Here is a 56,459-nt window from a genome sequence, read left to right as displayed (position 1 = left end):
CGAGGTCAAGCACAGCGACTACGGCCAGAAGGTCATCGAGAACTTCCTGCACAAGGCCGTGGGTCTTCCCGCCGACTGGAACGCGGGCAACGTCATCGCCGAGCAGGTCGAGCGCATCCGTCAGCAGATCGGATCCGCCCGCGTCATCTCGGCGCTGTCGGGCGGCGTCGACTCCGCCGTGTCGACCGCGCTCGTGCACAAGGCCGTCGGCGACCAGCTCACCGCCGTGTTCGTCGACCACGGGCTCCTCCGCAAGGGTGAGCGCGAGCAGGTCGAGAAGGACTACGTCGAGTCCACGGGCGTGCGCCTGATCACGGTCGAGGCCGAGGACGTGTTCCTCGGCCACCTCGCGGGCGTCACCGACCCCGAGGAGAAGCGCAAGATCATCGGCCGCGAGTTCATCCGCGCCTTCGAGAAGGTGCAGAAGGACCTGATCGCCGAGGCGAAGGCCGAGGGCGAGCCGATCAGGTTCCTCGTGCAGGGAACGCTCTACCCCGACGTCGTCGAGTCAGGTGGCGGCGCCGGCACCGCGAACATCAAGAGCCACCACAACGTCGGCGGCCTTCCGGAGGACCTCGACTTCGAGCTCGTCGAGCCCCTGCGCACGCTGTTCAAGGACGAGGTCCGCGCGATCGGCCGCGAGCTCGGCATCCCCGAGGCGATCGTCGGACGCCAGCCGTTCCCCGGCCCGGGACTCGGCATCCGGATCATCGGCGAGGTCACCCGCGAGCGCCTCGACATCCTGCGCGAGGCGGATGCGATCGCGCGCGAGGAGCTGACCAAGGCGGGCCTCGACGGCGAGATCTGGCAGTGCCCGGTCGTGCTGCTTGCCGACGTGCGCTCGGTCGGGGTGCAGGGCGACGGCCGCACCTACGGCCACCCCGTCGTGCTGCGTCCGGTCTCGAGCGAGGACGCCATGACCGCCGACTGGACGCGTCTTCCCTACGACGTGCTGTCGAAGATCTCGAACCGGATCACCAACGAGGTCCGCGAGATCAACCGCGTTGTGCTGGACGTCACGTCCAAGCCGCCGGGGACGATCGAGTGGGAGTGATCCCCCGCTCGACTCGCACGGCGAGGATATCGAGTGGGAGTGATCCCCCGCTCGACTCGCACGGCGAGGATATCGAGTGGGAGTGATCCCCCGCTGAAAGGCCGCCCTTCGGGGCGGCCTTTCGCGTTGTGGGGGCTCTCTCGGCGGCCGGCGGGAGGAGATCCTGCCGGCAGAGGATGATCCGGATCCGATCCTCCTCGTTTCGCCGGATCTCCTCGCGCGGGCTCCAGCCCGCCGGTGGCCCGGGGCGTTTCGGCTCGTCGCTCCGCTCCTCGCTCAACGACCGAGGGGGCTGCGCTCCTCGCTCAACGACCGGGGGAGGATGCGCTCCTCGCTCAACGACCGAGGGGGATGCGCTCCTCGCTCAACGACCGAGGGGGTGATCAGCCGCGGTCGGCGACCACCCGGTCCGCCAGCCCGTACTCCACGGCGGCCTGGGCGGTGAAGACCCGGTCGCGGTCGGTGTCGTGGCGCAGCTGCTCGCGGGAACGGCCGGTGTGGGTCGCGAGGATCCCCTCGAGGTCGCCCCGCACGCGCACAAGCTCGTCGGCGTGAAGGATCAGATCGGGGATCGCGCCCCGGCTCTGCGCGCCCGGCTGATGCAGCACGACCCGCGCGTGCGGCAGGATGGCGCGCCGCCCTGCAGCGCCCGCCGCGAGCAGCACCGCGCTCGCCCCGACCGCCTGGCCGATGCAGGTCGTCGCGACGGCGGGGCGGATGAAGCGCATCGTGTCGTGGATCGCGAGCGCCGCCTGCGGGTCGCCGCCCTCCGAGTTGATGTAGAGCTGGATCTCCCGGTCGGGCGCATCCGCTTCGAGGTGGAGCAGCTGCGCGATCAGCGCGTTCGCGACGCCCGCATCGATGCCCGTGCCGAGGTAGACGACGCGTTCGGTCAGCAGCTGCGAGTAGACGTCCATGATCCGCTCGCCGCGCGCATCCCGCTTGATGACGTTGGGGATCGTGTAGCTGGATTTCGACTCGGTCACTTCGTTCCCTCGCTCAATCTGGTCGCTTCGCGACACATCATGCCGCCACCTCCGCGCCGAGGCCGATCCTGCTGCGCTGACGCGGCATCAGCTCGTCGAAGCCCTGCACGATGCCGTCGATGAAGCCGTACTCGAGCGCCTCCCGCGCGGTGTACCAGTGGTCGTGAAGCGAGTCCTCGAACACGCGCTCGATCGGCTGCCCCGTGTCCTCGGCGATGAGCCCCAGCACGGTGTCGCGCATGTGCCGAAGGTCATCCGCCTGCAGCTCGACATCGGCCGCGGTGCCGCCGATGCCGGCCGAGCCCTGGTGGAGCAGGATGCGCGCGTGCGGCAGCGCGCGCCGCTTGCCGGGGGTGCCGGCCGACAGCAGGAACTGCCCGGCGCTCGCCGCCATCCCGATCGCGAGCGTCGACACGTCGCACGGCACCAGCCGCATGATGTCGCGGATCGCGAGCATGGACGGGACGGATCCGCCGGGAGAGTGGATCCACAGCGCGATGTCCGTCGCGGGGTCCTCGGCGGCGAGGGCGAGCAGCTGGGTCGCCAGCAGCGTGCCGTTGTCGTCGTCGAGCGGGCCGTCGAGCATCAGCACGCGGCGGTGATACAGCTCGCGTCTCGCCTCGGCGGTGAACTGGGGGATCTTCGCTTCGTCTGCCATGCTCCCAGCGTGCGACGGCCGGGCATCCGGCGGGCGGGAATCGGCCCAGGGTGGATCAGCCCTCGGCAGAGCGCCGCGTCAGGCCGCGAGAGCCAGGGCCTGCGCGCCGCCCGACAGCGACGGCGCGGAGGCGGGCGCCGACCGGCGCAGGTCGTCGGCGACGCCGGCGGTCAGGTCGAGCAGGCTCTCGCCCAGGGCCCCGAGCACCGCCGCGATCATCTCGCTGGAGGCCTCCTTGCGCCCGCGCTCCATCTCGGAGAGGTACTGCACCGAGATGCCGGCGCGGCGCGCGACCTCGGCGAGCGTCTCGCCGCGCTCGCGGCGCGCTCGCCGCAGCCGCTCGCCGACGAGGTGACGCCACAGCGGATCGGGCTCGGCGAAGGACGGACGCTCGGGTGGCAGGGGAAGCAGCTCGGCCATGCCCTCACGCTAGGCATCCGCCCGGCGGGGCGCATCCCGTTCCGCCCAGAGCAGAACGGGCGGCGGCGCACTGACCGCGCCGCCGGGGGACATATGCTTAGGGTCGCCTGACTCCCGACCCGACAGGAGCAGACGTGGCCTTCAGCGACGCCCGGAAGACCCGTGGCCTCTACCGCGCCGAGGTGCTGCGCCGCGAGAGCGTGACGCCGCACATGACGCGCGTGACGTTCCGCGGCGACGAGCTTCGCGCGCTGCCCCAGCACGGGTTCGACCAGTGGTTCCGCCTGTTCCTTCCGCGCGAGGACGGCACGACCGACTTCGACGCCGTGCCCGAGGGCTTCGGGATGGCGGGCTACCTGAAGTACATGATGGCGAACGCGCACACGCGTCCCCTGTTCCGCAATTACACCGTCCGGACGCATCGTCCCGACGTGGGCGAGCTCGACGTCGACTTCGTCGCGCACGGCGATGGCGGCATCGCAGGGCCCTGGGCGCAGCGCGCCGAGCCGGGGGAGCGGGTCGTGCTGCTCGACCAGGGCCGGGGCTTCGAGGTGCAGCCGGATGCCGCCTCCCACCTGCTCGTCGGCGACGAGTCGGCGCTGCCGGCCGTGCTCGGCATCCTGCGCGACCTGCCGCGCGACGCGACCGGCGTCGCGCTGATCGAGATCCCGGATGCCGCCGACGCCCAGCACGTCGAGGCCCCGGCCGGCTTCGAGGTGCGCTGGCTGCCGCGCCCCGACCCGCACTCCCAGCCGGGAGTGCTCGCGTTGCGTGAGCTGGAGGCCTTCGCGCCCCTCGACCCCGCCTCCCTGTCGGCGTACCTCGCGGGAGAGCAGAGCCTCGTGGCGGCCGGGCGGCGCCACCTCGTCGGCATCGGCGTGCCCAAGCAGCGCATCGTCTTCACGGGCTACTGGCGCGTGGGCCGGGCCGGCTGACCTCACTGCGCGCGCCGGGGCGCCGTGAGGGACGCGTCACCCGCTGTAACGAGATCGGTGCGGTGCACGAAACGCCCGTGGGGGAGCCTGGGAGCACCCGTCCCCGAGGAGTCGCCATGTCGTATGTGAAGCCCGCCGAACTGATCACCGCGATGATCGATGCCGGCGAGTCGAAGATCCTGATGTCGACGCGCGACACGCTCATCCGCGCGTTCATGGGCGGCGCGACCCTCACGATCGCCGCCGCCTTCGCCGTGACGGTGTCGACGAACACGGGCCAGCCGCTGATCGGCGCGCTGCTGTTCCCGGTCGGCTTCGTTCTGCTCTACCTGCTCGGATACGACCTGCTCACCGGTGTGTTCACCCTCGCGCCGCTCGCCCTGTTCGACCGCCGCCCCGGCGTCACCCTGGGCGGCATCGGCCGCAACTGGGGGCTCGTGTTCCTCGGCAACTTCGGCGGCGCCTTCACGGTCGCCGTGCTCATGGCGATCTACTTCACCTACGGCTTCACCACCGAGCCGAGCGCCGTCGGGCAGGCGATCAGCGAGATCGGCCACGGCCGCACCGTCGGCTATGCCGAGCACGGCTTCGGCGGGATGCTGACGCTGTTCATCCGGGCGATGCTCTGCAACTGGATGGTGTCGATGGGCGTCGTCGCCGCGATGATCTCGACCTCGGTCACGGGCAAGATCATCGCGATGTGGCTGCCGATCATGCTCTTCTTCTACATGGGCTTCGAGCACTCGATCGTGAACATGTTCCTGTTCCCGGCCGGCCTGCTGCTCGGCGCCGACTTCACGCTGATGGACTACCTGATCTGGAACGAGATCCCCACGGTGCTCGGCAACCTCGTCGGCGGTCTGACCTTCGTCGGCCTGATGATCTACGCCACCCACGGGCGCACCGCCCCGAAGCGGGTCGTGCTGACGCGCCCCAACGGCAAGAGCTTCGCCGCCTCGCCCACTCGCGTCCCCGAGTCTCTCGCCGCTTCGCGGGGCGAGCGCCACGACTGATCCGTCGCGAGGCTTTACGGAAAACCCGAAAGGGGATGTCCGGATCCCTCGGTGGGGCCGGTGGCACGCGAGTCCTAGCTTTGACTCATGACCACTCCGGCCCCCTCCTCTGAGGCCTCTCCCGCCCCGGGCGCTCCGTCGCCGGGCCCCGCCGCCCGCCGGCGCCTGCCCGACCACTCCTCGCCCGCCCGCCTCGCCGGCGCCATCGCGCAGCTCGCGGCCCTCGGCATCATCGGCCCCGTCGTCGCGACCATCGCCGGCATCCTGCTGAGCGTCGGGATCGGCCTGCTGCCGGTGTTCGGCATCGGCCTCGTGTTCCTGCTCGGCTTCGTCTACCTGCTGTTCGCGGTCGGATGGACCGAAACGGCCCGCATCGACGGTCTCTACGACGTCGGGCTGCCGCCGCTGCGCGCCCGCCGCGCGCCGCACCCGGGCTTCGGCGGCTTCCTGCGCATGGTGTGGCAGCAGCTGATCGACGCCCCGATGTGGCGCGCGATCGCCAACGCCGCGATCGCGGTCATCCTGGGCATGATCACGCTCGGCCTGTTCCACGCGCTGATCTCGTCGATCGCCCTCGCCTTCGCGCCGCTGTACGCCCGCGACGGCGTGACGAGCTTCTACGACATCGACGTGATCGCCGCGTGGGCTCCCGTGGTGGGGATCCTCCTCGCCCTCCTCTCGGCCGCCGCCCTGATCGGCATCGCGCTGCTCCACGGGGTCCTCGCCCGGGCGATCGTCGTGCCGACCCGCGAGGCGCAGCTCGCCGAGCAGGCCCGCGTCTCCGACGTGCAGCGGGTCGGCGCGCTGCGCGCCTCCGAGGTGGAGCGCACCCGCATCGAGCGCGACCTCCACGACGGGGTCCAGCCGCGGCTCGTGTCCGTCGGGATGACGCTGGGCCTCGCCCAGCAGAAGCTCGAGGACGACCCGGTCGCCGCGCGTGCCCTGATCGAGGAGGCGCACACCTCCACGAAGGCGGCCATCACCGAGCTGCGTCAGCTCGCCCGCGGCATCCACGCCTCCGTGCTGGATGACCGAGGTCTGGACGCGGCGCTGTCGGCGCTCGCCGGGCGATCCCACATCCCCGTGCGGCTGGATGTCCGCATCGATGGCCGGTGCAGCCGCGACGCGGAGGCCGCCGTGTACTTCTCCATCGCCGAGTCGCTGACGAACGCCGCCAAGCACTCCCGGGCAAGCGAGTGCCGGGTGACGGTGCGACGCCGTGACGACGGCACGCTCTGGGCCCGCGTCGAGGACAACGGCCTCGGCGGCGCCAGGGTGCTGCCGGGCGGCGGACTCGACGGCATCTCGAACCGCGTGCTCGCCGCGGGCGGCACCATCCGCCTCGACAGCCCCCAGGGCGGCCCCACCGCGCTGGAGGTGAGCGTCCCGTGCGCATCCTGATCTGCGAGGACTCGGTCCTCCTGCGCGAAGGCCTCGTGCGCCTGCTCGAGGACGGCGGTCACACCGTCGTCGCCGCCCTCCCCGACGCCACCGGCCTGCCGGAGGCGGTGGACGAGACGGATCCCGAGCTCTGCATCGTGGACGTCCGGCTCCCGCCCACGTTCACCGACGAGGGGATCCGGGCCGCCGTGCAGCTGCGCAGCCGCCGCCCCGAGCTTCCGGTGCTGGTGCTCTCGCAGTACGTCGAGGAGCGCTACGCGAGCGAGCTGATCGCCAGCCAGGCGGCGCCGCAGGCCGGCGCCTCCCGCGGCCAGGGCGGCGCGCTCGGCTACCTCCTGAAGGATCGCGTCGCCGACGTCCGGGAGTTCCTCGACTCGATCGAGCGGATCGGGCAGGGCGCCACCGTGCTCGACCCCGAGGTGGTCGCGCAGCTGCTCACCCGCCGTCACGAGGACGACCGGATGTCCCGCCTCACCGAGCGCGAGCGCACCGTCCTCGCGCTGATCGCCGAGGGGAAGTCGAACCAGGCGATCGCCGGGATGCTCTTCCTCTCGGAGGGAAGCGTCGAGAAGAACATCACCGCCATCTTCCAGAAGCTGGGCCTCGAGCCCGACGAATCCGGCAACCGCCGCGTGCTCGCGGCCCTTGCGCACATCGAGAGCAGCGGCGGATCGCCGCAGACAGGAACGGCACGATGAACACCACGGTCACCCCGCCGCCCCCGGCGCAGGCCCCCGCGCCGCAGAACCCGCCCGCCCCGGCCCCGCGCAGCGGCGGCCCGGGCAAGCCGGTCGCGATCATCCTGATCGTCATCGGTGGGCTGCTCCTCGTCGCCACGGTGCTGGGCGTCATCCGCTCGGTCGTCGCCGACGCGTCCCGCATCGACGACACGCTGACGGTCGACGCCGCCGGCATCACGTCGCTCGACGTCGACGCCGCCGCGTCGTCGTTCCGCCTCGAGTTCGGCGACGTCGACGAGGCGACGCTGGAGATCACCGACGCCCGCAGCGAATGGACCCTCACCCGCGAGGGCGACGAGCTGCAGGTCGGCACCCCGGACCACCTGTTCGGCGACTGGGGACCGCGCTTCGGTCGGAACGAGGAGCAGGTCGTCCTGACGCTTCCCGAGTCCCTTCGCGACGCCGAGATCGACGCCGACCTGTCCCTCGCCGCGGGCGAGCTGCGGGCCGAGGGAGCGTTCGGCGAGCTCGACCTCGAGCTCGGCGCGGGCGGCATGAACGTCTCGGGATCGGCGCGCACGCTCACGGCCGACATCAGCGCCGGCGACGCCCGCGTCGAGCTCGCCGATGTGAGCGAGGCCGAGATCACCGTCTCGGCGGGACGCCTGGTGGGCGAGCTCACCGGGTCCGCCCCCGACCTGGTCACGGCCGGCGTGAGCGCGGGCTCGCTCGACCTCACCCTGCCCGCCGGGTCGTACGACGTGAACTCGGACGCCTCGGCCGGGCGGGTGGACAACCGCCTCGACACGGACGACTCGTCGGCCCACCGCGTGACTGTCGACCTCTCCGCCGGGCACGCGACGCTCCGCAGCGACGACTGATCCGGTCGATCCGGATCCGGTTGATCCGGCTGATCCGGCCGGGCGATCCGGCTGGCGAAACGAGGAGATCCGGCCTCCCGAGGATGAATCCCTGTGGATTCTCCTCGCGGGGCCGGATCTCCTCGTCTGCGCGGGTGCCGCGGGCGACGGAGCGCACCCGAAGGGATCGGCGAGGATGGATCCATGACCTCCTCCTCGTATCGGATGCGCGACCGGATCATCCGGGACCACACCGTCACCGTGCCGCTCGACTGGACCGCCCCGGATGACGGGCAGACGATCGAGGTGTTCGCGCGCGAGGTCGCGCACGTGGAGCGGCAGGATGCGCCCATCCTGGTCTTCCTCCAGGGCGGGCCCGGCGGCAAGGGCCCGCGGCCGATGCCCGGCGCCGACTGGATCGACGAGGCCCTGAAGACGCACCGCCTGCTGCTTCTCGACCAGCGCGGCACCGGCCGATCCTCGCGCGTGGAGGCGGCGTCGATCGCCGGCCTGTCCGCGGCGGACGCGGCCGAGTACATCCGCAAGTTCCGGGCCGAGCAGATCATCGCCGACCTCGAGCACCTGCGCCGCGAGGTGTTCGGCGGCGTGCGCTGGCAGACCCTCGGCCAGAGCTACGGCGGATTCCTGACGCTGACGTACCTGTCGTTCCGCCCCGAGGCGGTGGCGGCCGCGTACGTCACGGGCGGGCTGACCTCGTTCGCCCCGGACGCGACCGACGTCTACCGCCGCACCCTGCCGCGCGTCGCCGACAAGACCGCGGAGTTCTACCGCCGGTACCCGCAGGATGCCGACGTCATCGCGCGCGTCGTCGACGTGATCGAGAACTCGGACGTGCGCCTGCCGAGCGGCGACCGCCTGAGCGCCCGGCGCCTGCAGACCCTCGGCATCGACTTCGGCATGAAGCCCGGCTTCGAGCGGATGCACTGGCTGTTCGACGAGGCGTTCTCGTCATCCGACCGCCTCAGCGACCACTTCCTCGCCGAGGTGGACGCGCACACGCAGTACTGGGGCGGTCCGCTGTACGCGCTGCTGCAGGAGGAGATCTACGCCGACGGGCACGGCGCGACCGCCTGGGCGGCCGAGCGCGTGCGCGCCGAGCTCGGCGGGTTCGAGCCGAGCGCGTCGCCGATGCCGTTCACGGGCGAGATGTTCTTCCCCTGGATGTACGACGAGATCGCCTCGCTGCGGCCGTTCCGCGACGCGGCGCACGCCCTCGCCGAGCGGGAGGACCATCCGGCCCTCTACGCCGCTGACCAGCTGCGCCGCAACGAGGTGCCGATCGCCGCCGCGATGTACTTCGACGACATGTACGTCGACTTCGGCTACGCCCAGCAGACCGCCCGCGAGGTGCCGAACACGCACCTGTGGGTCACGAACGAGTACGAGCACGACGGCCTGCGGCAGGACACCCGCGTCGTCCGCACCCTCATCGACCGCGTGATCGCCGAGGGCGGGCCGCTGGCGTAGGGCTGCGGCGCCGACGTGTCCCCGAGTTGCCGGTTCGTTCCGGCACTTCGGGGACAGGGCGGGCGGTGTGTCCCCGAGTTGCCGGTTGGTTCCGGCACTTTGGGGACAGGGCCGCTGGTGTGTCCCCGAGTTGCCGGTTGGTTCCGGCACTTTGGGGACAGGGCCGCTGGTGTGTCCCCGAGTTGTCGGTTCGTTCCGGCACGTCAGGGACAGGGCGGGCGAAGCGCCGTGAGCTGCGGCGGCCCCGCTCAGGAGGCCTTCCGCGTGAGGGTGAGGTGCGTCGTCCCGCTCGGCGTCGTGACGGAGGCGACGTCGTAGCGCCTCTCGAGCGCCTCGAGTCCGTCCCACAGACGCACGCCGCGGCCGAGCAGGATCGGCACCACAGCGATGTGGGCGTGATCGACCAGCCCGGCGGCGAGGAAGTCGCGCAGCATCGTCGGGCCGCCGCCGATGTGGATGTCCCGGTCGCCCGCGAGCCCGCGCGCGACTTCCAGGGCTGCGATCGGCGGCGCCGACAGGAAGTGGAAGGTGGTCTCGCCGAGGGTGAGCGGCTCGCGCGGACGATGGGTGAGCACGATCACCGGGGTGTGGAACGGCGGCTTCCGGCCCCACCACCCCTGCCATCCCGGGTCGTCCTGCCACCCGGGAGGGCCGTACTTGCCCGCGCCCATGATCTCGACGCCGATGCCGTCGCCCCACTGCGACGCGAACGCGTCATCGGGCGCGGACGACGGATCGGCATCCACCCGCTCACCGTGCCCCGACTGCGACCGGAAGGTGGCGGTCGGGAAGAACCACTCGTGGAGGCGTTCCCCCGCGTGCCCGAACGGAGCGTCGAGCGTGAGTCCCTCCCCCGTGCCGAACCCGTCGAGCGAGACGGAGAAGTTGTGTACTCGAACGCGCGTCATCGGATCTCCTCCGCCGGGGTGGATGCGTCACAGACGGTACCGGGATCGGCGGTCGCCGGGAAGTGCGCACGCAAAGACGAAGGGCCCGTCTCGGAGGACGAGCCCTTCGTGTGACGCGGAGGTCAGTCGTTGCCGCGCAGGATCGCGATCACGCGCAGGATCTCGACGTAGATCCAGATGACGGTCGCGACGATGCCGAACGAGGCCTTCCAGCCGAGCTTGCGCGGCGCGCCGTTGCGGGCGCCGTTCTGCACGAACTCGAAGTCCATGACGAGCATGTACGCCGCGAGCAGCACGGCGAGGATGCCGATGATCACGCCGAGCGGGATGCCCATGATCTCGACCGAGCGCATTCCCCAGGCGAGGTCGCTGGCCGGCCCGCCGAAGATCATGAAGCCGAAGTTCAGCAGGCTGAAGACGAGGTAGCCGAGAGCGGCGATCATGACGATCTTCGTCATGCGCGGCGAGGTGCGCACCTTGCCGCTCGAGAACAGGGCGAGGGTCACGCCGACCACCGCGAGCGTGGCGAGCGTCGCCTGCATCACGATGCCGGGGAAGACCTGCTCCATGATCAGCGAGAACGCGCCGATGAACAGACCCTCGGCACCCGCGTAGGCGAGCACCAGGCCGGCGCCGGGCATGCGCTTGAACGAGTTCACGAGGCCGAGCACGAAGCCGGCGAGCGCGCCGACGATCGCGATGCCGAGGCCCATGCCGGGGTTCGCGAGCGTCGCCCACCAGCCGACGACGGCACCGAGCAGCAGCACGCCGAACGAGGCGAGGGTCTTGTGGATCGTGTCCTCGACCGTCATCCGGCCGGTGTCGACCGCATCAGCCGAGGGTGCCGAGTACAGGCCCTCGAGGTGAGAGGCCGGCGGCGGCACGAGGCCGGGCGACTGCTGGCCGGCGGCGGCGCCGCCCGGGTAGGTCTGCGCCGCGTAGGACGTGGGCGCCTGCGGCGGACGCGTCGAGGTCTGGAAGGCGGGGTCGGTGAATCCCAACTTGGCCATGATCGGTCAACTCCAAATGGTTGCGGGACAGCCCTGTCGAGCGCTGTTGATCCACATTACCCACGGTTTCTTATGCCTGTGCTGGGATTCGCGGGCGCCCGGCTACGCCCCGGGCGAACGGATCCGAGTGCCTAGGCTTGTCGCATGCCTCGCCGCCTTCCGCTCGTCATCGGGCACCGCGGAGCCCCCGGCTACCGCCCCGAGCACTCGCGCTCGTCGTACGACCTCGCGCTCCAGCTCGGCGTCGACGCGGTCGAGCCCGACATCGTCGCCTCGAAGGACGGGGTGCTCGTCGTCCGGCACGAGAACGAGATCTCCGGCACCACGAACGTCGCCGACCGGCCGGAGTTCGCGAGCCGCCGCACCACCAAGACCGTCGACGGCGTGAAGCTCACCGGCTGGTTCACCGAGGACTTCACGTGGGAGGAGCTGTCCACGCTGACGACGCGGGAGCGCATCCCGCAGCTGCGACCGCGCAGCGCGACGTTCGACGATGCGCAGCCGATGCTGCGGCTGACGGACGTGCTCGACCTCGTGCGCGCCGGATCGCTCGCTCAGGGCCGCGAGATCGGGGTGGTGCTCGAGGTCAAGCACGCCACCTACTTCGCGGGGATCGGGCTCGACCTGGTGCCGATGATCGAGGCCGAGCTGCGCGCGACCGGATGGGACACGGGCGGCCTGCCGCTGATCGTCGAGTCGTTCGAGTCGACCGTGCTGCACCGGCTGCGCGAGCGCGGGCTTCCTGCGACGTACATCTATCTGCTGGAGGCGAAGGGGAAGCCGTTCGACCTCATCGCCGCGCACGGCGACGCCGCACCGTCCTATCCCGCGACCGCGACGCCGCGCGGGCTCGATGCCTTGATCGGCACGGTCGACGGGATCAGCGTCGACAAGCGGATGATCCTCGCCCCGGATCGCCGCGGGCGCACGAGCGGGCCTTCGCCCGTCGTGGCCGATGCGCACGCCCGCGGCCTGCAGGTGTTCACGTGGACCTGCCGTCCCGAGAACGCGTTCCTGATCCCGGAGTTCCGGGGCAAGGGCGGCAAAGCCGCGTTCGGCGACTACGAGTCGGAGTGGGACGTCATCCGCCGCTCCGGGGTGGACGGCGTGTTCGTCGACCACCCCGACCTCGGCGTCGCGTACTTCCGCGAGTGAGGCTGGTCCGGCGAGACCGCACGCGCCGGGTGCGCGGCCACTGGGTACGGGCCCAGTCTGGTGTCGGTGGCCCCGCCTAGACTCGAAGGGCAATGAGCGACTCCTCCACGCCCCTGATCGTGCCCGCCGGGGCCGGGCCCCGCGGCCCGCAGGCCGGCGCCTTCGACGACCTGCTCGAGGGGCTCAACCCGCAGCAGCGCGAAGCCGTCGAGTACCGCGGTCCCGCCCTGCTGATCGTGGCCGGCGCAGGATCCGGCAAGACCCGCGTGCTGACGCACCGCATCGCGTCGCTGCTGCGCACACGCGAGGCGTGGCCGAGCCAGATCCTCGCGATCACCTTCACGAACAAGGCCGCGGGCGAGATGCGCGAGCGCGTCGAGCAGCTCATCGGCGACAGCGCGCGCGGAATGTGGATCTCGACCTTCCACTCGGCGTGTGTGCGCATCCTGCGTCGCGAGGCCGACCAGTTCGGCTTCACGAAGGCGTTCACGATCTACGACTCCGGCGACTCGCGCGCGCTCATCAAGCGCCTCGTCAAGGAGCATGAGGCGGATGCCCTCGGGCTCACTCCCGCGTCGGTGCAGTCGAAGATCTCGAAGCTCAAGAACGAGCTCGCCGACGCCGACTCGTACGCGCGCGACGCGAACATGAACGACCCGGTCGAGCGGATGTTCACCGACCTGTTCCGCGCGTACCAGCGGCAGCTGCAGAAGGCGAACGCGTTCGACTTCGACGACCTCATCGCGCAGACCGTGTACCTGTTCCGGGCGTTCCCGCAGGTGGCGGACGTCTACCGCAAGCGGTTCCGGCACATCCTGGTCGACGAGTACCAGGACACGAACCACGCGCAGTACGCGCTGATCCACGAGCTGACGCGCCCCGTGTCCTCCTCGACCGACGTGGGCGGTGGGATGCTCGCGCTGATGGACGAGGCCGAGGGCGCCTCGCTCACCGTCGTCGGCGACTCGGATCAGTCGATCTACGCGTTCCGCGGTGCGGACATCCGCAACATCACCGAGTTCGAGCGTGACTACCCCGGCGCGAAGGTCGTGCTGCTCGAGCAGAACTACCGATCGACGCAGAACATCCTGACCGCGGCCAACTCGGTGATCCGGAACAACTTCGACCGCAAGGACAAGCGGCTCTGGAGCGACCAGGGCGACGGCGAGAAGGTCATCGGCTTCACCGGCTACTCGCAGCACGACGAGGCCCAGTTCGTCGCCGACGAGATCGAGCAGCTGCGCCGCCAGGGTGTCGACTACGGGCAGATGGCCGTCTTCTACCGCACCAACTCGCAGTCCCGTGCGCTGGAGGAGATCTTCATCCGCGCCGCGGTGCCGTACAAGATCATGGGCGGCACGAAGTTCTACGAGCGGCAGGAGATCAAGGACGCGCTCGCGTACCTCGTGACCGTCGCGAACCCCGCCGACGAGATGGCACTGCGGCGCATCATCAACAAGCCGCGCCGCGGCATCGGCGACGTCTCGGTCGAGACGATCTCGTCGTTCGCCGAGCGCAACGGCATCACGTTCCGCGACGCGCTCGGCCACTCCGCCGAGCTCGGCTTCGGGCCGAAGATCCAGGGCGCGATCGCGCAGCTGCACAACGTGCTCGTCGAGGCGCAGGAGATCCTGCTGCCGACGAACGGCGAGATCCCGCCGCCGACCTCGGTCGCCGAGGGCCTGCAGGTGCTGCTGAACAAGACCGGGTACATGGATGCGCTGCGCGCCAGCCGCGATCCGCAGGACGAGGCCCGCATCGAGAACCTCGACGAGCTCGTCGCCGTGACGCGCGAGTTCGCGCGCAACAACCCCGACGGCACGGTGCTCGACTTCCTCACCACCGTCGCGCTCGTCGCCGACAGCGACGACTTGGACGACGCATCCGGATCCGTCTCGCTCATGACGCTGCACACCGCGAAGGGCCTCGAGTTCGACACCGTGTTCCTCACGGGCGTCGAGGAGGACCTGATCCCGCACCGCATCTCGGCGAACGAGCCGGGCGGCCCCCAGGAGGAGCGGCGCCTGTTCTACGTGGGCATCACGCGCGCGCGGAAGCGCCTGTACATGTCGCTCGCGATGACGCGCGCGCAGTTCGGCGAGGTCTCGGCCGCGATGCCGAGCCGGTTCCTGCAGGAGATCCCGGCAGATCTCATCCATTGGCGCCAGTCACCCGGCGACGTCAACGGCCGCGGCGGATCGCAGTCGCGCGCGCTCAACGCGCGTCGCCCCGGCGGCTCGGACCGGTGGGGCGTCAAGCCGCTCGGCCCGAGCAGCAGCCTCAAGCCGAAGTCGACCGCGATGGACAAGTTCCCGGGCCTCGTCACCAACAAGGTGCGCGACAACGGCGACCTCGAGCTCGCCGCGGGCGACCGCATCCGGCATGACGACTTCGGCGAGGGGCGCGTCGACGCCGTCACGGGCGAGGGCGCGAAGCGCATCGCGCACGTCCGCTTCGACACCGCGGGCCCCAAGAAGCTGCTCATCAAGATCGCGCCGATCGCCAAGCTGTAGTCGGCGGGGCATCCGGCCGATGGGCGCGAGATCACATCCAGCGCGGCGGGGGCACATCCATCCCGTGAAGTGACATCCCTCGGGGTGTGATGCCGCGGCGTGGATGTGCGGTCGCAGAAGCGCGGGCGGCCAAGACCTCGGGCGCCCCGGGCACCCCCGTCAAGTCCCTCACGGGGTTGCGCGGCACACGTAGGCTGGGCGCATGGGACTGTTCTCGCGGAAGAAGAAGGACGACGACCAGACGGCCGCCGAGGTCTCCGCGGAGCAGGCGCCCGTCGAGAGCGAACCGACTCCGGATGCCTCGGGCGACGTCGCGCAGGATGCCGCGCCCGAGACGCCGAGTGAATCCGCGCCGCAGGTCGGGATCTCGCTGTCGTCCTTCCGCGGGCTCGGCGGCACGGCCGGCCCCGAGGTCGCGCCCCCGCCGCAGGAGGGACCGCGGCAGGGTGACCCCCGCATCCCGACCCCGCACGACACGCTGAAGCCGGGCACCGCGCCGGCGCAGCCCGCACCGCCGGCTCCGCGGGAGCTTCCGCTCGCCCCGGCCGCCCCGCCCGATCAGCTCGAGACCGTGCCCGGCCTGCGCGATAACGCGCTGCTGCGCGACGCGCTCGCCGCGCTGCCCGAGAACCCGACCGGCGCACAGCTCATCGGCATCGTGCGGCAGCTGATGCAGGGCCACCTGTTCCTGCGCGTGCAGGGGAACGCCCGCGAGCAGCTCGCCGAGGGAAACGGCCGCCTCTCGTTCGGCATCGCCCGCGACGGCGACAAGACCTACATGCTCGTGTTCAGCTCGGGCAAGGCGCTCCACGACGCGGTGCGCGCCGACGGCGACGCGAGCACGTCGGCGGTCGGACAGCCGGTCGGCTCGATCCTGAAGCACCTGATCGAGCAGAACTTCTCGGGCCTCATCGTCGACAACAACTCCGCCCCGCACCGCGCCGTGCTTCCCCGCGAGGTGCTGGAGCGGGCGCTCGGACAGGCGGACCCGGCGATGCGCCTGAAGGCGGCGCTCGCCGCCCCACGCGAAGCCGACACCCCGCACCGCATCGCGCAGCTGCTCGCCGAGGGCGTGCCGCTGTGGGTCGCGATCGGCAAGGCCGCCGAGGACAGCACGCAGCTCGGCATCGCCGAGGCGCGGCTGGCTAACGGCACGCGCCTGCTGCAGGTCTTCTCGCACCCGATCGAGGTCGCGGCCCAGGGTCGGGAGGAGCGCGCCCTGCCGCTGTCGGTCGCGAAGATCGGCCAGGTGCTGCGCGACCACGAGGCCGTCGGCGGCATCATCCTCGACCCCGCCGGCCCCCTCATCACCCTCACTCGCGAGGAGCTCGCGCCGGTCATCGCGCTCGCCGACGAGGCCGACAGGACGGATGCGGCACGGCCCGGAGACGCCACCGCCACCACGCAGGCGCAGACCGGTGAGCCCCAGACCGCGCCGGAGCCCGCGCACCTCGACGACGGCGACTGAGCCCGTCAAGCCGTTTCGCCGGATCGCCCCCTTCCGTAGGGTGGCGCTATGGCGTCGGAACGCATCACCCTGACCATCCCCGGACCGGACGGCGACCGCGAGGTGGGGCTCTCCAGCCCGAACCGCGTGCTCTGGCCGGAGGTGGGCATCACCAAGCACGAGCTCGCCGAGTACGTCATCGCCGTGGCCGACGCGTTCCTCGCGCACAACGGGCACCGGCCGGTCTCGCTCGAGCGCTACCCCGAGGTGGTCGGCGGCGAGATGTTCTTCTCCAAGAACCCGCCGAAGGGCGCGCCGCCGTTCGTGAAGTCCGAGACCGTCACGTACAACAGCGGACGGCGGCACCCGCAGATCTACCTGACGGAGCCCGCGGCCATCGCGTGGGCGGTGCAGATGAACACGGTGGTGTTCCACCCGTGGGCGTCGCGTGTGCCCGAGACCGACAACCCCGTGGAGCTGCGGATCGACCTGGATCCGCAGCCCGGCACCGATGTGACCGACGCGATCCCGGCCGCGCACGCCCTGCGGGAGGTGCTGCGCGAGGCGGGCCTCGAGGCGTGGATCAAGACCAGCGGCAACCGCGGCCTGCACGTGTTCTGCCCGATCGTGCCCGAGTGGGAGTTCCTCGACGTGCGTCACGCGGTGATCGCCGCCGGCCGCGAACTCGAGCGCCGGATGCCCGACAAGGTCACCACCGCGTGGTGGAAGGAGGAGCGGGGCGCCCGCATCTTCGTCGACTTCAACCAGGCGAACCGCGACCGCACGATGGCGGGTGCCTACAGCCCCCGTGCGCTTCCGCACGCCTCCGTGTCGGCGCCGCTTCACTGGGACGAGGTGGACGACGTCGACCCGACGCGGTTCACGGTGCGGACGATTCCGGATCGGCTCGCGCAGGGAGATCCGTGGGCGGGGATCCAGGATCAGCCGGGCCGCATCGACACGCTGCTCGAGTGGTGGCAGCGGGACGTCGAGAACGGTCAGGGCGAGATGCCGTTCCCGCCCGAGTTCCCGAAGATGCCGGGGGAGCCGCCGCGCGTGCAGCCGAGCAAGAAGAACGCCGAGAACTGGGACGCCGAGGGGAACCGGATCGAGGACTGACGGAGCGGGCTGGGGTCGGTCGCTTCGGCTCGCAAGCTCGCTCAGCAACCGGTTCGGTTATCGAGCGAGCGCCAGCGAGTCGAGATGACCGGCCCGCACGCTCGCCCAGCCACGGGTCGGTCGCTTCGGCTCGCAAGCTCGCTCAGCAACCGTTGGGTTATCAGGCTCGCTCAGCAACCCTCGGTTATCGAGCGAGCGCCAGCGAGTCGAGATGACCGGCCCGCACGCTCGCTCAGCAACCGTTGGGTTATCAGGCTCGCTCAGCAACCCTCGGTTATCGAGCGAGCGCCAGCGAGTCGAGATGACCGGCTCGCACGTTCACACGGGCGCTGCGGCGGCCTCAGTCCTCAGCGGGGTGACGGAACGAGCGGCGGTGCTCGCGCGCCGGGGGCCGCTTGTTCGCCCGACGCACTGCACGCGGCGGCTTGCCGCCGAGATACGACGCCGCGGAGTCGACGAGGAAGCCCTGGCTCAGCAGCTCGCGGCCGACGAGCATCCGGAATCCCATTGCATCCCGTCGCGTGAGCGTGACCTCGGCGGGGATGACCCGATCGAGCACGCGCAGCTCGAGCATCACCACAACGCGGCGCTCGGTGTGGCCCGACGAACTGCGCACCCGGCGGTGGTCGTGAACGGGCAGCTCGACCGGCACCGCGTCATCCGCGCTGCGCTGCCAGGGGTGCACCTCGAAGCGCACCCACGACTCGCCGTCGCGCGTGAACTCCTTGAGACCGAAGGCGTGGAGCGAGGACGTGCGCGCGCCCGTGTCGACCTTCGCCTTGAGCCATTCCACCCCGAGGCCGGGAAGTCCCACCCACTCGCGCCAGCCGACGAGCGCGTGACTCGGCACGCTGTCGGACGGGGGAAGATGGGGGGACACGTCACTTATCCAACCAGGAACACAGGACTGTTCAGTGAAGATCGCCATCTTGTCCCGCGCGCCGCGCGCTTACAGCACTCAGCGACTGCGCGCAGCCGCGCTCGATCGCGGGCACGAGGTGAAGGTGCTCAACACCCTGCGCTTCGCGATCGACCTGGCCGGGGACGAACCCGACCTGCAGTTCCGCGGTCGGCGACTGTCGGAGTACGACGCGATCATCCCGCGCATCGGCAACTCGATCACGTACTACGGCACGGCCGTCGTGCGGCAGTTCGAGCAGATGGATGTCTACACGCCCAACACCGCCAACGGCATCGCGAACTCGCGGGACAAGCTGCGGGCGAACCAGATCCTGTCCCGTCACGGGATCGCCATGCCGGCGACAGCGTTCGTGCGCGACCGGGCGGACGTGGTGCCGGCGATCGAGCGCGTCGGCGGAGCGCCGGTTGTGCTCAAGCTGCTCGAGGGCACGCAGGGCATCGGCGTCATCCTCGCCCCGGAGATCAAGGTCGCCGAGGCGATCGTCGAGACGCTGCAGTCGGCTCGCCAGAACGTGCTCATCCAGCACTTCGTCAAGGAGTCGCGCGGCCGCGACATCCGCGCGCTCGTCGTCGGCGACCGCGTGGTCGCCGCGATGCGCCGCTCGGCGAAGGGCGATGAGTTCCGCTCGAACGTGCATCGCGGCGGATCGGTCCAGCGCGTCGAGCTGACCGAGGAGTACGAGCGCACCGCCGTGCGTGCCGCGCAGATCATGGGGCTCAAGGTCGCGGGTGTCGACATGCTCGAGTCGGATGAGGGGCCGCTCGTTATGGAGGTCAACTCCTCGCCGGGGCTGCAGGGCATCGAGGAGGCGACCAACCTCGACGTCGCCGGCGCGATCGTCGACTACATCGCCAACCAGGTGGCGTTCCCGCAGATCGACGTGCGCGAGCGCCTGTCGGTCTCGACCGGGTACGGCGTGGCCGAGCTGGTCGTGCACGGCGATGCCGAGCTCGTCGGCCGGCGACTGGATGATTCGGGGTTGCGCGAGCGCGACATCACCGTGCTCACGCTTCACCGCGGCGCATCCGTCATCCCGAATCCGAAGGGAAGCTGGGTCCTCGAGGCCGAGGACCGCCTGCTGTGCTGGGGCAAGCTCGAGGAGATGCGCTCGATGATCCCGGAGCGGCCGAAGCGCCGCCCCCGCGTCAAGAAGCTGCCGAAGAACCCGATCCCCGACGAGGACTGAGCGCCGAGCGACTTCCTGTTGCTCCGGTGCCGCACCGGGGAGGTGTGCGCGTCGCGACCGCAGGCCCCCTTGCAGCACGATCGCTGCATGCACAGAGGTGCCGATCCGCGCGTGTGAGGCGCGGCGGCGTCAGGCGCGGTCGTGGAGGGTGATCCGATAGCCGTCGGGATCTGCGAACGTGAACGTCCGGCCGAAGGGACCGTCGAAAGGGTCCGCGACGATCGTGTGTCCGTCGGCTGCCAGAGCATCGTGAATGACCTGGACGTCGGTGGCGTGCAGCCAGATGGCGACGCCGGCTCCGGGGTGATCCCCAGACGCCGGATCGGTGCCGGGAACGATGTCGCGCAGCGCGAACGCGATCGGCTTCGTCTCGAAGACGACGGCGTGCGAAGGCCCCGCGGGGGTGCGGGCGAGGCCGAGGTATCGCTCATAGAACGCCTGCGAGGCGTCGAGATCGCGTACCTGGAGTGAGATGAAGTCGGGACCGGTGGCAGGCATGAGTGTGCTTCTTCCTTTTGTGTCAGTTTTCTGACACGTCAGAGACTATGTCAGAATGCTGACATGAGTCAAGCGCGCAGCGGCATCGACCTCGAGACATCACTGGGGTACGTGCTGAAGGAGGCGTCGAGCGCTCTCCGCGCCGCGATGGAGGACGTGCTGCGGCCGCTGGGGATGACGATCACTCACTATTCGTGCCTGGAGCTCCTGGCGCAGCGGCCGGGCTTGTCGAACTCGGAGCTCGCTCGGGGCGCGTTCGTGACGAGGCAGTCGATGAATGTGCTGCTCCAGGCGCTGGAGCGTGACGGATACGTGGCACGACCTGCGCAGCCCCCGGTCGGGAAGGCCCTTCCGGCGCGGCTCACGGCTCGCGGCCGGGAGAGGCTCAAGGTGGCGTCCGCGGCCGTTCGATCGGTGGAGATCCGGATGCTGGCGGGGATGACAGAGACCGACAAGGCGGACGCCCTGCGGATCCTGCAGGGCATGGTCCACTCCCTGCGCCACTGAGCCCCCGCGCCCTGCTCGACGGTCAGTCGATGACGTCGCCGAGGTCGTACTTCGCCGGCACGTCGAGCTGGTCGAAGCGGCAGGATGTCGCCTCGCGGTCGGGGCGCCATCGCTCGAATTGCACGGTGTGGCGAAAGCGCATCCGGAACGCGGGATCGCCCTCCAGCTGGTCATAGCGCACCTCGAGCACGCGCTCGGGGCGCAGCGGCACGTACGTCACGTCCTTGCCCGACGAGAAGCGCGACCGGAAGAAGTCGTTCAAGCGCACCAGGCCTTCATCGAACGGCGTCGGGGCGCGCGACCCGAGGGCGAGTTCCGACAGGCGACGGAGGCGGAGTGGGGCGACTTCGAGCAGCACTTCCTGCTGCGCAAGGTCGCGCTCGGCGACTGTCACCGGCCGTACGCGACGCCGTGCGTGCACGAAAGCGCGTGCGCGAAATGCCGCTTCCTGGACGTGGACCCGCGACAGAGCCCGCGCCTTGAAGAGATGGCGGTCAACGCCGAGGGACGTCTCGAGGAAGCCAGACGGCACGTCTGGCTCGGCGAGGTAGCCGCCCTCGAGGAGAGCTTGGTGCACATCCGTCGACGCCGAGACGAGGCTCTTGCCAAGCAGCGCGCCAGCGAAGCGGTTCCGGGCAGCTGAGTATCGCGACGAAAGCTGCAGATGCGGCCAGGATGTTTCCATGGACCTGCCAGTGATGCCGCCCGTAGCGCCGATGCTCGCTAAAGCGGTCTCGTCGATCCCCGATCTGGGGCACGTCGAGCCCAAATGGGATGGATTCAGGACCATAGTCTTCCGCGACGGCGACGAGATCATCCTTGGCAGCCGCAACGAGAAGCCCATGACCCGCTATTTCCCCGAGCTGGTCGAGGCACTGAAGAACACGACGCCCGAACGGTGCGTGCTGGACGGAGAGATCGTCATCATCCGCGGTGAGCGGTTGGACTTCGATCTGCTGCAGCAACGCATTCACCCTGCAGCCAGCCGCGTCAAGCTTCTCGCTGCGCAATCGCCGGCATCCTTCATCGCGTTCGACCTCCTCGCCGAGGAGGACGACGACCTCATGGCGCTTCCTTTTGGAGAGCGCCGTCAGCGGCTCGAGGATGCGCTCGTCGATGCCGACGCTCCCATCCACCTGACCCCGAAGACGTCCGAGCTCTCCCGCGCGCAGGACTGGTTCACCCGGTTCGAGGGCGCTGGATTGGATGGTGTCGTCGCCAAGCCGCTCGATGCCGTGTACCAGCCGGATAAGCGAGTGATGTTCAAGGTGAAGCACGAGCGCACAGCCGACTGCGTGGTCGCCGGTTACAGGCTTCACAAGAGCTCGACACCGAGCAAGCCGCTCCTCGGGTCACTCCTGCTCGGACTGTACGACGGCGGGCGACTCCAGCATGTTGGCGTCTCCGCTTCGTTCACGACAGCGCGGCGGGCGGCGCTGATCGAGGAACTGAAGCACCTGGAGGCCGGCACGGACGACCATCCGTGGGTGCAGCCCGGCGCTGCTGGAACTGCGACGGAAGACCGGATGCCGGGCACTCAAGCCGGTGGAGCCAGGGCAAAGACCTCTCCTTCGTCCCGCTTCGCCCCGAACTGGTCGTCGAAGTGGCGTACGACCACATGCAGGGAGACCGGTTCCGACACACGGCCAGGTTCCGGCGGTGGCGTCCGGACCGAGACCCGACGACATGCACGTACGAGCAGCTCGAGAAGCCGGTCGATTTTCGCCTCACGGAGGTGCTTAACACCACCCCTAATCGTTGAGCCGCTCGAGGATGTCCTTCATCTGGTCGATCTCCTCCTGCTGGGACTGAACGATCTGCTCACACAGCGTGACGATCTCGGAGTCGGTGATGTTGGACTGCTCGCAGACGAGGATCGCGCGGGAGTGGTGCGGGATCATCGACCGCAGGAACTGGTCATCCCCGACGAATGCTTCTGCTCGGCCCATGAGGAACGCCACCACGAACAGCGCGGCGAAGCCGACGAGCAGTCCGATGTTGAGTGGCTTGTTGGGGAACATCTTCCACATCACGGCGATCATGATGATCCCCATCGGGAACACCATCATCAGCGCCATGTAGAGGTTGCTGATGTTGGGCAGGAAGTCGGCGAAGACGTTGATCATCGCGAAGGTGAGCAGGTACATCACGATGAAGCTGAGTGCGAGGGAGATGGCGAGCTTGCCGTAGCTCGCCATCCCCCCGTGCTGCATCCCGCCCTGCTTCGAGTGCGGCATGCCCTCGTGCTCGGAGTGGTGCCTGGCCTGGCTCACAGTGCCCCCAACAGCTCCGCGCACGCCTGCTCGCAGCGGCGGCAGGCCTCGGCGCACACCCGGCAGTGCTCGTGCATCTGGGCGTGCGTCTCGCACTCGGCCGCGCACGACGCACAGGCCGCGCGGCATGCCTCGAGCTGGGCGCGCAGGACGTCGGTGTTCGAGCCGGTCTGGCGCGACAGGACCGCGGCGGTCGTCGCGCAGACGTCGGCGCAGTCGAGGTTCTTGCGGATGCACGCGGTCAGGTCAGCCACCATCTCTTCGCTCAGGCAGGCATCTGCGCACGCGGTGCACGCCTGGGCGCACTCCACGCACGCCTCGATACAGCGCACCAAGGCCGCGGTGTCGGCGCCGGCGCCCGCCCGGGGGTGAGTGGTCAGCATCTGCTCTGCAACAGTCATATCGTCCTCCTTCTCCTCGATCGGGGCGCTTCCCCGACCCTCGGCACGGTAGGGCCTCGGCACAGATTCCCCCACCGGGTTGCATACCCCGTGGGGGTATGTATCATTGGCGCGTGCACGGGTACGCGGACAACAAGGAAGCGCTGCTGAAGAGGCTGCGCCGCGCGGAGGGACAGGTCGCGGGGATCGCGCGGATGGTCGAGAACGACGACTACTGCATCGACATCCTCACGCAGGTCTCCGCAGCGACGAAGGCCCTCGAAGCGGTGGCACTGTCGCTGCTCGGCGACCACCTCAGCCACTGCGTGGCCGAGGCGACCGCGCAGGGCGGGCCGGTCGCGGAGGAGAAGATCCGCGAAGCCAACGCCGCCATCGCGCGCCTGGTGCGCTCGTGAACCACGTCACCGGAAGGACATCATCATGACGATCGAACGAGTCGAGCTGGGTCTCAAGGACGCCGGCGTCGGATGCGCCTGCTGCGCCGACCCGAGCGCCTCGACGACGCAACAGCTGCCCGTGGAAGCGGGACTGTCGGCCACGCTGCTGGTGGAGGGGATGACGTGCGCGCACTGCATTGCCAGCGTCACCCAAGAGCTGTCCGCGGTTCCCGGCGTGGACGACGTGTCGGTCGCGCTCACCGCGGGCGGCACCTCGACCGTCACGGTCCGAAGCTCCGCTCCCGTCGACGCCGATGCGCTGCGCGTCGCCGTCGCTGAGGCCGGCTACACCGTCAGCGACGCCTGACACGGCCGAGCATCCACCCACTCCTGCCCTCCCGGCCGTCCAGCGGCGGCAACTCGCAGAGGAGGCTCCGATGAGCCAGCACGATCACACCATGCACGGGCACACCGGCCACAACCGCGCCGGACACGACAGCACCACGGAGCACACGGATCCCGAGGCAACCGCCGAGGGTATGCGCGAAGCCGTCGCGACCGAACCGGCAGCGCACGGCAGCCAGGACCACAGCGGTCACGATCAAGCGGAGCACAATCACGGCGCGCATCCCGGTCAAGCCGCGCACGCTGGTCATGGCGGGCACGTCGGCCATGGCGGGCATGCCGGTCACGGTGATCACGTGGGGCAGTTCCGCCGCCTGTTCTGGATCATGCTCGCCCTCGCCGTGCCGGTGGTGGCGTTCTCGAGCATGTTCGCCATGCTGCTCGGGTACGCGCTGCCCGACGCCGCATGGGTGAGCTGGATCTCACCCGTGCTCGGCACGGTGATGTACGTGTGGGGCGGTGCGCCCTTCCTCACCGGCGCGGTCAGCGAGCTGCGCACCCGCAAGCCCGGGATGATGCTGCTGATCGGTCTGGCCATCACGGTCGCGTTCCTGGCTTCGTGGGGCGCGAGCCTGGGCGTCCTGCACCATGAGCTCGACTTCTGGTGGGAGCTCGCGCTGCTGATCGTCATCATGCTGCTGGGGCACTGGATCGAGATGCGCTCCCTTGCCCAGACGACGTCCGCGCTGGACTCCCTCGCCGCGCTGCTGCCGGACGAGGCCGAGCGCATCGAGGGCGACACCACCGTCACCGTCGCCCCCGCCGACCTGCGTGTCGGGGACGTCGTGGTGGTCCGCCCGGGCGGCCGCGTGCCCGCAGACGGGCGGGTCGTGCAGGGCTCCGCGAGCATGGACGAGGCCATGATCACCGGCGAATCCCGCCCGGTCCGCCGCTCCGAGGGCGACCAGGTCGTCGCCGGCACCGTCGCGACCGATTCGGGCCTGCGCGTGGAGATCACCGCGATCGGAGAGAACACCACCCTCGCCGGCATCCAGCGGCTGGTTGCCGAAGCGCAGAACTCCTCGTCCCGCGCGCAGCGAATCGCTGACCGCGCCGCGGCGCTGCTGTTCTGGTTCGCCCTGATCGCAGGCGTCATCACCGCGCTGGTATGGACGCTGCTGGGCCTCCCAGATCAGGCCGTGGTCCGCACCATCACCGTCCTCGTGATCGCCTGCCCCCACGCTCTGGGCCTGGCGATCCCGCTGGTGGTGTCCATCGCCACCGAGCGGGCCGCGCGCGGCGGAGTGCTCATCAAGGACCGGTTGGCGCTGGAGAGTATGCGCACCATCGACACGGTCCTGTTCGACAAGACCGGCACCCTGACGAAGGGCGCTCCGGCGGTCACCGCGGTGCACCCCGCCGGCGGGATCGACGCCGATCGGCTGCTCGCCCTCGCTGCGGCGGCCGAGGCGGACTCTGAGCACCCCCTGGCACGCGCGATCGTGAACGGCGCGAGCGAGAAGCGACTGGCGGTGCCGGGATCCTCCGGGTTCGAGTCCTCACCGGCGGTCGGCGTGCGCGCCACCGTCGACGGGCACCTGGTACAGGTCGGCGGCCCCTACCTGCTCGAGCAGGAGGGATCCGCCGAGTTGCCCGTCGCGGACGAGTGGCGCCGCGAGGGGGCGATCATCCTGCACATCCTGATCGACGGTCAGGTCGCCGGGGCGCTTCGCTTGGCCGATGAGATCCGCAGCGAGTCCCGGGAGGCGATCGAGGCGCTCCACGTCCGCGGCGTCCAGGTCGTGATGATCACCGGCGATGCGGAAGCGGTCGCCGCCTCCGTGGCCGAGGAGCTTGGCATCGACCGGTTCTTCGCCGGCGTGCGTCCCGAGGACAAGGCCTCCAAGGTCAAGCAGCTGCAGGAGGAGGGCCGCAAGGTCGTGATGGTCGGCGACGGCGTCAACGACGCTCCCGCCCTCGCCCAGGCCGACGTGGGTATAGCGATCGGTGCGGGCACCGACGTCGCGATCGCCTCCGCCGGTGTCATCCTCGCCAGCGACGACCCGCGATCGGTGCTGTCGGTGATGGAGCTGTCGCGCGCAAGCTACCGGAAGATGAAGCAGAACCTGTGGTGGGCTGCCGGTTACAACCTGATCGCCGTCCCGCTCGCCGCCGGGGTGCTCGCCCCGTTCGGGTTCGTGCTCCCGATGTCGGTCGGGGCGATCCTGATGTCGCTGTCGACGATCGTCGTCGCGCTGAACGCGCAGCTGTTGCGCCGGCTGGACATGCGCCCCGAGATCACCGCTGCAGCGGTCTTGCGTGGTGCCTGACAGGCGGGTTTCGTAGATTGTGAGCGGGAAGGGAGGTGCGCTGATGAGCGTGATGACGCTGCGCCAGGCGATGCGTCCGAGCGCCACACTGGCGCGCACCTTCCTACTCACCGCCGCGGCCGTCATCGGGGTGCTGATTGGCCTAGTCGGCATGCACGTGCTCAGCAGCGGCAGCACCCACCACGCTCCCGTGGTGATCAGCGAGAGCACGCACCATGGCGGTGAGCCCGCGATGGTTGACGTCGCGAGCCCGGACGCGGCTACAGCCGGTGATCATTCCGCGGCGGATCCCTGCGCTGAGGGCGACTGCGGGGGCGGCATGGACGCGATGGCGTTCATGGCGTGCGTGCTCGCCCTGCTCGCCGTCAGCATCGTCCTCGCCATTCGCCCCGGCCGGGTCGTCACCATTGCGCGCGCTCAGGCGCCGCCACATGCCACGGCGACGCTCACGGAGGCGCCGCCGGTTCCTCCCGATCTGAACGTCCTCTCCATCAGTCGCACCTGAGGTCATCTGCTGTCGCAGATCCCGTGCTTCGGCACGCCCCTCAACAACGACTTAGGAGACAGACCCTCATGAAGATCCGCACGATTGCGTTCCACGCCGGCATCCTCGCGACCGCGCTCGTCCTGACCGGTTGCAGCGACACCGGTGGCTCCGATATGGAAGGCATGGACCACGGCAACGGCACCAGCAGCTCGCCCAGCGCCTCCGCTGAGGCCAGTGGCGCGGTGTTCAACGACGCGGACGTGACGTTCGCGATGGAGATGGTCATGCACCACCAGCAGGCCATAGAGATGTCCGACACTCTGCTGGCCAAGGACGGGGTTCACCCAGACGTCGTCGCGCTTGCCGAGCGCATCAAGGCCGCTCAGGGCCCGGAGATCGAGACCATGAACCAGTGGCTCGAAGACTGGGGCCAGGACACCGACATGGGTGGGATGGACCACGGCGGCGGCATGATGTCCGAAGAGGAGATGGCCGCCCTCGAGGAAGCCGACGGCGAAACCGCATCGAGCCTGTTCCTGGAGCAGATGATCATGCACCACCAGGGCGCGATCGACATGGCTCAGGCCCAGATCGACAACGGCCAGAACCCCGACGCCGTCGCCCTCGCGCAGAAGATCGTCGAGGACCAGACCGCCGAGATCACCGAGATGCAGGAGCTGCTCGCCCAGCTGTGAGCACCCGCCACGCCGGTGGCCACCCCGCCCGGGTGGGTCACCGGCTCCGCCCTGCCCAAACCATCCCGGAGATCTCCCATGCCTTTCACCCCCGCCATTCCCCGACGGCGCCTGGCCGCCTTCGCCGCCCTTGCCCTGACTGCGCCCCTCTTCACCGGCTGCGCTCTGATCCGAGCCGAGGACCCCGACCACGACACCAAGGTGGCCCTCGAGCACATCCACGGGCTCGCCTCCGACCCCGAGACGGGCGGTCTGCTCATCGCCAGCCACGGCGGCATCTACCAACTCGACGCCCTCACCCGCTCGGCGGAGCTCAGCGGACCGGTCGCCGGCAACGACTTCGACGCCATGGGGTTCACCGCCGTCGACGGTCAGCTCTATGCCTCCGGACACCCCGGGCCGAACAGCCCCGACCACTTCGCCGGCCAGAATCTCGGCCTCATCCGCTCCGACGACAACGCCCGCACCTGGACGAACGTCGCATTCACCGGTGAGGCCGACTTCCACGACCTCGCCATCAGCGAATCCGATCCGAATCGCATCTACGCGAACAACTTCGGCATCGTCTACCGCTCCGACGACGGCGGGCGCACCTGGAACGACGGAGTCGGCGTCGACGCACGCGACATGCTCGCCGACCCCGACGATTCCGACACCGTCTACGCGACCACTCCCGAAGGGCTCTATGTCAGCCGTGACGCGGGTGCGACGTTCGACCTCGACGAGACTGCGCCGCGGATGGTTCTGATCGCGACGAACAGCCTGGGGCTACTGGTCGGCACCAGCTTCGACAACACACTCGTCTACCAGCTCCCCAGCGGCGAGTGGGCCACCGGAGGCGAGTACGAAGGTGCCGCCCAGGCCCTCACCGTCACGCCGGGCGACGAGATCGCCCTCGTCGACCAACGTGGCGTGGTCACGACACGTGACTTCGGTACCACCTGGGAAGAGATCTTCCGCCCGGAGCCGCACACTTGACGTCCGACCGGGCCTTCCCGGGTTCAGTGAAGGAACCCGTCCCACTTCGGCTCGAAGATGAGCCCGCCGGGATGCTTCGCCGGATCCGGGATCGCGGCCACGGCCTTGGCGAGCATCGGCGCGGGGATGTCGTGGGAGTCCTTTTCAGAAGCGGTCGCACGCGGTCGGGCGCCCCTTCGGGGGCACTCCGCGAGCGAGGCGCCGTCGCTCCGCTCCGTCGCGGCAGCGCTGCGCGCTGCGGGGTCGCTTCGCTCCACGCTCGCTTCGCTCGCACGAGGCACCGCTCGCTCGGCACTTGCGGGATTCCGCTCGATCGCCATCGATGACTCCTCAGAACAGGTCGTTCAGACGCGCGGGCTCGCCCGCGTCGGCGAGGGCCGTGCGGGCGGCGTGCCAGCCGGCCATGCCGTTGACGCCCGGGCCGGGCGGGGTCGAGGCCGACGCGAGGTAGACGCCCCTCATCGGCGTGCGCCAGGGCGCGGTCGACGCGAGGGGACGGCGGAACGCCTGCGCCATCGTGAAGGCGCCGCCGAGGATGTCGCCCCCGATCTCCGCGGGGTTCAGCGCCTCCCGGCCGGACGCGGGCACCGCGTGCGACGCGAGGATCCGGTCGCGGAAGCCCGGCGCGAAGCGCTCGATCTGACGCGTGATGTGCTCGGTCGGATCCAGCGTCGAGCCGTGCGGCACGTGCATGTACGCCCACAGCACCGCCTTGCCCGCGGGGGCTCGGGTCGGATCCAGCACCGACGGCTGCACCGTGAGCACGAACGGCCGCTCGGACACCCGCCCACGGGCGACGGCGTTCTCGCTCTCCTCGACCTCGGCGCGCGTGCCGCCCACGTGGACGGTCGGCGACCGGGCGACATCCGGATTCGTCCAGGGAACGGGGCCATCGAGGGCGAAGTCGACCTTCGCCGCCGCGGCGCCGTACTGGTACGAGCGGATGGCCCGGGCGTAGCCGGCCGGGATGTCGGGGTGGGTGAGCACGAGGCGCGGTGACGTGTCGAGCAGCAGCAGATCGCCGGCGGCGGGGTCGCCCCAGTCGAGCGAGGCGAGATCGTCGACGCGCCGGCCGGTCTCAATCAGCCCGCCGTGTGCGCGAAGGTCGTCGGCGAGCGCATCCGGGATCGCCTGCGCGCCCCCGACGGGATAGGCCCAGCCGCTGTCGGTGTGGGCGAGCGCGGCGAGCATCACTCCGGATGCCGCGGCCGCCAGCGACGGCAGGGCCGTGTTCGCGTGGGCGAGCACGCCGCTCAGCAGGGCGGCCGCGCGCTCGGCGCGGAAGGTGCGTCGACCGAGCGCGCTTCCCGCCTCGAGCACACGCAGCCCGTAGCGGATGGTCGCCAGCGGATCGCGGGGAACGCGCAGCAGCTGGTTCCCGGTGAAGTCGAGCACCCCATCGATGCGGCGGGCGAGCGGGCGCACGAGCGCGCGCCACGCGCGGCCGTCCGGCCCGAGCTCGGTCGCCGTGCGCTGGATGTCGCGCCACGCGATCGCGGCGCGGCCGCCGTCGAGCGGCTGCGCGTAGGACGCATCGGGAACGATCCAGCCGATCCGCTCGTCGAGCCCGAACGCGCGGAAGAACGGCGACGTGATGGCCGCCGGATGGATCGCCGAGCAGACGTCATGGCGGAAGCCCGGCAGGGTGACCTCGGCCGTGCGCGTGCCGCCGCCGATCGTGTCGGCGGCCTCGAGGACGGTCACCGCGTAGCCCGCCCGGGCGAGGGTCACGGCGGCCGCGAGGCCGTTCGGGCCGCTTCCCACCACGGTTGCGCGAGGCATGGCTTCAGTCTGTCACTGTGCTTGCGTGGGCGCGCGGTTCACCTCCCTGTTCGTTGAGCGAGCGAAGCGAGTCGAAACGGTCCAGACCCCGCGGGGGTCGAACCCGTGGGGATGTGGCACCGTTTCGACTCCTCGCTTCGCTCGTCGCTCAACGAACGAGGGGGGCGATGGTTTCGACTTCGCTCAACGACCGGAAAAGCGTCGACCCCACATACAAACCCCTCAGACGAACGCGCCGACGCCGGTGATGTCGCGGCCGATGATGAGGGCCTGCACGCTCTCGGTGCCTTCGTACGTGTGGATCGCCTCGATGTCGGCGAGGTGCTGCATGACGCGGTTCTCGAGCAGGATGCCGTTGCCGCCGAGCAGGTCGCGGGCGGTGCGGGCGATGTCGCGCGCGGTGCGGGTGTTGTGGAACTTCGCCAGCGATGCCTGCGTGGGGCGCAGGGCACCCGCGGCCTCGAGCTCGGCGAGACGGCGGCAGTACAGCTGCATCGCGGTGAGCTGCGACAGCATGACCGTGAGCCGCTCCTGCACCATCTGGAACTTCGCGAGCGGCTTGCCGAACTGGATCCGCTGGGTCGAGTACGCAAGCGCCGCCTCGTAGCAGGCGGTCGCGTGGCCGAGCGCCGACCAGGCGACACCGGATCGGGTCGCGAACAGCACGGTCGACGTGTCGCGGAACGAGTGCGAGCCGGGAAGCACCGCGTCGGCGGGCAGGCGCACGTCGTCGAGCGTGATGTGCGCCTGGTGGATGCCGCGCAGCGAGAGCTTGCCGGTGATGACCCTGCCGGTGTAGCCGGGGGTCTCCTGCTCGACGAGGAAGCAGCGCACCTGACCGTGGTCGGGGTCGCCCTCGCGGTCGACGCGCGCCCACACGAAGGTGACGCCGCCGGAGGCGCCGTTGCCGATCCACTTCTTCGTCCCGCGCAGGATCCATCCGTCGCCGTCCCAGCGGGCGCTCGTCTCCAGCGAGGTCGAGTCGGATCCGTGGTCCGGCTCCGTCAGCGCGAACGCCCCGGGGACCTCGCCGCGCGCGATCGGGCCGAGCCAGCGCTCCTGCTGCTCGGGGCTGCCGAACAGCGCGAGCGTGCGAAGCGCGAGGCCTCCCTGCACCGCGAGCACCGTGCCGAGCGAGCCGTCCGCGCGCGAGATCTCCATGTTCACCAGGCCCGCCGCGAGCGGCGACATCGGCGTCAGGTCGGGGTGCTCGATGCCGTCGACGTAGAGTTCGGCCTCGCCCAGGGCGGGGATCACCTCGAGGGGGTACTCCGCCTTGTCCCACGCGTCGGCCATACGCGGCGCGAGGGCCTCGCCGACCTCGCGGGCCCGAGCCCACTGTGCGCGGTCCTCTCCCGCCACGTCGGCGAACACCGTGTAGTAGTCGGTGTCGAGAGGGGATGTCACGTCGTAGGAGAGGACGTTCTCTCCGGGGAAGAGCTCCGATGCCATGCCGTCAGGCTACGTCGGAGTGACGCCGGGGCCCGAGTGCTTTGGAGGTCTCCGCCAGCGGGAGGGCCCCATCCGGTGCCCTAGACTTGACGAGGTTCCAGGCGACGCCACACGGAGGTCTTCATGTTCATCATCTCGCTGCTGCTTTTCCTCGGCGGCTTCGCGCTGTTCGCGGTGGCGTTCATGATCGACTTCCTGCAGCCGGTCGTCTTCGCCGCCGGCATCATCGCCGTGTGCCTGGCGATGGCGCTGCCGATGCACTTCAGCAAGACGTCTCGGTAACGGCCCCATACTTCGCGAACGCGGCTCCGGATCATCCGGGGCCGCGTTCTGCATGTCGGAGCGCGGATCCGGATGAGCGCTCACCGGGAACCCTGAACGGGGCCATTCACCGGGCGGTAGTAGGCTGGGACCTCGGTCGAGATCTCTCGACGTCGAGACAATCAGTCTCCTCCCGTGGCCCCACCGAAGGATTGCAACGTGGACCTGTACGAGTACCAGGCTCGAGACCTTTTTGAGAAGTACGAGGTGCCGGTGCTCGCCGGCATCGTCGCCGACACCCCCGAGGAGGTGAAGGCAGCGGCCGAGAAGATCGGCGGCGTCGTGGTGGTCAAGGCCCAGGTCAAGACCGGCGGGCGCGGCAAGGCCGGCGGCGTGAAGGTCGCCAAGACCCCCGACGAGGCGTACGAGGCGGCCAAGGCGATCCTCGGTCTCGACATCAAGGGCCACATCGTCAAGCGCGTCATGGTCGCGCAGGGCGCGGACATCGCCCGCGAGTTCTACTTCTCGGTGCTGCTCGACCGGGCAAACCGCTCGTACCTGTCGCTGTGCAGCGTCGAGGGCGGCATGGAGATCGAGCAGCTCGCGGTCGAGAAGCCCGAGGCGCTCGCGCGCATCGAGGTGAACCCCCTCGACGGCATCACCAAGGAGAAGGCCGTCGAGATCGCGCGCGCCGCGAACTTCGACGAGGACCTCGTCGAGAAGGTCTCCGACGTCTTCGTCAAGCTGTACGACGTCTACAAGGGCGAGGGCGCGACCCTCGTCGAGGTGAACCCGCTCATCCTGTCGGGCGCCGGCGACATCATCGCCCTCGACGGCAAGATCACCCTCGACGACAACGCGAGCGAGGTGCGCCACCCCGAGCACGAGGAGCTCGAGGACAAGGACGCCGCCGACCCGCTCGAGGCGAAGGCCAAGGCGAACGGCCTGAACTACGTCAAGCTCGACGGCCAGGTCGGCATCATCGGCAACGGCGCCGGCCTCGTCATGTCGACGCTCGACGTCGTCGCGTACGCCGGCGAGAAGCACGGCGGCGTGAAGCCCGCCAACTTCCTCGACATCGGCGGCGGCGCCAACGCGCAGGTCATGGCGAACGGCCTCGACGTCATCCTCGGCGACGAGCAGGTCAAGAGCGTCTTCGTCAACGTCTTCGGCGGCATCACGTCGTGCGTTGCCGTCGCCGAGGGAATCGTCAAGGCCCTCGAGATCCTCGGCGACGCGGCGACCAAGCCGCTCGTCGTGCGCCTCGACGGCAACCAGGTCGAGGAGGGCCGCGCCATCCTCGCCGCCGCGAACCACCCGCTCGTCACCCTCGCGTCCGGCATGGACGAGGGTGCCGACAAGGCCGCCGAGCTGGCGAACGCCTGAGCCCCGGATCGGATAAAGGACTAAAGAGATGTCGATCTACCTCAACAAGGACTCCAAGGTCATCGTCCAGGGCATCACCGGCGGCGAGGGCACCAAGCACACGGCGCTCATGCTGAAGGCGGGCACCAACGTCGTCGGCGGTGTGAACGCCCGCAAGGCCGGCACCACCGTCACGCACGAGAAGCCGCACGAGGGCGAGGTCGAGCTGCCCGTGTTCGGCACGGTCGCCGAGGCCATCGAGAAGACCGGTGCCGACGTGTCGATCGCGTTCGTGCCCCCGGCCTTCACGAAGGACGCGATGATCGAGGCCATCGACGCCGAGATCCCGCTGCTCGTTGTGATCACCGAGGGCGTGCCCGTCGGCGACACGGCCGAGGCGTGGGCGTACGCGCAGTCGAAGGGCAACAAGACCCGCATCATCGGCCCGAACTGCCCCGGCATCATCACGCCGGGCGAGGCGCTCGTGGGCATCACGCCCGCGAACATCACGGGCAAGGGCCCGATCGGCCTCGTGTCGAAGTCGGGCACGCTGACCTACCAGATGATGTACGAGCTGCGTGACCTCGGCTTCTCGACGGCCATCGGCATCGGCGGCGACCCGGTCATCGGCACGACGCACATCGACGCGCTCGCCGCGTTCGAGGCCGACCCCGAGACCAAGGCGATCGTGATGATCGGCGAGATCGGCGGCGACGCCGAGGAGCGCGCGGCCGACTTCATCAAGGCCAACGTCACCAAGCCGGTCGTCGGCTACGTCGCGGGCTTCACGGCCCCCGAGGGCAAGACGATGGGTCACGCCGGTGCGATCGTGTCCGGCTCGGCCGGCACGGCGCAGGCGAAGAAGGAGGCCCTCGAGGCCGCCGGCGTCAAGGTCGGCAAGACCCCGAGCGAGACCGCCGCCCTGATGCGCGAACTGATTCAGGGTCTGTGATCGCGTAGCGATCACTCGTCCCGGTTGTTGAGCGAGGAGCGCAGCGACGAGACGAAACACATCGCGTCGCTGTAAGCATCCGCTTCCGCGAAACCCCCGCCCTCGGGCGGGGGTTTCGTCGTCTCCGGGCGCTGCCGCGTCTGCGAAACCGAAGGGATCTGCAGATCCGCAGGCGGATCGGATCCGGTTTCGCTTCCGATTCGCCGATGCCTTCGGATCCGTCGTCGCTCAGCCGCCGACGAGGGCCTGGATCGGACCGCGGGCGAAGAAGATCACGAAGCCGGCGGCGACGACCCACAGCAGCGGGCTGACGCGCCGGGCGCGACCCGAGAACGCCTGGATGACGACCCAGCTGACGAAGCCCGCGCCGATGCCGTTCGCGATCGAGTAGGTGAGCGGCATCACCGTCACGGTGAGGAAGACCGGCAGCAGGACGCGGAAGTCGCCGAGGTCGATGTGGGCGATCTGCGCCATCATCATCGCGCCGACGATCACGAGCGCAGCGGCGGCGATCTCGGTGGGCACGATCGACGTCAGCGGCGTCAGGAACATCGCGAGCAGGAACATCGCGCCCGTGACGAGGTTGGCAAGGCCCGTGCGGGCGCCCTCGCCGATGCCGGCGCCCGACTCGATGAACACGGTGTTCGAGGACGACGATGTCGCACCGCCGACGACCGCGCCGAGGCCCTCGACGATCAGCGCCGACTTGATGCGCGGGAAGTCGCCCTTCTCGTCGGCGAGCTCGGCCTCCTTCGCCAGGCCCGTCATGGTGCCCATCGCATCGAAGAAGTTCGAGAACACCAGAGTGAAGACGATCATCACGAGCGCGACCGCGCTGACCCGACCGAGGTCGAAGCCGAAGTCCACGGCGCCGACGAGGCTCAGGTCGGGAAGGGAGAACGGCGATCCCGTGAGGGCGGGGACCGTCAGACTCCACCCGCCCGCGTTGCCGTCGGCTGCGGCGCCCAGGTGCCAGATCGCCTCGGCGATGACGGCGAGCACGGTGCCCGTGGCCAGGCCGATCAGCAGACCGCCCTTGACGCGCAGCGCGACGAGGATGCCCGTGAGCACAAGCGTCACGACGAACAGCAGCGTCGGGATGGTCGCGACGGATCCGCCGACGCCGAGGCCGACGGGAGGGGAGGCCTCGCCCGTCGCCGTGACGAATCCGGAGTTCACGAAGCCGATGAAGGCGATGAACAGCCCGATGCCGACGGTGATCGCGAGCTTCAGCTGCAGCGGCACCGCGTCGAAGATCATCTTCCGCAGACCCGTCGCGGCGAGCAGCACGATCACGAGGCCGTTGATCACGACCAGTGCCATCGCCTCGGGCCAGGTCACCTGGCCGACGACCGAGAAGGCGAGGAACGCGTTGATCCCGAGGCCCGCGGCGAAGCCGAACGGCAGCCGGGTGACGAGACCGAACGCGATGGTCATCACACCCGCGGCGAGCGCCGTGGCGGCGCCGACGGCGGGGAAGGGGAGAAGGTTCCCCTCCACATCGGGCGAGCCCGACAGGATGATCGGGTTCAGGATCACGATGTACGCCATCGTGACGAACGTGACGAGCCCGCCTCGGATCTCGCCGCCGAACGTGGAACCACGCTCGGTCACGGAGAAGAAGCGGTCGATCGCGTTCTTCGGTTCGGTGGTGCGGCCGGCGGGGGCAGTAGTCATCGGGAAACCTCCGCGCTCGAACCTATCGCGTGAACGTGGGGGGCGGCTGGGCCGGTCGGCGCCTCAGGCGGGAGCACGCGATGCGGCGGCGATCGCGTCGGCGACGGCCTCGACGTCGCCCGCGATCGCGCCCACCGTCACGCGGATGCGGTCGCGCCCGTCGACCGTGATCGTGCGGTCGTCGCGATAGAACGCGCTGCCGGCGGCGACCCGGATCCCGTCGGTCGCGAGCTGCAGGATGGCCGCGCGCTCGTCGTCGACGGGCACCCAGGCGTTGATGCCGTCGGCCGGCAGCGGCGCGCCGGCGCCGGCGCGGCGCAGTGCCTCGGCGAACCGGCGCTGGCGGCCGGCGTACGTCGCGCGAGCCCGCGCGACGCTCGCTACGGCCTCGCCGTCAGTGAGCAGCTCTGCCAGCGAGTGCTGGATGAGGCGCGGCGTCCACCACGGCCCCAGCGTGCGGCGGGCCTCGACGGCCCGGATCAGCTCGGCCGGCCCGCCCAGCGCGGCGATGCGCAGATCGGGTCCGTGCGACTTCGAGAAGGAGCGCACATGCACGACCTGGTCGGGGAGGAACGCGGCGAGCGAGGAGAGATCGCCGCGCGCGATCTCGCCCGAGTGGTCGTCCTCGATCACCATGATCCGGCGCCCCGCGGGCGACCGTCGGATCGCGGCGGCGAGCGCCGCGATCCGCTCCGGCGAGGTCGAGACCCCGGTGGGGTTGTGGGCGCGCGGCTGCATCAGCAGCGCGCGAGGCGCCCGGCTCAGCGCCTGCGTCAGCGCGGCGGGCATGATTCCCTCCCGGTCGACCGGCACGGGGAGCACCTCGAGCCGCAGGTGCGCCGCGAGGTCGAGCAGGGGCGGGAACGACGGCTGCTCGACCACGATGCGGTCGCCGTATCGCGCGACCTGCTGCAGCACCCTGTCGATAGCGTCCAGGGCGCCGTCGACCACGGTGATCCGGTGTCCCGTCGTCGGCCAGCGTTCCTGCAGCAGACGGCCGAGCCGCGGCAGTACCGGCTCGTCGTGGTAGCTGGCGGTCGCGGCGTGCGGCGCGGCGCGCTCGAACGCGCGCCTGAGCGGGGGGAGGAGATCCGGATCCGGTGTGCCGCGCGAGAGATCGAGCTTGGTCGTCGGGACATGACCCGCCAGGCGCCGCGTGTGGGGCGCGAGCCGGGTGTCGCCCGCGTCCGCGACATAGCTCCCCGCCCGGCCGCGGGTCACGATGCGTCCGGCGCTGGCGAGCGCCTGCCATGCGGCCGACACGGTGCCGGGGCTGACGCCGAGCGAGGCGGCCAGATCGCGCACGGTGGGCAGGCGCTCGCCCGGCGCGACGGCGCCCTCGGCGATCAGCCGCGACAGCGCGCCGGCGATGCCGACGGGCGTCGGATCGTCGACGGCCGAGGCGACCGTCTCCGGGGCGAGCTGGAGCACGTCCGGTACCTCCGAGGTTTTACGGCGGGGACAAGCGGAGTAATGGCCGAGAAATGTTCAAGCGGGAAAGTAACACAACATCACATCCGCAGGAGGCCCCATGACCATCGTCCGCGCAGCCATCAGCCAGACCACCTGGACCGGGGACAAGGCGTCGATGCTCGACAAGCACGAGGGCTTCGCGCGCGACGCGGCGGCCCAGGGCGCGCAGGTCATCTGCTTCCAGGAGCTGTTCTACGGCCCGTACTTCGGCATCACCCAGGACGCGACGTACTACGCATACGCCGAGCCCGCCGAGGGCCCGATCGTGCAGCGCTTCGCGGCGCTCGCGAAGGAGCTGGGGATCGTGTCGGTGCTGCCGATCTACGAGGAGGCGATGACCGGGGTCTACTACAACTCCGCCGTGGTGGTCGACGCCGACGGCTCGATCCGCGGCACGTATCGCAAGCACCACATCCCGCACGTCGACCGGTTCTGGGAGAAGTTCTACTTCCGGCCGGGCAACCTCGGCTACCCGGTGTTCGAGACCGCGGTCGGTCGGATCGGCGCGTACATCTGCTACGACCGGCACTTCCCGGAGGGCTGGCGCGAGCTCGGCCTGAACGGCGCCGAGATCGTGTTCAACCCGAACGCCACCAAGCCGGGCCTGTCGAACCGCCTGTGGGAGATCGAGCAGCCCGCCGCGGCGGCCGCGAACGGGTACTTCGTCGCCGCCCCCAACCGCGTCGGGCGCGAGGACAACGAGTACGGCGACCTCGCGGTCGACTTCTACGGCAAGAGCCAGTTCGTCGACCCGCGCGGAAACCTCGTCGGCGACTACGGCTCGGCGACGGACGAGGAGCTGCTCGTGCGCGACCTCGACCTCGGCCTCATCAAGGAGGCCCGCGACAGCTGGCAGTTCTACCGCGACCGCCGGCCCGACTCGTACGTCGCGACCACCGCCCCCTGACGCGGCGCGATCCGATCCCGACCCTTCGAGCAGGAAGCGAGACCATGGCCACCACCCTCATCACCGGCGGAACCGTCGTCAGCGCCACCGGACGCGCACCCGCCGACGTCCTGGTCGACGGCGAGAAGATCGTCGCCGTGCTCGCACCCGGATCGGTGCTGCTGGGGGCGGATCTGTCGTCGACCGTCGACAGCGTGATCGACGCGACAGGCAAGTACGTGATCCCGGGCGGCATCGACGCACACACCCACATGGAGATGCCGTTCGGCGGCACCTTCGCGTCCGACACATTCGAGACCGGCACCCGCGCCGCCGCCTGGGGTGGGACCACCTCGATCGTCGACTTCGTCGTGCAGTACCCCGAGCAGGACATCCTCGAGCAGTACAACCTGTGGCAGGAGAAGGCCGCGGGCGAGTGCGCGATCGATTACGGCTTCCACCAGATCCTGTCGGACGTGCAGGACTCGTCCCTCACGGCCATGGACGAGCTGATCAGCGAGGGCGTCACGAGCTTCAAGCTGTTCACCGCCTACAAGGGCGTGTTCCTCTCGGACGACGGCCAGATCTTCCGGGCGTTCCAGAAGGGCGCGGCCACCGGCGCGATGATGATGATGCACGCCGAGAACGGCTCCATCATCGACGTGCTGCAGCAGCAGGCGCTCGACGCCGGGCACACCGGCCCCGAGTGGCACGCCCTCACCCGGCCGTGGGAGACCGAGGAGGAGGCGACCCACCGGGTCATCATGATCTCCCGGCTCACCGGTGCGCCGCTGTACGTCGTGCACGTCAGCGCGAAGCAGGCCGTGCAGCAGATCGCTGCCGCCCGCGACGAGGGCTTCAACGTCTTCGGCGAGACCTGCCCGCAGTACCTCTACCTCTCGCTCGAGGAGCAGCTTGCAGCACGCAGCGAGGAGTGGGGCGAGCTCGAGGGCGCCAAATGGGTGTGCTCGACGCCCGTGCGCTCACGGCACGAGGGTCACCAGCACGCGATGTGGCAGAGCCTGCGCACCAACGACATCCAGATGGTGTCGACGGATCACTGCCCGTTCTGCATGAAGGACCAGAAGGAGATGGGCCGCGGGAACTTCGCGAAGATCCCCAACGGCATCGGCAGCGTCGAGCACCGCATGGACCTGATGTACCAGGGCGTGGTGGACGGCTTCATCACGCTCGAGCGCTGGGTAGAGATCACCTCGACCACCCCCGCCCGGATGTTCGGCATGTACGGCAAGAAGGGCGTCATCCAGCCCGGCGCCGACGCCGACATCGTCGTGTACGACCCCAATGGCCACACCTCGATCGGGCTCGGCAAGAGCCATCACATGAACATGGACTACTCCGCGTGGGAAGGCTACGAGATCGACGGTCACGTGGACGTCGTGATGTCGCGCGGTCGGGTCGTCGTCGACGAGACCGGATACATCGGCCGCAAGGGCCACGGCCAGTACATCAAGCGCGGCCTCACCCAGTACCTCGCCTGACCCGCCCGATCGCTTCGACTCGGTTCGCTCGCTCAGCAACAGGCCTCCCCTTTCGACTCGCTTCGCAACCGACCACCCCTGGAGACGACATGGACTTCGGCGCCGTCCTGCAGAACGATCCGCCCGCCTCGCGCGTCGTGCACCTCGCCAAGCTCGCCGAGCAGCACGGCTTCAGCCACGTCTGGACCTTCGACTCGCACCTGCTCTGGCAGGAGCCCTATGTCGTGTTCAGCCAGATTCTCGCCGAGACCCGGAAGGTGAAGGTCGGTCCGTTCGTGACGAACCCGGCGACGCGCGACTGGACGGTCACGGCGTCGATGTACGCCACGCTCAACGAGATGTACGGCAACCGCACCGTGTGCGGCATCGGCCGCGGCGACTCCGCCGTGCGGGTGCTGAACGGGCGGCCGTCGTCGCTCGCCGAGCTGCGTGAGGCGATCCACGTCATCCGCGAGCTCGGCAACTCGCGGGCGGTCGAGCACAACGGATCGACGCTGCGCTTCCCGTGGTCGCAGGGCAGCGAGCTCGAGATGTGGGTCGCCGCGTACGGCCCGCAGGCCCTGGCGCTCACGGGCGAGGTGGCGGACGGGTACATCCTGCAGCTGGCCGACGTCGACATCGCCCGGTGGATGATCACGAGCGTCCGCGAGGCGGCAGAGCGGGCGGGCCGCGATCCGGATGCCATCACGTTCTGTGTCGCCGCGCCGTTCTACGTCGGCGACGACCTCGACCACATGCGTGACCAGACGCGCTGGTTCGGCGGCATGGTCGGCAACCACGTGGCAGAGATCGTTCGGCGCTACGGCGCATCCGGAGCCGTGCCGACGGCGCTCACCGACTACATCGCGCAGCGCACCGGCTACGACTACAACTCGCACGGCCGCGCCGGAAACGGCCACGTCGACTTCGTTCCGGATGAGATCGTCGACCGCTTCTGCCTGCTCGGCACCGCGTCGGACCACATCGCGAAGCTCGAGGAGCTCCGTTCGATCGGCGTCGACCAGTTCGCGGGCTACCTGCAGCACGACTCCAAGGAGGAGACTCTCCGCGTCTACGGCGAGACCGTCATCCCCGCATTGCGCGAGACCGTGGTGGCGAAGGCATGACCGCCCTTCCCGCGCGCGGCGCGGCAGGGCGGCGGCGCCCCGCCTCGGCCTGGCTCTGGGGCGCGGTCGGGCTCGTCGCGCTCGCCGCGGCGTGGGAGCTGTACAAGCTCGCGGGGCCCGCGGACGGCCTGGTGCTCGGGGAGACGCGCGTGCTGCCGCGCACCAGCGATCTCGCGATGCCTCATGTCTGGGACATGGTCATCCGGTTCTTCGCGGGCGAGACGCGCGCGCCCACGGCGGATCCGCTGTGGTTCGTGGTCGCGCAGGCCGCGCTCGTCACGCTCGGCATCGCCGCCGCGGGGCTGGTCGCGGGCGTCGTCCTGGGCCTCGCACTGGCCGTCGCGATGCTGTCGCTGCGTCCGGTGCGCTGGGGGCTGCTGCCGTGGATCGTGCTGAGCCAGACCGTGCCGCTCATCGCGTTCGCGCCACTCGTGCGCTCGTGGGGCTCGCAGATCCAGATCGGCGCGTTCGAATGGCAGGACTGGATGAGCGTCGCGCTGATCGCCAGCTACCTGGCGTTCTTCCCCGTCGCGGTCGGGGCGCTCGCCGGCCTGGACGCGCCCGACCGGATCCATCTCGAGCTGATGCGCACGTACGGCGTCGGATGGTGGCGCACGCTCCTTGCCCTGCGGCTGCCGGCCTCCGTGCCCTACCTGCTGACGGCACTGCGGCTCGCCGCCGCGAACGCCATCGTCGGCGCGGTCGTGGCGGAGGTCTCGACGGGCATGCAGGGCGGCATCGGCCGGATGATCATCCAGTTCGCGGGGCAGGCGTCCGGGGACCCCGCGAAGGCATGGGCGCCGATCTTCGGTGCGATCGCGCTGGGGCTGATCGGCGCCGGCTCCGTGGCGCTGCTCGGCTGGCTGCTCAGGGACTACCGACGTGTGGAGGTGTCGTCGTGAAGACGGACGTGACAGCGCAGGACGACGCGGCCGTCTCGGTCCGCGGAGTGGACAAGGTGTTCGCGACGACCTCGGGCGAGGTGCACGCGCTGCGCGGCGTCGACCTCGCCGTGGCGCCCGGCGAGTTCGTGTCGCTCATCGGGCCCTCGGGGTGCGGCAAGTCGACGCTGCTGCGGCTGGTGGCCGATCTCGATCAGCCGACGACCGGCACGGTCGAGGTGTTCGGCAAGCCGGCCCGTCGCGCGCGACTTGATCACGACTACGGCATGGCGTTCCAGCAGGCAGGGCTGCTGCCCTGGCGCACGGTGGCGGACAACGTCGCGCTGCCGCTGCAGCTCCATGGAGCCTCGGCGTCGGAGCGTCGCGAGCGTGTGGCCGAGCTGCTCGCGATGGTGGGTCTCAGCGACTTCGCCGACCGTCATCCCGACCAGCTGTCCGGCGGCATGCAGCAGCGCGTCGCGATCGCGCGCGCTCTCGCCGAGAGCCCCCGGCTGCTGCTGATGGACGAGCCGTTCGGCGCGCTCGACGAGATGACGCGCGAGCGCATGCAGACCGAGCTGCTGCGGATCTGCGCCGAGACCGGTGCGGCCGTCGTGTTCGTGACGCACTCGATCCCGGAGGCCGTGTACCTGTCGGACCGCGTCGTGGTGATGTCGCCGCGGCCCGGACGGATCAGCGAGGTCGTACCCATGCAGCTCGAGGAGACGTCGTCCCGGACGGAGGGACTGCGCGAGGACACAGCGTACTTCGAGATGATCACGACCGTCCGCGAGGCGCTGCACGGGCACCCGGCCGTGGCCGCGCGGGGCGTGGAGACGCGCTGATGGCGACCGCCGCGACCACCATCACCGCCCCGCGTCGGCTGCTCGCCCCGCGGCGCGAGACCGGATCCGGGTGGATCGCGATCGCGGCGCCGCTCGCGGTCGGGGTGCTCGCGCTGGCTGCGTGGCAGCTGCTGGTGAGCGCGGGCGTCGTGAGCGACTACCTGCTGCCCGGCCCCGCGGCCATCGCCGCCGAGGCAGCCGCGTTCGCCCCGACGATCGTCGAGGGCGCGGGCGTCACCGGCGCCAACGCGCTGCTCGGGCTGATCGCAGGCTCGCTGGCCGGCATCGCCCTCGCCGCCCTCGCCGCCGCCGCGAAGCCGGCCGACGGCATGATCTCCCCGATCGTGGCGGCGCTCGCGGTGATCCCGATCGTCGCGCTCGCGCCCGTGCTCAACACCATGTTCGGCGCCGACAGCCAGGTCGGGCGCCAGGCGATCGCCGGGATCGCCGCGTTCACCCCGGTGTTCCTGAACACGCTGCGGGGCCTGCGCCAGGCTCGCCCCGTGCACCGTGACCTGATGCGGGTGCTCGCCGCGACGCCGTGGCAGGCATTCCAAACCGTGACCATGCCGACCGCGACGCCGCATGTGCTCACGGGCATCCGGATCGCCAGCTCGCTCACGGTCATCTCGGCCCTCGTCGCCGAGTACTTCGGCGGGCCGCGCGGCGGCCTCGGCGGTCTCATCTCGACCTACGCCGCGCAGAGCGCGTACGCGCGCAGCTGGGCCTTCGTCGCCGGCGCCGTCGCGCTCGGCATCCTCTTCTACGTCGTCGCGTCCATCCTCGAGCGGCTCGCCTCCCGGCACGGGCGCTCAGGCTGACCACATCCCCGGTCCGCTCCCCCCATCCCCGCACCATCGCGCACCACCGACATCTCCGAGGAGAACCCCATGAGGCACCATCTCGGCCGGATCGCGGCCACCGCAGCGGCAGTCACCGCCGCCATCGTCCTGACATCCTGCGCGAGCCCTGCTCCCGCGGGCGACGGCGACGCCGCCCCCAGCGAGGGGGCGGAGGAGCTCACGCCCATCAAGCTGCAGCTGCAGTGGCTGCCGCAGGCGCAGTTCGCCGGCTACTACGCCGCACTCGCACAGGGCTACTTCGAGGAGGAGGGCCTCGAGGTGGAGATCATTCCGTCCGGCGGCGACATCGTGCCGCAGGACGCACTCGCGAACGGCGACGTGGACTACGCCGTCGCGTGGGTGCCCAAGGTGCTCGGCTCGATCGAGGCCGGCGCCAACCTGACGAACATCGCCCAGATCTTCCAGCGCTCCGGCACCCTTCAGGTCGCTTGGGCCGACTCGGGGATCGAGTCGGTGGCCGACTTCGAGGGCAAGAAGATCGGCTCGTGGGGCTTCGGCAACGAGTGGGAGATCTTCGCCGCCATGGCTGCCGAGGGTCTCGACTCGACGAGCGTGGAGATCATCACGCAGTCCTTCGACATGAACGGCTTCCTCGCCGGGGACATCGACGCGGCGCAGGCGATGACCTACAACGAGTGGGCGCAGCTGCTCGAGACGGCGGATCCCGACACAGGCGAGCTGTACACCGAGGACGACTTCTCGGTCATCTCCTACGAGGACACAGAGGGCGCCATGCTGCAGGACGCGCTGTGGGCCGACACCGAGCGGCTCGAGAGCGACCCCGAGTACGCCGAGACCACGGTCAAGTTCCTGCGCGCCGTGATCAAGGGCTGGGTCTACGCCCGCGACAACGTCGAGGAAGCGGCCCAGCTGACGATCGAGAACGGTTCGAGCTGGGGTCCCAGCCACGAGCTGTGGATGGCAAACGAGACGAACAGCCTCATCTGGCCGGCTGAGAACGGGATCGGCGTGATCGACGAGGCCGCGTGGGACAAGACCATCCAGGGCGCGCTCGCCGCGGTCAACGAGCAGGGCGCGCACCTGATCACTCAGGAGCCGCCCGCCACCACGTACTCGAACGAGTACATCGAGGAGGCCGTCGCCTCGCTCGAGGAGGAGGGCGTCGACGTCACCGGCCAGGACTACGCCCCGATCGACGTCGAGCTCACCGAGGGCGGGCAGTAGAGCACGACGCCCGGCCGGGGAGCCTTCTCCGGCCGGGCCGCCGCCTCCGCCCCGACGCACCGAAGGACACATCTTGAGCGACACCCAGCGCACCCTCGACCTCGACCGCGCCCACGTCTTCCACTCCTGGTCCGCGCAGGCCAGGCTCGATCCGCTCGTGATCGCGGGCGGCGCCGGATGTGAGGTGTGGGACTTCGAGGGCAACAACTACCTCGACCTGTCCAGCCAGCTCGTCAACGTCAACATCGGCTACGCGCACCCGCGGGTCGTCCGCGCGATCCAGGATCAGGCTGCGACGCTCGCTACCGTCGGGCCGTCCGCGGCGAACCTGACGCGCGGCGAGGCCGCGCGGCGCATCGTGGAGAAGGCCGGCCCCGGGTTCGAGAAGGTGTTCTTCACGAACGGCGGGGCGGATGCCAACGAGAACGCGATTCGGATGGCGCGGCTGTTCACGGGACGCGACAAGGTGCTCAGCCACTACCGCAGCTATCACGGCAACACGGGCGCGGCCATCGCGTCGACGGGTGACTGGCGACGGGTGCCGAACGAATACGGTCGCGGGCACGTCCACTTCTTCGGTCCGTTCCTGTATCGCACGGAGTTCTGGGCGGAGAGCGAGGAGCAGGAGTGCGAGCGCGCGCTGCGCCACCTGCACCGCACGATCGAGGCCGAGGGCCCGGACTCGATCGCGGCCGTGCTGCTCGAGGGCATCCCCGGCACCGCCGGCGTCCTCGTGCCCCCCGCCGGCTACCTCGCGGGGGTGCGCGACCTGTGCGACCGGTACGGCATCGTGCTGATCCTGGACGAGGTGATGGCGGGCTTCGGCCGCACGGGCACATGGTTCTCGTGGCAGAGCGAGCGCACGAATCCGACGGGCATCGTCCCCGACATCGTGACCTTCGCCAAGGGCGTCAACTCGGGGTACGTGCCGGTCGGCGGGGTGCTGCCGAAGGGCGAGATCGCCCGGCACTTCGACGACCGCGTGTTCCCCGGCGGACTGACGTACTCCGGGCATCCCCTGGCGAGCGCGTCGATCGTGGCCGCGCTGGACGCCATGACGGAGGAGGGCGTCGTCGAGCATGCCGCCCTGATCGGGGAGGAGCACCTCGGACCGGGGCTCGCGGCGCTCGCCGCGAAGCACGACGTGATCGGCGAGGTGCGCGGGCTCGGCGTCTTCTGGGCCCTCGACCTGGTCGCCGATCCGGACACCCGCGAGCCGCTGCCGGCGGCGGACGTCGCGCGGGTCAAGGCCGCCATGCTCGCGGAGGGTGTGCTTCCCTTCACTGCCGACAACAGGCTGCACGTCGTGCCTCCGTGCATCATCACGCCGGCCGAGGTCGTGGTCGGCCTCGCGGCCATCGACTCGGCGCTCTCAGCGCTCTGACCGGAAGGAACCCCCGCATGACCGCAGCCGAGCGGCCCCTGCGCGCCCTCGTCACCGGAGCATCGAGCGGCATCGGCGCCGCCACCGTCCGCCGCCTGCGCGCCGAGGGATGGGATGTCGTCGCCTCCGCGCGGCGCCGAGACCGCCTGGAGGCGCTCGCCGCCGAGACCGGCGCGCAGATCGTCGTCGCCGACCAGACCGACCCCGCCTCCATCGAGGCCCTGCGGGACGAGGTGCTTGCGACCGGTGCGCTGCACGCGCTCGTCAACAACGCCGGCAATGCGTTCGGTCTTGAGCCCGTCGACACGGGTGACCTCGAGAAGTGGCGAGCGATGTACGAGCTCAACGTGCTCGGCACCCTGCGGGTGACGCAGGCGCTCCTGCCGGCGCTGCGGGCATCCGGTCGCGGCGATCTGCTGACCGTCACCTCGACCGCGGCACATGCGCCTTACCCCGGCGGCGCCGGCTACACGGGCGTGAAGCATGCGGAGCGGATGATGGTGAACACGCTCCGGCTCGAACTCGCGGGCGAGCCGATCCGCGTGATCGAGATCGCGCCGGGCAACGTCGAGACCGAGTTCTCGCTCGTGCGCTTCGACGGCGACGCCGAGCGGGCCGCGGCCGTGTACGCCGGCTACGACCCGCTGGTCGCGGACGACGTGGCCGACGCGATCGCCTGGGCGCTGTCGCGTCCGCACCACGTGAACATCGACACGTTGATCCTGCGCCCGCGTGCGCAGGTCTCGAACACGCAGATCGCGCGCGCCTCGAAGTAGGGCGGTCGGGATCGGCGCGTCAGCACGCGCCGAATCGAGGAGATCCGGCGGGACGAGGACGATTCGTCGCGATACCCCCTCTGTTCGCCGGATCTCCTGGATCCGAGCCGGCTCGGATGCGTCACGACCCGCCACAGGCCGTGCGTGTCCCAGTTGTGGCCGTCGTCCCCGGCGGATTCCGGCCGCAGCCGGGACATGGATTGATCGACACCGGCGCGACGTGGGAGACGCGCGACGAGTGATCATCCGACGGTCGTGAGCGCGAAGACCGGATGATCCGGGGCCACGGCGACGAAGGCCGAGACGTCGGCCTCGTGGTGGGCGGCCACATGCGGGCGCACGAGCGGGACGAGGCGCACGTACTCCTTCAGGACGGGGGCTGCGGCATCCGGAGTGAGCTCCTCGACGCGGATCCGCTCGACCCGGGAGCCGCGCTCGAGCGTCGCCTCGCCGGCCGCGCGGATGTTGTGCACCCAGCCGACCGCGCCATACGGCGCCACCAGGTACCGACGGCCGCCGACCGTGATCGGGGTCACCGGCACGGTGTGCGGCTCGCCGGTGCGGCGACCGACCACGGTGAGCGCCGAGACCCCGGCGGGCGCCAGCCCGCGCCGTCCCAGCGCCGCCATGATCCGGTCGATCCGTCGGCGCACGGGCGAGGTCTTGTAGGTGCCGGCCATGGCGCCAGAGTAGGGCGGCGCGGCGCCCGGCGGAAGCGATCCGTCATACCCTGGGGGCATGCCGCTGAATGGTGAGTACCTGCCGTCCACCGCCGAGTGGGCGCGCACCCAGGCCGAGACGTACGAGGCGACAGGCGGAGCCGAGGCGAACACGCTGCGCGGCGTGCCCGTGATCGTGCTGACCACGGTCGGCGCGAAGACCGGGGGCCTGCGCAAGACGGCCCTCATGCGCGTCGAGCACGAGGGCCACTACGCCGTCGTGGCGTCGAAGGGCGGGGCTCCCGAGCCTCCGCAGTGGTACTTCAACCTGCGGAAGAACCCGCACGTCGAGCTGCAGGACGGGCCCGTCAAGCGCGAGTACACCGCGCGCGAGCTCGACGGTGCCGAGTACGACGAGTGGTGGGAGCGCGCGGTCGCCGTGTGGCCCGACTACGCGAACTACCAGACCAAGACGGACCGCAAGATCGCGGTGTTCGTGCTGGAGCCGCAGGACTGATCTCACCGGCGGAGCGCCGCCCGGGCCAGCCGAGTGGGCCGACGTAGAGTCGATCCGTCATGCATCGCTTCCTCGTCGCCCTGCTCGCCGCTCTTGACGCCGCCGTGTCGGCGATCGTCGGGTGGGCGGTCGTGCTGGTGCCGCTCCTGCTGATGTGGGTCTTCGCCTTCGGCGGCCTCGCCGACTGGTCGGCGCTGTGGCCGGCGACCGTGCGCATCTGGCAGCTGGGCAACTTCGTGCCGCTGTCGCTCTCGCTCGACGGCGACTTCCTCGTGGAGATGGGCCTGCCCGAGGAGGCCGGATCGTTCGTCCTTTCCCTCGCGCCCCTCGCGTTCGCCGTGCTGATCGCGGCGTTCGCCGCCCGCTCAGGACGCCGCGCGCTGCGCTCGGGGCGGTGGCTGACGGGCGTCGCCGCCGGTACGGCGACGACCGCGCTGGCGGCCGTCATCGGAAACCTCACCGCCGGCAATCCGGTGGCCTCCGGCGAGCCGTGGCAGGCGATCCTGCTGCCGACCCTCGTCTACGGCATCCCGATGCTGCTCGGCGCCGTCACCGGCGCCTGGAGCGAGGGGGATGACGGGATCGTCGATCGCCTGCACGACATCGCCGATCGGTTCCCGACGGGATGGCGTGAGTTCCCCGCCCTGATGGTGCGCGGGGGAGGGATGGCGCTCGCCGGGGTGATCGGCTTCGCCGCCCTCGCGATCGCGACTACGGTGCCCCTCCGCGGCGGCAGCCTGATCGCCCTGTACGAGGCATCCCAGGTCGACCTGACGGGTGCCATCCTGCTGACGGTCGCCCAGTTCGCCTACCTGCCGACGATGATCGGCTGGTCGCTCGCGTGGATCTCGGGGCCCGGTTTCGCGCTGGGCGCGGGGACCGGCGTCACCCCCGCCGGCTCGCAGCTCGGCGTGCTTCCGGGTATCCCGATGCTCGGGCTCATCCCCGAGCACGGCTCGCCCCTCCTGCTGCTGTCGGTGCTCGCCCCCGTCGCGGCCGGCGCGATCGCGGGATGGGGCATCCGGATCGCCTTCCGCGCCGAGGCGCACGCCGAGGGATCGGATCACGAGCCGACCGCCCCGCGGGTCGTGCTCGCGGTCGGGATCGCCGTGATCGCGGGAGCCGGTGCGGCGCTCATCGCGGTGCTGACCTCGGGGTCGCTGGGCCCCGGCCGGCTTGCGGTCACGGGCCCCGAGCCGGGTGCAATGGCGCTCGCGGTCGGCCTCGAGGTGCTCGTCGGCGCAGCCATCCTGCTGCTCGCCCCGCGCCGATACGAGCAGCGCCTCGGCCAGTGGGTCCGCGGCGACGACGATGCGGAAGAACCCGCGAGCACGACGCGCGCGAACTGAGCGCCCCGCTCCGACAGAAACCCACCATGTGCGAGCGCGCCCCGCGCGCGAGCGTGCGGGCCCATGGCCCGCCTCCTCACGCCCCTCGATGGAGCGAAGCGACAGCGTCCGCACACGCGAGCGGCATCCGCGAAGCGGGTGCCCGAGTGGATGCGGGCGGCGTGAGCAAAGGAACTCGGCGTGAGAAACTAACCCAATGCTGTCGGTCGCCGTTCTCATCTCGGGCACGGGCTCGAATCTCCGGGCCCTCCTCGAGGCGGCGAACGATCCCGCGTACCCGGCGCGAGTGGTCGCGGTGGGCGCGGATCGCGATGCCGCAGGGCTCGCTCATGCGGACGAGTTCGGCATCCCCGGCTTCGTTGTGCCGTTCCGCGAGTACACCTCGCGCGAGGAGTGGGCCGAGGAGCTCGGCCGCCGGCTCGACGAGCTGCAGCCCGACCTGATCGTGCTGAGCGGCCTCATGCGGCTGCTTCCCGCCGCGCTCGTCGCACGCTGGCAGCCGCGCATCATCAACACGCACCCCGCGTTCCTGCCCGAGTTCCCCGGGGCGCATGGCGTGCGCGATGCGCTTGCCGCGGGCGTCCCGGAGACCGGCGCCAGCGTGATCGTCGTGGACGACGGCGTCGACACCGGGCCGATCCTCGCGCAGGAGCGCATCCCGGTTCTTCCCGGCGACACCGAGGAGACGCTCCACGACCGGATCAAGCCGGTCGAGCGGCGGCTCCTGATCGACGTGGTGCGCCGCATCGCGACCGGCGACATCGACCTCGCACGCTCGTCCCGTCAGCCCGCTTAGATCCGTCCCCACCGATCCCGCCGATCCGTCATCCGGATCCGGATCACCGCCTCACCCGAAGGAGCACGACATGGCCGGCCCCCGCCACGACCCCTCGCTGTACCGCGATCGCGACCTGGTGCCGATCCGGCGCGCGCTCGTGTCCGTCAGTGACAAGACCGACCTGCTGACGATCGCGGAGGCCCTCGCCGGCGCCGGGGTCGAGATCGTGTCGACCGGATCCACGGCCGCGACGATCCGCGACGCGGGCTTCGAGGTGACGGATGTCGCGTCGATCACCGGCTTCCCCGAGATGCTCGACGGGCGCGTGAAGACGCTTCACCCGAACGTGCACGGCGGCCTGCTCGCCGACCTTCGCCTCGAGCACCACGAGAACCAGCTCGGCGACCTCGGCATCGCCCCGTTCGAGCTCGTGATCGTCAACCTGTACCCGTTCGTCGAGACCGTCCGCTCCGGTGCGGAGGGCGACGAGGTCGTGGAGCAGATCGACATCGGCGGGCCGGCGATGGTGCGCGCTTCGGCGAAGAACTTCGCCAATGTCGCGATCGTCGTCTCGCCCTCGTCGTACCCTGCGATCATCCAGGCCGTCGCCGACGGCGGCACCTCGCTGTCGCAGCGCCGCGAGCTCGCCGCCCGCGCGTTCGCGCACACCGCCGCGTACGACACCGCCGTCGCGCAGTGGTTCGCCGAGGAGACCCTCGTCGGCGAGAGCGGCCTGCCCGATCACCTCACCATCCAGGCCGAGAAGCTCGCCGACCTGCGCTACGGCGAGAACTCGCACCAGCGCGCGGCGCTGTACTCCCGCGTCGGCGGTCACGGCATCGCCCAGGCGACGCAGCTGCAGGGCAAGGAGATGTCGTACAACAACTACGTCGACGGCGACGCCGCCCTGCGTGCCGCGTACGACATGGTGCTGCCGGCTGTCGCGATCATCAAGCACGCGAACCCGTGCGGCATCGCGGTCGCCGCCCCAAACGCGCTCGATCCCATCGCGAGCGCCCACCTTCGCGCGCACGAGTGCGACCCGGTGTCGGCGTTCGGTGGCGTGATCGCCGCGAACCGCCCGGTCACGCTGAAGATGGCCGAGAATCTGCGCGACATCTTCACCGAGGTGATCGTGGCGCCCGACTTCGAGCCGGCCGCGCTCGAGGTGTTCGCCGAGAAGAAGAACCTGCGCCTGCTGAAGCTGCCCGTGAACTGGCGCCAGGAGGGGATGGACGTGCGTCTGGTCTCGGGCGGCCTCCTGCTGCAGGATGCCGACCGCTTCCCCGAGGACGACTTCGAGTCGGTCGCCGCGAACTGGCAGCTCGTCGCGGGCGGGGTGCCCGAGGATGTCTCGGTGCAGGACCTCGTGTTCGCCTGGAAGTCGTGCCGCGCGGTGAAGTCGAACGCCATCGTGCTCGCCCGGAACGGCGCCACGGTCGGTGTGGGCATGGGCCAGGTCAACCGCGTCGACTCGTGCCGCCTCGCGGTCGAGCGCGCGGGAGAGCGCGCGGCCGGATCGATCGCCGCGTCCGACGCCTTCTTCCCGTTCTCGGACGGCCCCGAGGTGCTGATGAACGCCGGCGTGAAGGTCATCATCCAGCCCGGCGGCTCGGTGCGCGACGAGGAGACCATCGCCCTGGCGAAGGACCGCGGCGTCGCGATGTACTTCACGGGCGAGCGCCACTTCTTCCACTGAGCCCCTTGGCCGGTCGGGATCGGGATCCCGCTCCGGAGTCGCAGTCCCTTCGGATCGCCTCCCGCAGACTTTGCGCCTGAGGGAGGCGTTTCGCTGTGCTGGGCCGGGCGGGGAGCCGATCCTCCCGCCAATCCCGCGCCAACGACTCCTCCGCGGAATCCCGCTCCCTCCGCTCGCGGTGGGTCGGATCCCGCTCCGGAGTCGCGGTTCCCTCGGTCGTTGAGCGACGAGCGCCAGCGAGGAGTCGAAACGGCCCGGACTTCGCCACGGGCCAGGCCCGTGATGCGGTCGCTTCGGCTCGCTTCGCTCGCTCAGCAACCGGCGGGGGGTCGAGATGACCTGCGCCGGGCCACCTATCTCCGCGCACGGCGGTCACACCGCCGTGTCCGAAAACCGCCAGCCGTCGGCGGATCGCCGTGTCAGGCTTGGGGCATGAGCCCGGACATGACCTTCGACCAGCGGTACACGGCGATCTCGTCGCGCGACGCGCGGTTCGACGGGCAGTTCGTCACGGCGGTGCGCTCGACCGGCATCTACTGCCGGCCATCCTGCCCCGCACGCACGCCGAAGGAAGCGAACGTCACGTTCTACCCGACGAGCGCCGCGGCGCACGAGGCGGGCTACCGGGCGTGCAAGCGCTGCCTGCCCGAGGCGGCGCCGGGATCACCCGACTGGAACCTGCGCGGCGACGTCGCCGGCCGCGCCATGCGGCTCATCGCCGACGGCGTGGTCGAGCGCGAGGGCGTGTCGGGGCTCGCCGCGCGGCTGGGCTACTCGTCGCGCCACCTCACGCGGCTGCTCGCGGCCGAGCTCGGCGCCGGCCCCCTCGCGCTCGCCCGCGCCCACCGCGCGCACACCGCGCGGCTGCTGCTCGTCGGCACCGACCTTCCGGCGGCGGATGTCGCCTTCTCCGCCGGGTTCGCGAGCGTCCGCCAGTTCAACGACACGGTCCGCGAGGTGTTCGGGATGACCCCCACCGAGCTGCGCGCGCGGCGCCGGGTGGGATCGCCCACCCCGACCGGCATCGACCTCGCGCTGCCGTACCGGGAGCCGTTCGATCCCGCGGGGCTGTTCGCCTGGATGGGCGTGCGCGCCCTCGCCGGCGTCGAGGAGGGCGATGCGCACTCGTTCGCCCGCGCCATCCGGCTTCCACACGGGCCCGCGTGGTTCCGGCTCTCCCACGAGGGCGGCCGGCTGCGGCTGCAGGCGAAGCTCGAGAGCCTCGCCGACCTGTCCACGCTCGTCGCCCGAGCACGCCGCCTGTTCGACCTCGACGCCGATCCGGTCGCGATCGACGAGGCGCTCTCGCGGCATCCCGAGCTCGCCGCACACGTCGCCGAGAACCCAGGCATCCGGCTGCCGGGGACGGCCGACCCGCACGAGCTGCTCATCCGCGCGATGGTCGGCCAGCAGATCTCCGTCGCCGCCGCCCGCACGCACCTCACCCGCCTCACCGAGGCACTCGGCGAGCGCGTGATGCTCGCCGGGGAGGAGCGCATCCTGTTCCCCACGATGGCGGCGATCGCCGAACGCGGGGCGGACGTGCTGCGCGGCCCGGCCGTGCGCATCCGGGCGATCACGGGTGCCGCCGCCGCGCTCGCCTCGGGCGAGCTCACCCTCACCACCGGCGACGACGCCGCCGAGCAGCGCGCCGCGCTCTTGGCGATGCCCGGGATCGGCGCGTGGACGGCCGATTACGTCCGGATGCGCGTGATCGGCGACCCCGACATCGTGCTCACCGGCGACGTCGCGCTGCGCACCGGCGCGGCCCGCGCGGGCATCCCCGCCGAGCCGCGCGAGCTCGCCGCCTGGGCCGCGCGCACCGCGCCGTGGCGCTCGTACCTCTCGATGCACCTTTGGCGGCTCGCCGCCGGGCCGGCCGTCGCGGTTCCGAAAACCGGACCGGTGGTGCCCGTGAGGCGAACGAGGCATCAGGAGACCACACCCGTCACATCCGTCCGGCTTCCGGAACCCGCCGAGGAGGCGTCATGACCGCGACCATCCAGACCCTCGACACCCCCGACGGGGCGTTCACGCTCGTCGCCGACGCGGATGGATCCGTGCTCGCCTCCGGCTGGACGTCCGACCCCGAGACGATGCTGAACCGGATCCATCCGGGCCTGCGACCCGTGGATGTGCGCGAGGGCGAGACCGCGGCGGCCGACGCCGTGCGGGCGTACTACGCCGGGAACGTCGCCGCGATCGACGACGTGGCCGTGCGGCAGCGCGGCACCGAGCTGCAGCTCGCCGGCTGGAAGGCGCTGCGCCGCATCACTCCGGGCGCGCCCCTGACGTACACGGCGTTCGCGGCCGCGCTCGGATCGCCCCGCGCGGTGCGCGCGGCGGCGTCGATCTGCGCGCGCAACGCCCCGGCGCTGTTCGTGCCCTGCCACCGGGTGCTGCGCGGCAACGGCTCGCTCGGCGGCTTCGCGTGGGGCCTCGACGTCAAGCGCGCGCTGCTCGCGCGCGAGGGCGCGGCGCTGCTGTAGCGGGGCCGGCCGCGGACAGGCTCGATGTGGCGGGAAGGTGGGTGGGTGCGGCGTTTCGACTCGCTTCGCTCGCTCAACGACCAGAAGCGGCGGGAGTTCCGCCGAGGCGCCCTCGGGGTGCGCCAGCCGGGATACGGTCGAACAGGAGCGAAACTCTGCCCTGATCAGCCCCGACTCATTGCGGTCAGCGCTTTCCGGGCAATAGGTTGGAAGGCTCCGCCGGTTCCGGCACGAAACCCCTTTCTCGAGAGATCATGACCAGCCCTTCTCCGCGCCTGTCCACTCCCAGGGCGCTCCTGCGCCTGCTCGAATTCGCCCGTCCCGTGCTGCCGCGGCTCGGCTTCGGCGCGCTCACCGCACTCGGCGCGGCCGTCATCGCGCTGATGATCCCGATCGTCCTCGAGCAGCTGGTCTCCGGGCCGATCGCATCGGGCGACACCACCGCCGTGGTGTGGGGCGCGGTCGCGGTGCTCGTGCTCGGCCTTCTCGAAGCACTCATGGTCTACCTGCGCCGCTGGCTGGTGCTCGGCCCCGCGACCCTCGTCGAGTACGACATCCGGCGCACGTTCTACAGCCGCCTTCAGCACCTGCCCGTGTCGTTCCACGACCGCTGGCAGTCGGGCCAGCTGCTGAGCCGCATGATGCAGGACATCAGCCTCATCCGCCGCTGGATGGCGTTCGGTCTCATCCTGCTGGTGGTGAACGTCCTCACCGTGATCATCGGTGCGGTGCTGCTGTACCAGTGGCACTGGGCGCTCGCCACGGTCTTCATCGTCTCGGGCCTGCCCCTGTGGATCCAGGGCTTCCTGTTCGAGAAGCAGTACGGCACGCTCACGCGCCTCAGCCAGGATCAGCAGGGCGACCTCGCGACCAGCGTCGAGGAGAGCGTGCACGGCATCCGCGTGCTGAAGGCCTTCGGACGCGGCCCGCACGCCCTCCACCGCTTCACGCGCCAGGCCCAGACCCTGCGCGACACCGAGATGCGCAAGGCCGGAGCGATCGCCCGCATCGACTTCTGGCTCGTGTTCATGCCCGAGGTCGCGTTCGCGGTCTCGCTCGTGCTCGGCATCCTGCTCGCGTCGATGGGGCAGATCGACGTGCCCCAGCTGCTCGCGTACTTCGCGATGGCCACCATCCTGCGCTGGCCGATCGAGTCCATCGGATTCTTCTTCGCCTTCACGATGGATGCCCGCACCGCCACCGACCGCATCTTCGAGGTGTTCGACGCGCACAACGACATCACCGACCCCGCCGAGCCCGTCGAGATCCGGGATCCGCAGGGGGCCCTGGCATTCGAGAACGCGCACTTCCGCTACCAGGACGCGGGCGGCGCGGAGCCGGATCTGCTGAACGGCATCGACCTCGCGGTGCGACCGGGCGAGACGATGGCGCTCGTTGGCCTGACCGGATCGGGCAAGACCACGCTGACGACCCTTCCGACGCGCCTCTACGACGTCACCGGCGGCCGCGTCACGATCGACGGCGTGGATGTGCGCGACCTGCGTCTCGTCGACCTGCGCCGGATCATCGCCACCGCGTTCGAGGACGCCACCCTGTTCTCGGCCTCGGTGCGCGACAACGTGCTGCTCGGCCGCGACGACCTCGACCCGGGCAGCCCCGAGGCCGAGCGCGTGCTGCGCGAGGCGCTCGCCGTCGCACAGGCGGCGTTCGTCGACGACCTGCCGCTCGGCGTGGACACCATGATCGGCGAGGAGGGCCTGTCGCTCTCGGGCGGACAGCGCCAGCGCCTCGCGCTCGCCCGCGCGGTCGCCGCCCGCCCCGCCGTGATCGTGATGGACGACCCGCTGTCGGCCCTCGACGTCGACACCGAGGAGCGCGTGCAGCACGAGCTGCGCCGCGTGCTGGCCGGCACCACGGCGCTGATCGTGGCCCACCGCCCCTCGACCGTGGCCCTCGCCGACCGCGTCGCCC

At 70.5% G+C, this 56,459-nt stretch carries 53 protein-coding genes and 2 pseudogenes (2 of these 55 cut by a window edge); 39 read left to right on the top strand and 16 right to left on the bottom strand.

Annotated elements, in window-relative coordinates; translation table 11 throughout:
- A protein-coding gene (gene guaA, locus ABD161_RS14170; protein WP_344004313.1) for a glutamine-hydrolyzing GMP synthase crosses the window boundary here: on the top strand, positions 1-1,054 show its 3' portion. It extends 542 nt beyond the left edge of the window; the window shows 1,054 of its 1,596 coding nt (coding positions 543-1,596); its start codon lies off the left edge, out of view; its stop codon occupies positions 1,052-1,054.
- Positions 1,055-1,437: 383 nt separating this feature from the next.
- Here guaA and ABD161_RS14165 read toward each other — a convergent pair whose 3' ends face one another.
- The 3 genes from ABD161_RS14165 to ABD161_RS14155 form a co-directional block, all read right to left on the bottom strand.
- On the bottom strand, positions 1,438-2,040 hold the full coding sequence (locus ABD161_RS14165; protein WP_344004310.1) for a ClpP family protease: 603 nt from the start codon (positions 2,038-2,040) through the stop codon (positions 1,438-1,440).
- Between the two features lie 37 nt (positions 2,041-2,077).
- The gene (locus ABD161_RS14160) at positions 2,078-2,698 is read right to left on the bottom strand and encodes a ClpP family protease (protein ID WP_344004307.1); all 621 of its coding nucleotides are present in this window, start codon (positions 2,696-2,698) and stop codon (positions 2,078-2,080) included.
- A 78-nt stretch (positions 2,699-2,776) separates the two neighbouring features.
- Positions 2,777-3,118, bottom strand: coding sequence for a helix-turn-helix domain-containing protein (locus tag ABD161_RS14155; RefSeq protein ID WP_344004304.1), 342 nt, complete (start codon positions 3,116-3,118; stop codon positions 2,777-2,779).
- Positions 3,119-3,252: 134 nt separating this feature from the next.
- Here ABD161_RS14155 and ABD161_RS14150 point away from each other — a divergent pair, with 134 nt between their 5' ends.
- The 6 genes from ABD161_RS14150 to ABD161_RS14125 all read left to right on the top strand — a co-directional run bounded on the left by ABD161_RS14150 (position 3,253) and on the right by ABD161_RS14125 (position 9,495).
- Complete coding sequence (locus ABD161_RS14150; protein WP_135115189.1) at positions 3,253-4,053, top strand: siderophore-interacting protein; 801 nt, start codon at positions 3,253-3,255, stop codon at positions 4,051-4,053.
- A 116-nt stretch (positions 4,054-4,169) separates the two neighbouring features.
- Positions 4,170-5,066 (top strand): formate/nitrite transporter family protein, encoded by an 897-nt coding sequence (locus ABD161_RS14145; protein WP_344004300.1) that lies wholly within the window; start codon positions 4,170-4,172, stop codon positions 5,064-5,066.
- Positions 5,067-5,153: 87 nt separating this feature from the next.
- Entirely contained in the window at positions 5,154-6,467 is a 1,314-nt protein-coding gene (locus ABD161_RS14140) for a sensor histidine kinase (protein WP_344004298.1), read from the top strand.
- The gene (locus tag ABD161_RS14135; protein ID WP_344004295.1) at positions 6,455-7,165 is read left to right on the top strand and encodes a response regulator; all 711 of its coding nucleotides are present in this window, start codon (positions 6,455-6,457) and stop codon (positions 7,163-7,165) included. Before ABD161_RS14140 ends, ABD161_RS14135 begins: the two co-directional genes overlap by 13 nt.
- Positions 7,162-8,028, top strand: coding sequence for a DUF4097 family beta strand repeat-containing protein (locus tag ABD161_RS14130; RefSeq protein WP_344004287.1), 867 nt, complete (start codon positions 7,162-7,164; stop codon positions 8,026-8,028). Before ABD161_RS14135 ends, ABD161_RS14130 begins: the two co-directional genes overlap by 4 nt.
- Before the next feature lie 183 nt (positions 8,029-8,211).
- Positions 8,212-9,495 (top strand): alpha/beta fold hydrolase, encoded by a 1,284-nt coding sequence (locus ABD161_RS14125; RefSeq protein ID WP_344004284.1) that lies wholly within the window; start codon positions 8,212-8,214, stop codon positions 9,493-9,495.
- A gap of 248 nt (positions 9,496-9,743) precedes the next feature.
- Here the strand turns inward: ABD161_RS14125 and ABD161_RS14120 are convergent, their stop codons facing one another.
- Together ABD161_RS14120 and ABD161_RS14115 are read right to left on the bottom strand one after the other, a co-directional pair.
- Complete coding sequence (locus ABD161_RS14120; RefSeq protein WP_344004281.1) at positions 9,744-10,403, bottom strand: dihydrofolate reductase family protein; 660 nt, start codon at positions 10,401-10,403, stop codon at positions 9,744-9,746.
- 122 nt (positions 10,404-10,525) lie between these two features.
- Positions 10,526-11,413, bottom strand: coding sequence for a Bax inhibitor-1/YccA family protein (locus ABD161_RS14115; RefSeq protein ID WP_344004278.1), 888 nt, complete (start codon positions 11,411-11,413; stop codon positions 10,526-10,528).
- A 144-nt stretch (positions 11,414-11,557) separates the two neighbouring features.
- Here ABD161_RS14115 and ABD161_RS14110 point away from each other — a divergent pair, with 144 nt between their 5' ends.
- From ABD161_RS14110 to ligD, 4 genes are all read left to right on the top strand, one after another.
- A complete protein-coding gene (locus tag ABD161_RS14110; RefSeq protein WP_344004275.1) occupies positions 11,558-12,568 on the top strand; it encodes a glycerophosphodiester phosphodiesterase family protein in 1,011 nt (336 codons plus the stop codon).
- A 92-nt stretch (positions 12,569-12,660) separates the two neighbouring features.
- The gene (locus ABD161_RS14105; protein WP_344004272.1) at positions 12,661-15,081 is read left to right on the top strand and encodes an ATP-dependent helicase; all 2,421 of its coding nucleotides are present in this window, start codon (positions 12,661-12,663) and stop codon (positions 15,079-15,081) included.
- A 202-nt stretch (positions 15,082-15,283) separates the two neighbouring features.
- Complete coding sequence (locus ABD161_RS14100; RefSeq protein WP_344004270.1) at positions 15,284-16,549, top strand: SseB family protein; 1,266 nt, start codon at positions 15,284-15,286, stop codon at positions 16,547-16,549.
- 48 nt (positions 16,550-16,597) lie between these two features.
- On the top strand, positions 16,598-17,647 hold the full coding sequence (ligD, locus tag ABD161_RS14095; RefSeq protein WP_344004268.1) for a non-homologous end-joining DNA ligase: 1,050 nt from the start codon (positions 16,598-16,600) through the stop codon (positions 17,645-17,647).
- Positions 17,648-17,987: 340 nt separating this feature from the next.
- On the opposite strand, the gene ABD161_RS14090 is transcribed toward ligD, so the two are convergent.
- Positions 17,988-18,527, bottom strand: coding sequence for an ATP-dependent zinc protease family protein (locus ABD161_RS14090; protein WP_344004266.1), 540 nt, complete (start codon positions 18,525-18,527; stop codon positions 17,988-17,990).
- 34 nt (positions 18,528-18,561) lie between these two features.
- On the opposite strand from ABD161_RS14090, the gene ABD161_RS14085 reads away from it, so the two are divergent.
- A complete protein-coding gene (locus tag ABD161_RS14085) occupies positions 18,562-19,755 on the top strand; it encodes a RimK family alpha-L-glutamate ligase (protein WP_135114911.1) in 1,194 nt (397 codons plus the stop codon).
- Positions 19,756-19,884: 129 nt separating this feature from the next.
- Here the strand turns inward: ABD161_RS14085 and ABD161_RS14080 are convergent, their stop codons facing one another.
- Positions 19,885-20,253 (bottom strand): VOC family protein, encoded by a 369-nt coding sequence (locus ABD161_RS14080; RefSeq protein WP_344004260.1) that lies wholly within the window; start codon positions 20,251-20,253, stop codon positions 19,885-19,887.
- Between the two features lie 63 nt (positions 20,254-20,316).
- Between ABD161_RS14080 and ABD161_RS14075 the strand changes: the two genes are divergently transcribed.
- Positions 20,317-20,760: a MarR family winged helix-turn-helix transcriptional regulator gene (locus ABD161_RS14075; protein WP_344004257.1), complete on the top strand. Its 444-nt coding sequence runs from the start codon at positions 20,317-20,319 to the stop codon at positions 20,758-20,760.
- Positions 20,761-20,782: 22 nt separating this feature from the next.
- On the opposite strand, the pseudogene ABD161_RS14070 reads toward ABD161_RS14075, so the two are convergent.
- Positions 20,783-21,007: pseudogene (locus ABD161_RS14070) on the bottom strand (ATP-dependent DNA ligase); the annotation flags it as partial.
- A gap of 436 nt (positions 21,008-21,443) precedes the next feature.
- Between ABD161_RS14070 and ABD161_RS14065 the strand changes: the two are divergent.
- Positions 21,444-22,522: pseudogene (locus ABD161_RS14065) on the top strand (ATP-dependent DNA ligase).
- On the opposite strand, the gene ABD161_RS14060 reads toward ABD161_RS14065, so the two are convergent.
- On the bottom strand, positions 22,512-23,033 hold the full coding sequence (locus ABD161_RS14060; RefSeq protein ID WP_344004254.1) for a DUF305 domain-containing protein: 522 nt from the start codon (positions 23,031-23,033) through the stop codon (positions 22,512-22,514). The pseudogene ABD161_RS14065 and the gene ABD161_RS14060 sit on opposite strands and share 11 nt — an antisense overlap.
- The gene (locus ABD161_RS14055; RefSeq protein ID WP_067027657.1) at positions 23,030-23,434 is read right to left on the bottom strand and encodes a four-helix bundle copper-binding protein; all 405 of its coding nucleotides are present in this window, start codon (positions 23,432-23,434) and stop codon (positions 23,030-23,032) included. The genes ABD161_RS14060 and ABD161_RS14055 overlap by 4 nt, the downstream gene beginning before the upstream one ends.
- A gap of 113 nt (positions 23,435-23,547) precedes the next feature.
- Between ABD161_RS14055 and ABD161_RS14050 the strand changes: the two genes are divergently transcribed.
- Both ABD161_RS14050 and ABD161_RS14045 read left to right on the top strand, forming a co-directional pair.
- Complete coding sequence (locus ABD161_RS14050; protein WP_067027616.1) at positions 23,548-23,829, top strand: metal-sensitive transcriptional regulator; 282 nt, start codon at positions 23,548-23,550, stop codon at positions 23,827-23,829.
- A gap of 25 nt (positions 23,830-23,854) precedes the next feature.
- Positions 23,855-24,178: a heavy-metal-associated domain-containing protein gene (locus tag ABD161_RS14045; protein WP_344004247.1), complete on the top strand. Its 324-nt coding sequence runs from the start codon at positions 23,855-23,857 to the stop codon at positions 24,176-24,178.
- Here ABD161_RS14045 and ABD161_RS14040 read toward each other — a convergent pair.
- Positions 24,165-24,512, bottom strand: coding sequence for a hypothetical protein (locus ABD161_RS14040; RefSeq protein WP_067027611.1), 348 nt, complete (start codon positions 24,510-24,512; stop codon positions 24,165-24,167). The genes ABD161_RS14045 and ABD161_RS14040 overlap by 14 nt on opposite strands.
- A 30-nt stretch (positions 24,513-24,542) precedes the next feature.
- Here ABD161_RS14040 and ABD161_RS14035 point away from each other — a divergent pair, with 30 nt between their 5' ends.
- The 4 genes from ABD161_RS14035 (at position 24,543) to ABD161_RS14020 (ending at position 28,646) form a co-directional block, all read left to right on the top strand.
- On the top strand, positions 24,543-26,486 hold the full coding sequence (locus tag ABD161_RS14035; protein WP_067027655.1) for a heavy metal translocating P-type ATPase: 1,944 nt from the start codon (positions 24,543-24,545) through the stop codon (positions 26,484-26,486).
- 43 nt (positions 26,487-26,529) lie between these two features.
- Positions 26,530-26,991, top strand: coding sequence for a DUF6153 family protein (locus ABD161_RS14030; RefSeq protein WP_067027609.1), 462 nt, complete (start codon positions 26,530-26,532; stop codon positions 26,989-26,991).
- A 68-nt stretch (positions 26,992-27,059) separates the two neighbouring features.
- Positions 27,060-27,668: a DUF305 domain-containing protein gene (locus ABD161_RS14025; protein ID WP_067027607.1), complete on the top strand. Its 609-nt coding sequence runs from the start codon at positions 27,060-27,062 to the stop codon at positions 27,666-27,668.
- A gap of 15 nt (positions 27,669-27,683) precedes the next feature.
- Positions 27,684-28,646 (top strand): F510_1955 family glycosylhydrolase, encoded by a 963-nt coding sequence (locus tag ABD161_RS14020; protein ID WP_344004233.1) that lies wholly within the window; start codon positions 27,684-27,686, stop codon positions 28,644-28,646.
- 330 nt (positions 28,647-28,976) lie between these two features.
- Here the strand turns inward: ABD161_RS14020 and ABD161_RS14015 are convergent, their stop codons facing one another.
- Together ABD161_RS14015 and ABD161_RS14010 are read right to left on the bottom strand one after the other, a co-directional pair.
- Positions 28,977-30,428 (bottom strand): phytoene desaturase family protein, encoded by a 1,452-nt coding sequence (locus ABD161_RS14015; protein WP_344004230.1) that lies wholly within the window; start codon positions 30,426-30,428, stop codon positions 28,977-28,979.
- A gap of 222 nt (positions 30,429-30,650) precedes the next feature.
- Positions 30,651-31,880, bottom strand: coding sequence for an acyl-CoA dehydrogenase family protein (locus tag ABD161_RS14010; RefSeq protein ID WP_344004227.1), 1,230 nt, complete (start codon positions 31,878-31,880; stop codon positions 30,651-30,653).
- A 123-nt stretch (positions 31,881-32,003) separates the two neighbouring features.
- On the opposite strand from ABD161_RS14010, the gene ABD161_RS14005 reads away from it, so the two are divergent.
- The 3 genes from ABD161_RS14005 to sucD all read left to right on the top strand — a co-directional run bounded on the left by ABD161_RS14005 (position 32,004) and on the right by sucD (position 34,458).
- Positions 32,004-32,162: a hypothetical protein gene (locus tag ABD161_RS14005; RefSeq protein WP_167760767.1), complete on the top strand. Its 159-nt coding sequence runs from the start codon at positions 32,004-32,006 to the stop codon at positions 32,160-32,162.
- 198 nt (positions 32,163-32,360) lie between these two features.
- Positions 32,361-33,527, top strand: coding sequence for an ADP-forming succinate--CoA ligase subunit beta (gene sucC, locus ABD161_RS14000; RefSeq protein ID WP_344004223.1), 1,167 nt, complete (start codon positions 32,361-32,363; stop codon positions 33,525-33,527).
- A gap of 28 nt (positions 33,528-33,555) precedes the next feature.
- Positions 33,556-34,458 (top strand): succinate--CoA ligase subunit alpha, encoded by a 903-nt coding sequence (sucD, locus tag ABD161_RS13995; RefSeq protein WP_135114901.1) that lies wholly within the window; start codon positions 33,556-33,558, stop codon positions 34,456-34,458.
- A gap of 228 nt (positions 34,459-34,686) precedes the next feature.
- On the opposite strand, the gene ABD161_RS13990 is transcribed toward sucD, so the two are convergent.
- The gene (locus ABD161_RS13990) at positions 34,687-36,135 is read right to left on the bottom strand and encodes an NCS2 family permease (RefSeq protein WP_344004218.1); all 1,449 of its coding nucleotides are present in this window, start codon (positions 36,133-36,135) and stop codon (positions 34,687-34,689) included.
- A 63-nt stretch (positions 36,136-36,198) separates the two neighbouring features.
- Complete coding sequence (locus ABD161_RS13985) at positions 36,199-37,566, bottom strand: aminotransferase-like domain-containing protein (protein WP_344004215.1); 1,368 nt, start codon at positions 37,564-37,566, stop codon at positions 36,199-36,201.
- Between the two features lie 100 nt (positions 37,567-37,666).
- On the opposite strand from ABD161_RS13985, the gene ABD161_RS13980 reads away from it, so the two are divergent.
- The 9 genes from ABD161_RS13980 (at position 37,667) to ABD161_RS13940 (ending at position 47,036) form a co-directional block, all read left to right on the top strand.
- Entirely contained in the window at positions 37,667-38,515 is an 849-nt protein-coding gene (locus ABD161_RS13980) for a nitrilase-related carbon-nitrogen hydrolase (RefSeq protein WP_344004210.1), read from the top strand.
- Positions 38,516-38,559: 44 nt separating this feature from the next.
- A complete protein-coding gene (gene hydA, locus ABD161_RS13975) occupies positions 38,560-39,996 on the top strand; it encodes a dihydropyrimidinase (protein ID WP_344004207.1) in 1,437 nt (478 codons plus the stop codon).
- An 89-nt stretch (positions 39,997-40,085) separates the two neighbouring features.
- Positions 40,086-41,102 (top strand): TIGR03842 family LLM class F420-dependent oxidoreductase, encoded by a 1,017-nt coding sequence (locus ABD161_RS13970; protein WP_344004204.1) that lies wholly within the window; start codon positions 40,086-40,088, stop codon positions 41,100-41,102.
- Positions 41,099-42,004, top strand: a complete 906-nt coding sequence (locus ABD161_RS13965) for an ABC transporter permease (protein ID WP_344004201.1) — start codon at positions 41,099-41,101, stop codon at positions 42,002-42,004. Before ABD161_RS13970 ends, ABD161_RS13965 begins: the two co-directional genes overlap by 4 nt.
- A complete protein-coding gene (locus ABD161_RS13960) occupies positions 42,001-42,828 on the top strand; it encodes an ABC transporter ATP-binding protein (RefSeq protein ID WP_344004198.1) in 828 nt (275 codons plus the stop codon). The genes ABD161_RS13965 and ABD161_RS13960 overlap by 4 nt, the downstream gene beginning before the upstream one ends.
- The gene (locus tag ABD161_RS13955; RefSeq protein WP_344004195.1) at positions 42,828-43,649 is read left to right on the top strand and encodes an ABC transporter permease; all 822 of its coding nucleotides are present in this window, start codon (positions 42,828-42,830) and stop codon (positions 43,647-43,649) included. Before ABD161_RS13960 ends, ABD161_RS13955 begins: the two co-directional genes overlap by 1 nt.
- A 69-nt stretch (positions 43,650-43,718) precedes the next feature.
- Positions 43,719-44,876, top strand: a complete 1,158-nt coding sequence (locus ABD161_RS13950) for an ABC transporter substrate-binding protein (protein ID WP_344004192.1) — start codon at positions 43,719-43,721, stop codon at positions 44,874-44,876.
- 70 nt (positions 44,877-44,946) lie between these two features.
- Positions 44,947-46,260 (top strand): aspartate aminotransferase family protein, encoded by a 1,314-nt coding sequence (locus tag ABD161_RS13945; protein WP_344004506.1) that lies wholly within the window; start codon positions 44,947-44,949, stop codon positions 46,258-46,260.
- 17 nt (positions 46,261-46,277) lie between these two features.
- Positions 46,278-47,036, top strand: a complete 759-nt coding sequence (locus tag ABD161_RS13940) for an SDR family oxidoreductase (protein WP_344004189.1) — start codon at positions 46,278-46,280, stop codon at positions 47,034-47,036.
- Positions 47,037-47,278: 242 nt separating this feature from the next.
- On the opposite strand, the gene ABD161_RS13935 is transcribed toward ABD161_RS13940, so the two are convergent.
- A complete protein-coding gene (locus tag ABD161_RS13935) occupies positions 47,279-47,716 on the bottom strand; it encodes a nitroreductase family deazaflavin-dependent oxidoreductase (RefSeq protein ID WP_344004186.1) in 438 nt (145 codons plus the stop codon).
- A gap of 58 nt (positions 47,717-47,774) precedes the next feature.
- On the opposite strand from ABD161_RS13935, the gene ABD161_RS13930 reads away from it, so the two are divergent.
- The 7 genes from ABD161_RS13930 to ABD161_RS13900 all read left to right on the top strand — a co-directional run.
- Positions 47,775-48,212, top strand: coding sequence for a nitroreductase family deazaflavin-dependent oxidoreductase (locus ABD161_RS13930; protein WP_344004183.1), 438 nt, complete (start codon positions 47,775-47,777; stop codon positions 48,210-48,212).
- A 59-nt stretch (positions 48,213-48,271) separates the two neighbouring features.
- Positions 48,272-49,561 (top strand): cell division protein PerM, encoded by a 1,290-nt coding sequence (locus ABD161_RS13925; protein WP_344004180.1) that lies wholly within the window; start codon positions 48,272-48,274, stop codon positions 49,559-49,561.
- 196 nt (positions 49,562-49,757) lie between these two features.
- Entirely contained in the window at positions 49,758-50,357 is a 600-nt protein-coding gene (gene purN / locus ABD161_RS13920) for a phosphoribosylglycinamide formyltransferase (protein WP_135114897.1), read from the top strand.
- A 70-nt stretch (positions 50,358-50,427) separates the two neighbouring features.
- Positions 50,428-52,038: a bifunctional phosphoribosylaminoimidazolecarboxamide formyltransferase/IMP cyclohydrolase gene (purH, locus tag ABD161_RS13915; RefSeq protein WP_344004175.1), complete on the top strand. Its 1,611-nt coding sequence runs from the start codon at positions 50,428-50,430 to the stop codon at positions 52,036-52,038.
- 432 nt (positions 52,039-52,470) lie between these two features.
- Positions 52,471-54,030, top strand: a complete 1,560-nt coding sequence (locus ABD161_RS13910) for a DNA-3-methyladenine glycosylase 2 family protein (protein WP_344004172.1) — start codon at positions 52,471-52,473, stop codon at positions 54,028-54,030.
- Complete coding sequence (locus ABD161_RS13905) at positions 54,027-54,527, top strand: methylated-DNA--[protein]-cysteine S-methyltransferase (protein ID WP_344004169.1); 501 nt, start codon at positions 54,027-54,029, stop codon at positions 54,525-54,527. Before ABD161_RS13910 ends, ABD161_RS13905 begins: the two co-directional genes overlap by 4 nt.
- A 254-nt stretch (positions 54,528-54,781) precedes the next feature.
- Positions 54,782-56,459 carry the 5' portion of an ABC transporter ATP-binding protein gene (locus ABD161_RS13900; protein ID WP_344004166.1) on the top strand. The gene runs 185 nt beyond the window's last position, so the window shows 1,678 of its 1,863 coding nt (coding positions 1-1,678); its start codon is at positions 54,782-54,784; its stop codon lies beyond the right edge, outside the window.

Source organism: Microbacterium paludicola, from assembly GCF_039529675.1.
Taxonomy (GTDB): Bacteria; Actinomycetota; Actinomycetes; order Actinomycetales; family Microbacteriaceae; genus Microbacterium; species Microbacterium paludicola.
Note: the sequence above shows the minus strand (reverse complement) of the source record. Positions and strands in the feature narration are given on the sequence as shown.

Bases quoted from the DNA above. Each gene is read 5' to 3' on its own strand.
- ABD161_RS14160 (WP_344004307.1), bottom strand. From the start codon at position 2,698: ATGGCAGACGAAGCGAAGATCCCCCAGTTCACCGCCGAGGCGAGACGC.
- ABD161_RS14155 (WP_344004304.1), bottom strand. From the start codon at position 3,118: ATGGCCGAGCTGCTTCCCCTGCCACCCGAGCGTCCGTCCTTCGCCGAG.
- ABD161_RS14145 (WP_344004300.1), top strand. From the start codon at position 4,170: ATGTCGTATGTGAAGCCCGCCGAACTGATCACCGCGATGATCGATGCC.
- ABD161_RS14140 (WP_344004298.1), top strand. From the start codon at position 5,154: ATGACCACTCCGGCCCCCTCCTCTGAGGCCTCTCCCGCCCCGGGCGCT.
- ABD161_RS14130 (WP_344004287.1), top strand. From the start codon at position 7,162: ATGAACACCACGGTCACCCCGCCGCCCCCGGCGCAGGCCCCCGCGCCG.
- ABD161_RS14125 (WP_344004284.1), top strand. From the start codon at position 8,212: ATGACCTCCTCCTCGTATCGGATGCGCGACCGGATCATCCGGGACCAC.
- ABD161_RS14120 (WP_344004281.1), bottom strand. From the start codon at position 10,403: ATGACGCGCGTTCGAGTACACAACTTCTCCGTCTCGCTCGACGGGTTC.
- ABD161_RS14115 (WP_344004278.1), bottom strand. From the start codon at position 11,413: ATGGCCAAGTTGGGATTCACCGACCCCGCCTTCCAGACCTCGACGCGT.
- ABD161_RS14110 (WP_344004275.1), top strand. From the start codon at position 11,558: ATGCCTCGCCGCCTTCCGCTCGTCATCGGGCACCGCGGAGCCCCCGGC.
- ABD161_RS14105 (WP_344004272.1), top strand. From the start codon at position 12,661: ATGAGCGACTCCTCCACGCCCCTGATCGTGCCCGCCGGGGCCGGGCCC.
- ABD161_RS14100 (WP_344004270.1), top strand. From the start codon at position 15,284: ATGGGACTGTTCTCGCGGAAGAAGAAGGACGACGACCAGACGGCCGCC.
- ligD (WP_344004268.1), top strand. From the start codon at position 16,598: ATGGCGTCGGAACGCATCACCCTGACCATCCCCGGACCGGACGGCGAC.
- ABD161_RS14080 (WP_344004260.1), bottom strand. From the start codon at position 20,253: ATGCCTGCCACCGGTCCCGACTTCATCTCACTCCAGGTACGCGATCTC.
- ABD161_RS14075 (WP_344004257.1), top strand. From the start codon at position 20,317: ATGAGTCAAGCGCGCAGCGGCATCGACCTCGAGACATCACTGGGGTAC.
- ABD161_RS14055 (WP_067027657.1), bottom strand. From the start codon at position 23,434: ATGACTGTTGCAGAGCAGATGCTGACCACTCACCCCCGGGCGGGCGCC.
- ABD161_RS14045 (WP_344004247.1), top strand. From the start codon at position 23,855: ATGACGATCGAACGAGTCGAGCTGGGTCTCAAGGACGCCGGCGTCGGA.
- ABD161_RS14035 (WP_067027655.1), top strand. From the start codon at position 24,543: ATGCTCGCCCTCGCCGTGCCGGTGGTGGCGTTCTCGAGCATGTTCGCC.
- ABD161_RS14030 (WP_067027609.1), top strand. From the start codon at position 26,530: ATGAGCGTGATGACGCTGCGCCAGGCGATGCGTCCGAGCGCCACACTG.
- ABD161_RS14025 (WP_067027607.1), top strand. From the start codon at position 27,060: ATGAAGATCCGCACGATTGCGTTCCACGCCGGCATCCTCGCGACCGCG.
- ABD161_RS14015 (WP_344004230.1), bottom strand. From the start codon at position 30,428: ATGCCTCGCGCAACCGTGGTGGGAAGCGGCCCGAACGGCCTCGCGGCC.
- ABD161_RS14010 (WP_344004227.1), bottom strand. From the start codon at position 31,880: ATGGCATCGGAGCTCTTCCCCGGAGAGAACGTCCTCTCCTACGACGTG.
- ABD161_RS14005 (WP_167760767.1), top strand. From the start codon at position 32,004: ATGTTCATCATCTCGCTGCTGCTTTTCCTCGGCGGCTTCGCGCTGTTC.
- sucD (WP_135114901.1), top strand. From the start codon at position 33,556: ATGTCGATCTACCTCAACAAGGACTCCAAGGTCATCGTCCAGGGCATC.
- ABD161_RS13990 (WP_344004218.1), bottom strand. From the start codon at position 36,135: ATGACTACTGCCCCCGCCGGCCGCACCACCGAACCGAAGAACGCGATC.
- ABD161_RS13980 (WP_344004210.1), top strand. From the start codon at position 37,667: ATGACCATCGTCCGCGCAGCCATCAGCCAGACCACCTGGACCGGGGAC.
- hydA (WP_344004207.1), top strand. From the start codon at position 38,560: ATGGCCACCACCCTCATCACCGGCGGAACCGTCGTCAGCGCCACCGGA.
- ABD161_RS13970 (WP_344004204.1), top strand. From the start codon at position 40,086: ATGGACTTCGGCGCCGTCCTGCAGAACGATCCGCCCGCCTCGCGCGTC.
- ABD161_RS13965 (WP_344004201.1), top strand. From the start codon at position 41,099: ATGACCGCCCTTCCCGCGCGCGGCGCGGCAGGGCGGCGGCGCCCCGCC.
- ABD161_RS13955 (WP_344004195.1), top strand. From the start codon at position 42,828: ATGGCGACCGCCGCGACCACCATCACCGCCCCGCGTCGGCTGCTCGCC.
- ABD161_RS13950 (WP_344004192.1), top strand. From the start codon at position 43,719: ATGAGGCACCATCTCGGCCGGATCGCGGCCACCGCAGCGGCAGTCACC.
- ABD161_RS13940 (WP_344004189.1), top strand. From the start codon at position 46,278: ATGACCGCAGCCGAGCGGCCCCTGCGCGCCCTCGTCACCGGAGCATCG.
- ABD161_RS13935 (WP_344004186.1), bottom strand. From the start codon at position 47,716: ATGGCCGGCACCTACAAGACCTCGCCCGTGCGCCGACGGATCGACCGG.
- ABD161_RS13930 (WP_344004183.1), top strand. From the start codon at position 47,775: ATGCCGCTGAATGGTGAGTACCTGCCGTCCACCGCCGAGTGGGCGCGC.
- ABD161_RS13925 (WP_344004180.1), top strand. From the start codon at position 48,272: ATGCATCGCTTCCTCGTCGCCCTGCTCGCCGCTCTTGACGCCGCCGTG.
- purN (WP_135114897.1), top strand. From the start codon at position 49,758: ATGCTGTCGGTCGCCGTTCTCATCTCGGGCACGGGCTCGAATCTCCGG.
- purH (WP_344004175.1), top strand. From the start codon at position 50,428: ATGGCCGGCCCCCGCCACGACCCCTCGCTGTACCGCGATCGCGACCTG.
- ABD161_RS13910 (WP_344004172.1), top strand. From the start codon at position 52,471: ATGAGCCCGGACATGACCTTCGACCAGCGGTACACGGCGATCTCGTCG.
- ABD161_RS13905 (WP_344004169.1), top strand. From the start codon at position 54,027: ATGACCGCGACCATCCAGACCCTCGACACCCCCGACGGGGCGTTCACG.